45 protein-coding genes, 1 tRNA gene and 1 pseudogene (1 of these 47 running past the window's edge) are annotated in these 57,671 nt (G+C 45.9%); 27 read left to right on the plus strand and 20 right to left on the minus strand.

Going from position 1 to position 57,671, the window contains the following annotated elements; genetic code table 11:
- Positions 1-234 precede the first annotated feature (234 nt).
- The 3 genes from VF685_RS09295 to VF685_RS09305 all read left to right on the plus strand — a co-directional run bounded on the left by VF685_RS09295 (position 235) and on the right by VF685_RS09305 (position 3,417).
- On the plus strand, positions 235-1,401 hold the full coding sequence (locus VF685_RS09295) for an acyl-CoA desaturase (protein ID WP_005179996.1): 1,167 nt from the start codon (positions 235-237) through the stop codon (positions 1,399-1,401).
- Positions 1,402-1,515: 114 nt separating this feature from the next.
- Positions 1,516-2,961 carry a protein adenylyltransferase SelO gene (locus tag VF685_RS09300; RefSeq protein WP_180172718.1) on the plus strand — a complete coding sequence of 482 codons (1,446 nt, stop codon included), beginning with the start codon at positions 1,516-1,518 and terminating at the stop codon, positions 2,959-2,961.
- A gap of 75 nt (positions 2,962-3,036) precedes the next feature.
- Positions 3,037-3,417 carry an MmcQ/YjbR family DNA-binding protein gene (locus tag VF685_RS09305; RefSeq protein WP_016658646.1) on the plus strand — a complete coding sequence of 127 codons (381 nt, stop codon included), beginning with the start codon at positions 3,037-3,039 and terminating at the stop codon, positions 3,415-3,417.
- Between the two features lie 69 nt (positions 3,418-3,486).
- On the opposite strand, the gene VF685_RS09310 is transcribed toward VF685_RS09305, so the two are convergent.
- The 3 genes from VF685_RS09310 to baeS form a co-directional block, all read right to left on the minus strand.
- A complete protein-coding gene (locus VF685_RS09310; protein ID WP_104505830.1) occupies positions 3,487-3,753 on the minus strand; it encodes a hypothetical protein in 267 nt (88 codons plus the stop codon).
- A gap of 264 nt (positions 3,754-4,017) precedes the next feature.
- Positions 4,018-4,704: a response regulator gene (locus VF685_RS09315; RefSeq protein ID WP_005180005.1), complete on the minus strand. Its 687-nt coding sequence runs from the start codon at positions 4,702-4,704 to the stop codon at positions 4,018-4,020.
- Positions 4,705-4,719: 15 nt separating this feature from the next.
- Complete coding sequence (baeS, locus tag VF685_RS09320) at positions 4,720-6,390, minus strand: sensor histidine kinase efflux regulator BaeS (RefSeq protein WP_127800355.1); 1,671 nt, start codon at positions 6,388-6,390, stop codon at positions 4,720-4,722.
- Positions 6,391-6,524: 134 nt separating this feature from the next.
- On the opposite strand from baeS, the gene VF685_RS09325 reads away from it, so the two are divergent.
- From VF685_RS09325 to VF685_RS09340, 4 genes are all read left to right on the plus strand, one after another.
- Positions 6,525-7,136 carry a hypothetical protein gene (locus tag VF685_RS09325; RefSeq protein WP_163170374.1) on the plus strand — a complete coding sequence of 204 codons (612 nt, stop codon included), beginning with the start codon at positions 6,525-6,527 and terminating at the stop codon, positions 7,134-7,136.
- 296 nt (positions 7,137-7,432) lie between these two features.
- Positions 7,433-9,235, plus strand: coding sequence for an acyl-CoA dehydrogenase C-terminal domain-containing protein (locus tag VF685_RS09330; RefSeq protein WP_075168330.1), 1,803 nt, complete (start codon positions 7,433-7,435; stop codon positions 9,233-9,235).
- A 173-nt stretch (positions 9,236-9,408) separates the two neighbouring features.
- Positions 9,409-11,190 carry an acyl-CoA dehydrogenase C-terminal domain-containing protein gene (locus tag VF685_RS09335; RefSeq protein ID WP_075168331.1) on the plus strand — a complete coding sequence of 594 codons (1,782 nt, stop codon included), beginning with the start codon at positions 9,409-9,411 and terminating at the stop codon, positions 11,188-11,190.
- Positions 11,191-11,338: 148 nt separating this feature from the next.
- Complete coding sequence (locus tag VF685_RS09340) at positions 11,339-11,836, plus strand: phosphate-starvation-inducible protein PsiE (protein WP_005180016.1); 498 nt, start codon at positions 11,339-11,341, stop codon at positions 11,834-11,836.
- A gap of 147 nt (positions 11,837-11,983) precedes the next feature.
- Here VF685_RS09340 and VF685_RS09345 read toward each other — a convergent pair whose 3' ends face one another.
- A complete protein-coding gene (locus VF685_RS09345) occupies positions 11,984-12,409 on the minus strand; it encodes an RcnB family protein (RefSeq protein ID WP_163170375.1) in 426 nt (141 codons plus the stop codon).
- Positions 12,410-12,592: 183 nt separating this feature from the next.
- Between VF685_RS09345 and VF685_RS09350 the strand changes: the two genes are divergently transcribed.
- Complete coding sequence (locus tag VF685_RS09350; protein ID WP_005180018.1) at positions 12,593-13,048, plus strand: hypothetical protein; 456 nt, start codon at positions 12,593-12,595, stop codon at positions 13,046-13,048.
- A 202-nt stretch (positions 13,049-13,250) separates the two neighbouring features.
- A protein-coding gene (locus VF685_RS09355; RefSeq protein ID WP_440203616.1) for an IS3 family transposase occupies positions 13,251-14,410 on the plus strand; the annotation gives its coding sequence in 2 pieces (ribosomal slippage) (positions 13,251-13,503 and positions 13,503-14,410; 1,161 coding nt in all).
- A 109-nt stretch (positions 14,411-14,519) separates the two neighbouring features.
- Here the strand turns inward: VF685_RS09355 and VF685_RS09360 are convergent.
- A complete protein-coding gene (locus tag VF685_RS09360) occupies positions 14,520-15,983 on the minus strand; it encodes a phospholipase D family protein (protein WP_440203617.1) in 1,464 nt (487 codons plus the stop codon).
- Between the two features lie 105 nt (positions 15,984-16,088).
- A complete protein-coding gene (gene znuD, locus VF685_RS09365) occupies positions 16,089-18,230 on the minus strand; it encodes a zinc piracy TonB-dependent receptor ZnuD (RefSeq protein ID WP_440203618.1) in 2,142 nt (713 codons plus the stop codon).
- A 142-nt stretch (positions 18,231-18,372) separates the two neighbouring features.
- Here znuD and VF685_RS09370 point away from each other — a divergent pair, with 142 nt between their 5' ends.
- The gene (locus tag VF685_RS09370; RefSeq protein ID WP_440203619.1) at positions 18,373-19,125 is read left to right on the plus strand and encodes a DUF4184 family protein; all 753 of its coding nucleotides are present in this window, start codon (positions 18,373-18,375) and stop codon (positions 19,123-19,125) included.
- 35 nt (positions 19,126-19,160) lie between these two features.
- Here VF685_RS09370 and VF685_RS09375 read toward each other — a convergent pair whose 3' ends face one another.
- The gene (locus VF685_RS09375) at positions 19,161-20,408 is read right to left on the minus strand and encodes an O-antigen ligase family protein (RefSeq protein ID WP_075174837.1); all 1,248 of its coding nucleotides are present in this window, start codon (positions 20,406-20,408) and stop codon (positions 19,161-19,163) included.
- Between the two features lie 217 nt (positions 20,409-20,625).
- On the opposite strand from VF685_RS09375, the gene aspS reads away from it, so the two are divergent.
- The 3 genes from aspS (at position 20,626) to VF685_RS09390 (ending at position 23,633) form a co-directional block, all read left to right on the plus strand.
- The gene (gene aspS, locus VF685_RS09380) at positions 20,626-22,410 is read left to right on the plus strand and encodes an aspartate--tRNA ligase (protein ID WP_045796021.1); all 1,785 of its coding nucleotides are present in this window, start codon (positions 20,626-20,628) and stop codon (positions 22,408-22,410) included.
- A 111-nt stretch (positions 22,411-22,521) separates the two neighbouring features.
- Positions 22,522-22,740, plus strand: coding sequence for a hypothetical protein (locus VF685_RS09385; protein ID WP_005180031.1), 219 nt, complete (start codon positions 22,522-22,524; stop codon positions 22,738-22,740).
- A gap of 23 nt (positions 22,741-22,763) precedes the next feature.
- Positions 22,764-23,633, plus strand: coding sequence for a lysophospholipid acyltransferase family protein (locus VF685_RS09390; RefSeq protein WP_180182478.1), 870 nt, complete (start codon positions 22,764-22,766; stop codon positions 23,631-23,633).
- A gap of 109 nt (positions 23,634-23,742) precedes the next feature.
- On the opposite strand, the gene VF685_RS09395 is transcribed toward VF685_RS09390, so the two are convergent.
- Entirely contained in the window at positions 23,743-24,507 is a 765-nt protein-coding gene (locus tag VF685_RS09395) for a glycosyltransferase family 25 protein (RefSeq protein ID WP_440203620.1), read from the minus strand.
- 140 nt (positions 24,508-24,647) lie between these two features.
- On the opposite strand from VF685_RS09395, the pseudogene VF685_RS09400 reads away from it, so the two are divergent.
- Positions 24,648-25,612, plus strand: a pseudogene (locus VF685_RS09400) (glycosyltransferase).
- Between the two features lie 26 nt (positions 25,613-25,638).
- On the opposite strand, the gene VF685_RS09405 reads toward VF685_RS09400, so the two are convergent.
- Genes VF685_RS09405 through VF685_RS09415 form a run of 3 tightly spaced genes read right to left on the minus strand, consistent with a single transcriptional unit; the run spans position 25,639 to position 29,012 of the window.
- Positions 25,639-26,616 carry a glycosyltransferase gene (locus tag VF685_RS09405; RefSeq protein ID WP_440203621.1) on the minus strand — a complete coding sequence of 326 codons (978 nt, stop codon included), beginning with the start codon at positions 26,614-26,616 and terminating at the stop codon, positions 25,639-25,641.
- The gene (locus VF685_RS09410) at positions 26,613-28,184 is read right to left on the minus strand and encodes a glycosyltransferase family 2 protein (protein WP_440203623.1); all 1,572 of its coding nucleotides are present in this window, start codon (positions 28,182-28,184) and stop codon (positions 26,613-26,615) included. Before VF685_RS09410 ends, VF685_RS09405 begins: the two co-directional genes overlap by 4 nt.
- A 57-nt stretch (positions 28,185-28,241) precedes the next feature.
- Positions 28,242-29,012 (minus strand): glycosyltransferase, encoded by a 771-nt coding sequence (locus VF685_RS09415; RefSeq protein ID WP_075174841.1) that lies wholly within the window; start codon positions 29,010-29,012, stop codon positions 28,242-28,244.
- A 162-nt stretch (positions 29,013-29,174) separates the two neighbouring features.
- Here VF685_RS09415 and VF685_RS09420 point away from each other — a divergent pair, with 162 nt between their 5' ends.
- Complete coding sequence (locus VF685_RS09420) at positions 29,175-30,344, plus strand: nucleotide sugar dehydrogenase (RefSeq protein WP_440203622.1); 1,170 nt, start codon at positions 29,175-29,177, stop codon at positions 30,342-30,344.
- Between the two features lie 58 nt (positions 30,345-30,402).
- On the opposite strand, the gene VF685_RS09425 is transcribed toward VF685_RS09420, so the two are convergent.
- From VF685_RS09425 to VF685_RS09435, 3 genes are all read right to left on the minus strand, one after another.
- Positions 30,403-31,329, minus strand: coding sequence for a branched-chain amino acid transaminase (locus VF685_RS09425; RefSeq protein ID WP_104472055.1), 927 nt, complete (start codon positions 31,327-31,329; stop codon positions 30,403-30,405).
- A gap of 24 nt (positions 31,330-31,353) precedes the next feature.
- On the minus strand, positions 31,354-34,104 hold the full coding sequence (glnE, locus tag VF685_RS09430) for a bifunctional [glutamate--ammonia ligase]-adenylyl-L-tyrosine phosphorylase/[glutamate--ammonia-ligase] adenylyltransferase (RefSeq protein WP_286384586.1): 2,751 nt from the start codon (positions 34,102-34,104) through the stop codon (positions 31,354-31,356).
- Between the two features lie 75 nt (positions 34,105-34,179).
- Positions 34,180-35,454, minus strand: coding sequence for a GAF domain-containing sensor histidine kinase (locus VF685_RS09435; protein WP_160242824.1), 1,275 nt, complete (start codon positions 35,452-35,454; stop codon positions 34,180-34,182).
- Positions 35,455-36,239: 785 nt separating this feature from the next.
- On the opposite strand from VF685_RS09435, the gene VF685_RS09440 reads away from it, so the two are divergent.
- Complete coding sequence (locus tag VF685_RS09440; RefSeq protein ID WP_163145441.1) at positions 36,240-38,477, plus strand: NADP-dependent isocitrate dehydrogenase; 2,238 nt, start codon at positions 36,240-36,242, stop codon at positions 38,475-38,477.
- Positions 38,478-38,766: 289 nt separating this feature from the next.
- Here VF685_RS09440 and VF685_RS09445 read toward each other — a convergent pair.
- Positions 38,767-38,853 (minus strand) — tRNA-Leu (locus tag VF685_RS09445).
- Between the two features lie 179 nt (positions 38,854-39,032).
- Here VF685_RS09445 and queA point away from each other — a divergent pair.
- From queA to secF, 8 genes are all read left to right on the plus strand, one after another.
- The gene (gene queA / locus VF685_RS09450) at positions 39,033-40,070 is read left to right on the plus strand and encodes a tRNA preQ1(34) S-adenosylmethionine ribosyltransferase-isomerase QueA (RefSeq protein ID WP_286384587.1); all 1,038 of its coding nucleotides are present in this window, start codon (positions 39,033-39,035) and stop codon (positions 40,068-40,070) included.
- An 11-nt stretch (positions 40,071-40,081) separates the two neighbouring features.
- Complete coding sequence (locus tag VF685_RS09455; RefSeq protein ID WP_286384588.1) at positions 40,082-41,107, plus strand: hypothetical protein; 1,026 nt, start codon at positions 40,082-40,084, stop codon at positions 41,105-41,107.
- Positions 41,108-41,129: 22 nt separating this feature from the next.
- Entirely contained in the window at positions 41,130-41,696 is a 567-nt protein-coding gene (locus VF685_RS09460; RefSeq protein ID WP_104472048.1) for a LemA family protein, read from the plus strand.
- A gap of 187 nt (positions 41,697-41,883) precedes the next feature.
- Positions 41,884-42,708 carry a DUF4303 domain-containing protein gene (locus VF685_RS09465; protein WP_286384589.1) on the plus strand — a complete coding sequence of 275 codons (825 nt, stop codon included), beginning with the start codon at positions 41,884-41,886 and terminating at the stop codon, positions 42,706-42,708.
- Between the two features lie 137 nt (positions 42,709-42,845).
- Positions 42,846-43,976 carry a tRNA guanosine(34) transglycosylase Tgt gene (gene tgt, locus VF685_RS09470; RefSeq protein WP_075167471.1) on the plus strand — a complete coding sequence of 377 codons (1,131 nt, stop codon included), beginning with the start codon at positions 42,846-42,848 and terminating at the stop codon, positions 43,974-43,976.
- Positions 43,977-44,078: 102 nt separating this feature from the next.
- Entirely contained in the window at positions 44,079-44,408 is a 330-nt protein-coding gene (gene yajC, locus VF685_RS09475) for a preprotein translocase subunit YajC (protein WP_005180065.1), read from the plus strand.
- Between the two features lie 53 nt (positions 44,409-44,461).
- Positions 44,462-46,363: a protein translocase subunit SecD gene (secD, locus tag VF685_RS09480; protein WP_286384590.1), complete on the plus strand. Its 1,902-nt coding sequence runs from the start codon at positions 44,462-44,464 to the stop codon at positions 46,361-46,363.
- Between the two features lie 8 nt (positions 46,364-46,371).
- Complete coding sequence (gene secF, locus VF685_RS09485; RefSeq protein ID WP_171521963.1) at positions 46,372-47,343, plus strand: protein translocase subunit SecF; 972 nt, start codon at positions 46,372-46,374, stop codon at positions 47,341-47,343.
- 48 nt (positions 47,344-47,391) lie between these two features.
- Here secF and VF685_RS09490 read toward each other — a convergent pair whose 3' ends face one another.
- The 5 genes from VF685_RS09490 to cysM form a co-directional block, all read right to left on the minus strand.
- On the minus strand, positions 47,392-48,036 hold the full coding sequence (locus VF685_RS09490; protein WP_168414260.1) for a 4'-phosphopantetheinyl transferase family protein: 645 nt from the start codon (positions 48,034-48,036) through the stop codon (positions 47,392-47,394).
- A 75-nt stretch (positions 48,037-48,111) separates the two neighbouring features.
- Positions 48,112-50,418 carry a RelA/SpoT family protein gene (locus tag VF685_RS09495; RefSeq protein ID WP_045796610.1) on the minus strand — a complete coding sequence of 769 codons (2,307 nt, stop codon included), beginning with the start codon at positions 50,416-50,418 and terminating at the stop codon, positions 48,112-48,114.
- 31 nt (positions 50,419-50,449) lie between these two features.
- Positions 50,450-51,841: a 23S rRNA (uracil(1939)-C(5))-methyltransferase RlmD gene (gene rlmD / locus VF685_RS09500; protein WP_160240988.1), complete on the minus strand. Its 1,392-nt coding sequence runs from the start codon at positions 51,839-51,841 to the stop codon at positions 50,450-50,452.
- 6 nt (positions 51,842-51,847) lie between these two features.
- Entirely contained in the window at positions 51,848-52,669 is an 822-nt protein-coding gene (locus VF685_RS09505) for a 3'-5' exonuclease (RefSeq protein ID WP_005180079.1), read from the minus strand.
- Positions 52,670-52,695: 26 nt separating this feature from the next.
- Positions 52,696-53,625, minus strand: a complete 930-nt coding sequence (cysM, locus tag VF685_RS09510) for a cysteine synthase CysM (protein ID WP_005180080.1) — start codon at positions 53,623-53,625, stop codon at positions 52,696-52,698.
- A gap of 154 nt (positions 53,626-53,779) precedes the next feature.
- On the opposite strand from cysM, the gene VF685_RS09515 reads away from it, so the two are divergent.
- The 3 genes from VF685_RS09515 to VF685_RS09525 form a co-directional block, all read left to right on the plus strand.
- Positions 53,780-56,590, plus strand: coding sequence for a GacS-like sensor histidine kinase (locus VF685_RS09515; RefSeq protein ID WP_286384592.1), 2,811 nt, complete (start codon positions 53,780-53,782; stop codon positions 56,588-56,590).
- Positions 56,591-56,698: 108 nt separating this feature from the next.
- The gene (locus VF685_RS09520; protein ID WP_104470088.1) at positions 56,699-57,484 is read left to right on the plus strand and encodes a crotonase/enoyl-CoA hydratase family protein; all 786 of its coding nucleotides are present in this window, start codon (positions 56,699-56,701) and stop codon (positions 57,482-57,484) included.
- A 30-nt stretch (positions 57,485-57,514) separates the two neighbouring features.
- Positions 57,515-57,671: the 5' portion of an NAD(P)-dependent oxidoreductase gene (locus VF685_RS09525; RefSeq protein WP_286384593.1), read on the plus strand. 716 nt of this gene lie beyond the right edge of the window; only the first 157 of its 873 coding nucleotides appear in the window; its start codon is at positions 57,515-57,517; the stop codon falls past the right edge of the window.

Consider the following 57,671-nt stretch of genomic DNA (forward strand, 5'->3'; position numbering starts at 1 on the left):
TCTCATGTGATTGATTTCGCATTGATCAAGGATTTATCTTTATCATGCCGCAGCCTTCGATAAAATCAATGAAGCTTCAATCTTATTCTGTTACTGTTTGGTACAATACATCTGTACAATAATGCTAGTGACGCCGAAACGCGCATGCTAATATGCTCAAATCTTATTCCATACAAAAAGTAATGGATTAAGCACTTCTTTACACCTCCCCAGCTTTCAGGAGTACTGTTGGAGATGAATGCTCCCCTACCCAAAGCCCCAATTAACTGGGTTGCCGTTTTTGCTCTGGTGTTCTTGCCAATTGTCGCAATCATTGCCATCCCGTTATATGCTTACCACCATGATTTTAGCCTCGCAGCTTGGATCAGCATGTTTGTTTTACTTGGCGTTAGCAGCTTGGGTATTACAGCAGGTTATCACCGTTTATGGGCGCACCGTGCCTATGAAGCCACTTTACCTTTGAAAATCATTTTAATGATTATGGGCACCTTTGCCGTACAGAACAGTATCCTGTTCTGGGCCTCAGGTCACCGTACCCATCACCGTCATGTCGATGATGTCGATAAAGATCCGTATTCGATCAATAACGGTTTCTGGTACGCCCATTTAGGCTGGATGCTGCGTGACTATCCGGCAGCCGAACCAAACTATAAAAATGCGCCAGATTTGCTGAATGACAAACTGGTGATGTTCCAGCATAAATACTATGTACCGTTAGTGATTCTGGTACATGTTGGCATTTTGCTGCCAATTGGCTGGGCTGTTGGCGACATCTGGGGGGTTTTACTTTTAGGCGGTTTAATGCGTCTGATTCTGAGCCACCATGTGACCTTCTTTATTAACTCGCTGTGTCATATGTGGGGCAAACGTCCATATACCGACGAAAATACGGCGCGTGACAACTTCTGGCTGGCTATTGCCACCTGGGGCGAGGGTTATCATAACTATCATCATATCTTCCAGTACGATTACCGTAATGGCGTGAAATGGTGGCAATATGACCCAACCAAATGGTTAATCTGGAGCTGTTCGAAACTGGGTCTGGCAAAAAACCTGCGCCGTATTCCAAGCTTTAATATTAAAAAAGCGGAACTGGCGATGAAGTTCAAATATGCCGAGCAGGACCTGGCGGTATATGGCCACAATGTCAATGACGACATCAGCAGCGTCAAACAGCGTCTGGCACAAGAATATGAAGCCTTTACCCATACCCTAAATGACTGGGCCAAGTTAAAAGAGCAGGAAATTCAGGCCAAGAAATCGGCGGTGGCAGAAAAAATCCATCAAATGGATGACAAGCTGAAAGTTGAATTCCAGCTGGTAGAACAGCGTCTAACCCATCATCGGGAAACCCTGAACATTCTGATGCGTAACCTGAAAAAGAATCCGGTTTCACAATAATACCAAAGCCCTGCAAAAAGCCTCCTGATGGAGGCTTTTTCTATTCGGAAACACGACACTTTTCTCCAGCCAAGTTTGTTATAGTGAAGGCCTGTTCTGAATGGCTGTTCTGCAATGCAATTTAACTCGCGCTATCCTACCCTGCCTTCCCGTCTGTATCACCAGCAACAACCGCTGCCTTTAAAAGGCGCCAAAGCCGGGCATTTCAATGCAGCACTGGCCGATGAACTGCAATGGTCAAATGAAGACAAAGCACAGTGGGTCGAAATCTGTAGCGGCCAGAAAACATTTGCTGAATTTCCGGCATTGGCTATGGTTTATGCCGGGCATCAATTCGGGCAATGGGCCGGTCAGCTCGGTGATGGACGTGGTTTACTGATTGCCCAGATTGTTGACCAGCATCAGCAGACCATTGATCTGCATTTAAAAGGTGCCGGTGCCACTCCCTATTCACGGATGGGCGATGGTCGCGCGGTGTTACGCTCGGTGATTCGTGAATATCTGGCCGGTCATGCCTTAAATGCCTTGGGCGTACCTTCCAGTAATGCCGTGGGATTTACTTCATCCACCCAAGGGGTACAGCGTGAAAAACTGGAACCGGGTGCAATGATGTTACGTACCTCGGACTGTCATATTCGGCTGGGGCATTTTGAATGGATCAATCAATATCAGCCAGATTTACTGCCTGAATTTACCCAGAAATGTATCGAATGGCATTATCCGGAATGTCTGAAGGCCGAGCAGCCTGTTTTAGCTTTTGCCACGCAGGTGGTGCAGCGTACTGCAGTGATGATTGCCCAATGGCAGCTGGTTGGCTTTGCCCATGGGGTAATGAATACCGATAATTTAAATATCACCGGCTCTACCCTAGATTTTGGTCCTTACGGTTTTATGGAGCGCTTTCGCCCGAACTGGATCAACAACCATTCCGATTATCAGGGACGTTATACCTATCAGCAACAGCCGAGTATTGGGCACTGGAACTTGTGGACCTGGCTGAACAACCTGATTCCGCTTTGTCCCGCAGACGATGACCAGGAGCAATGGAAAACAGATCTGGCTCAATGTTTAACTCATTTTGAACCGACCTTCCTGGAACACTACAAGCATGGCTTAAACCAGAAAATGGGCTTACCCAGCTTCCATAAAGACAGCTTTGACTGCGCGATGGCTTTTTTAAGAATCTTGCAAAGCGAACAGCTGGACTACACCCAAAGCTTTATTCGCCTGCAACATAAAGACTATGAAGCGATTAAAGATGATTGCTTAGACCGTCGTCAGTTTGAAGCCTTCCTGACGCAATATGAGCGTATTCGTGAACATCAGGATACCGATGAACTGGATGCCGCCATGACCGCCGTCAATCCGCATTACATCCTGCGCAACCATATGGCGCAAAAAGCGATTGAACTGGCCGAGCGGGATGATTTTTCTGAAGTCGAGCGTTTATTTAGCCTGCTCAGCCAACCCTATACCCGGCAGACCGCGCTGGAAAAACCGGAAGATTTAGCGCCGCTGCCAAGCGATGTGCCTGAAGTGATGGTCAGCTGCTCGTCTTAAAGTATCCACATTAGCCTGGTAAATTGTGGATAATTTCAGCATTATCCACAAAGTGCCCTTCAACCTAAATTGCGTATGGCTTTGCATCCACTTGCGGCAAAAGTCGCTACTACCCTGCCTGAAGTCACAGTAACCCAGCCTTTTGGTGAGGGTTGTGATGTGTTTAAAGTGCAGGATAAAGTCTTTATGTTACAGTTTCATCTGCACGGACAAGCGGCCATTAATTTAAAAGTAGCGCCAGATCATGGTGCCATGCTGCGTGATATTTATCCGTATATTCGTAGCGGCTGGCATATGAATAAACAGCACTGGATTTCAGTGTATGAAGATGAAGAGCTGGATGAAGCTTTAATCGAAGATTTAGTGCTGAATTCTTATGCGTTGGTGGTGTCCAAACTCAAGAAACTGGATCGACAACGTATAGCGTTACTCAAAACTGTAGGCTCGCGTGTTTAGCTCGGGCAAAAACACAGAGATAAATCGTGCCCACAGTTTAATCCTGTCTCTCGTATGTAAAATCAGCGATTAAACTTTATATTTATCATTGAACAACTCAAAGGCTTTGCGCCACCCTGAATGTTCACTGCTGTGCTGGCTTTTTGCAATTAAATACTGCAATAGTGCTTTGATGGTGGCCACTGTATCGGAATTTAAACAGACAATAATCTGCTGTACACAGAAGTTGATCTGATGTTCCAGGCGGGAACTATCCTGGGTTTGTTCAAAATAGTGTATCGCGGGGGTGATATTGCGCTGAATTAAGCGTGCGACAAGCTCAGTATTGACGTGCATAGAAAAATTCCCAAAAGCGGGCTGCGGATTATACCGGAATTTTATTTACTTCAATTTTCAGGCTTATTAAAATTTACAAAATATTCTTGTTAAAAATTAAATTCATTTAAAAATTATAATATTAGAAATCCCCCCTTTTATCTTGGTCTTATGCTTGATCAGTCTGTGGATTTATCACCATCCTGCCCCTAAATACTGCACAACCTACTCTCATAAAAAAAGCGAATAGGCACATATCTATTCGCTTTTTCACTCCGCATGAAATTAATCTTCCGGATATTCAAAACGGTAGCCAACCCCATAGACTGCCTGAATCCACTCATGACGATTACCGGTTTCTGCCGCTTCGGAAATCTTGCGGCGCAGGTTTTTGATATGACTGTCAATCACCCGATCTGCAACATCAAAACTGTCCGGGTTAATATGGTCCAGCAACTGGGCACGGGAATAAACCTGCCCAACATGCTCTAAAAACAGTTCCAGTAAACGAAATTCGGTCGGGGTCAGGTTCAGTGCTTTTTGCTGATACCAAATGCGTTGCTGGGCTTTATCCATCCGGAATAAATCATTGGTTTCCGGTTCAGCCTTGCGGTCTAAGCGACGCAGCACTGCCTGCACACGTGCCACCAGTTCTTTCGGACTAAATGGCTTACAAATATAGTCATCTGCACCCATATTCAGGCCTAATACCCGGTCAATTTCTTCGGTACGCGCCGTAACCATAATAATGGGTAAATCAGACTGCTCACGTACTTTACGGCAAATGGTCAGCCCATCCATACGTGGCACCATCAGATCCAGAATCATCAGGCTCGGTTTACGCTGCAAAAAGCTGTTATAGGCTTCTTGTCCATCATGAAACATACTGACCTCAAACCCAGCAGCTTCAAGATAGTCGCGGACCAATTGAGCGAGTTCAACTTCATCTTCAACCAGCATGACATGTTTCATGAATATCTTTTCCTTTTATTGTTTGGTCGGAATCGGGAAAGTCAGTTTGCAGCGCAAGCCACCCAATGGCGAATGCGCAAAACTCAGCTGGCCACCCATGGCCTGCGCAATTTTAGCAGACAGCGCCAGACCTAAACCGGTACCGCCAGTGCTCCGCGTACGCGAATCATCCACCCGGTAAAAACGCTCGCCTAAACGGGCCAGCTGTTCATCGGTCAGGCCAAATGGACTGTCATCGACATAGACACTCCATTCTGTTGCCGTCTGCTCACTATGAATATGAACCTGCCCACCGGCCTCAGTATAACGAATACTGTTCGCAATCAAGTTCACCATAATTTGTTTAAAGCGGTCTATATCTAATTGTAAAGGCACAGCTTCACCTTCTAGACGCACACTTAACTCGGCCTGTTCAAACTTCGGCCGGAAATTCTCGACTTCCTGTTCAATCACCTGCCAAGGGTTGATTGGGGCCAGATAGAATTTCAGCTGCATGGCTTCGGCCTGGGCTAAATCAGCCAGGTCCTGAGTCAGTTTTTTCAGGCTGCTGACCTGACGCATCATCGCATCTAAGTGTTCCGGTGTGGCTTTACGGATACCATCCTGCATGGCCTCAATTTGGGCCTGTAACACTGCCAGCGGGGTTTTTAATTCGTGCGAGGTATCAGCCACCCACTGCCGGCGTGAGGTTTCATGCTGATCTAAAATGACTGCCAGCTGATTCAGCTCTGTAGATAAATCACCGAGTTCATCATTACGGTTTACTTTCACCTGATACTGATAATTGCCTTTGGTCAGTTCACGGGTCCCATGGAGCAGACGCTGAATCGGCTTTTTAAAATAGGTCGCCAATAACCAGGCCACCAGTAAACTGGCAATAAAGGACAGACCATAAATCAGCAGCAGATAACGCTTTTGTTCACTGAAGAAATTGATGCTGAGTGCATCATCCTGATCCAGCACCGGTTTTAACCCCAGATAACCGACCACCTGATTGTTCATTAAAATCGGGCGATACGACATTTGTCCTTCTGCCGGCTCACCGACCACAAACTGACGCTTGGCATCATATAAAGCCAGACGCGAGCTAAGACCCAAACGGTCCGGCATGGAAATAAACTGTTTTTTGCCATCCGATTGTGGCTGATTCGGACGCGGGTTCTGGGCACTGCCCTGATTAACCCGGGTGGTATTCTGCTGCGCGCTTAAAGGAAATTTCAGGCCTTCAAAGGGGCGATACTCGGAAGGCAGATTCATTTCCAGCCATTTCAATTCCTCCTGCGAGGCCTGGCGTTTTTGCGGATCTGGTTCAGCCAGCGTTGGCGCCACATTCATTAAGGTATGTTCTTCAAAATAACGCTGCTGCAAGGCAATATCGTACTGACGGCGCAACCACCAGCGCGACAGGCGGTCATAATCTTCCGGGCCGGCCTGCCCTTCAATTTGCAGGATTTGTGCCTGAATGGCATTGCCCCAATCATGATAGACGCCATACACACCGGCCAGATTATGAATCACATGATCCAGCTTCTGCATTTCGACATCGGCCACGTATTTGGTGAAATTGCGTTGCATATTCCAGTGCAGCACCCACAGGCTGACCGTGGAAATGACCAGCGCGGTCAATAGCACAGTCAAAAACAGGCGCAGGGCGATTGGAATCCGGCGTATTTTCAAAACACTCATCTCAATTTTTCTTTTATTTCACTATTGTAGCGAACAGTGTCTGAAAAAACTCTCCATTGTTTCTTCATCTTTATTATTTATTCTTGTCGCAGTTAAAGATAACTGTATCGCGGTTCTGTGTGGAGACAATAATCATGAAAACGATGACAAAAATTGCGCTTGTTTCAGTGGGTTTACTCAGTGTCGGGACACTGACAGCCTGTCAGTCAACCAATAGTACAGCAACGCCGGAACGTGAAGGTCGTATGGCTCACTCCATGCACGGCAAACATGCACGCCTAAGCCCGGAACAGCGTGAACAATGGCAGCAGCTGCGTACTGAACGCCGCCAGATGATGCAGCAGATCAAAACGGCCTGTAAAGGCAAAGCTGCCGGACAGGTGGTTCAGGTCAAAGCCGGTGAAAAAACCGTGAATGGAACCTGTTCCCTGGTGTTTACGCCGGAACGCCAGCAGCTTAAACACAGCCGTGAACATCGTCCAATGCGTGGCGATGTACGCCAGTTTAAACAGCATGGTCCTCAGACCGGTGCCTTAACCGATGCCAAACGTGCCGAACTGGTGAAACAGTATGATCAGCGCCTAGCACAGCGTCAGGCCCGTCAACAGGCTATGGCCAATGCCTGTAACGGTAAAATAGCCGGTCAGACTGTCCAGATTAAACTGGGGGATAAATCGGTCAATGGTCAATGCAGCCTGCGTTTTAAACCGAATACCGCTGTGACCATTCCGGCCAAAGTGGCTTAAGCGAAGTCAGCAAATAAAAAAGGCGCATGGTGCGCCTTTTTTATTGGACATATCTGTTTACGTTTTTGACTATTTGTCCACTTCCTATACCGATAAATCTGTTTACACTCAATACACTTAGCTATTTCAAGTTAAAAATCTTTGACTTTACAGTCACCAAGAAAAGCCATTGAAATGCTTGTACCCAATTAGAAGATGTTGCACGATTAAAACATTCAAGATGCGCCTGTGAAGGCGCGTGAACTCACTGATTTAGGATTATAACCGCTGGTTAAACCAGTATTGAGGAACCCGATATGCCACAATACAAAGCGCCACTACGTGATATGCAATTTGTTTTGCATGAATTATTAAATGCTGAAGAACATTATGCAAAACTCCCTGCATTCTCTGGAAACGTAAGCCGTGAGTTGGTTGACCAATATTTAGAAGCTGCTGCTGACTTCTGTGAAAATGAATTATCTCCTTTAAACCAGGTGGGCGACCGCGAAGGCTGTACCTGGAACGATGGTGTAGTCACCACGCCGACTGGCTTTAAAGAAGCGTATCAAAAATATATCGAACTGGGTTTCCCGTCTTTATCTGCTGAAGAACAGTACGGCGGTCAGGGTTTACCAAACTCTCTGGGCATTACCATTTCTGAAATGGTCGGTACCGCAAACTGGGCTTGGGGTATGTATCCGGGTCTGTCTCATGGTGCAGTACGTACCCTTGAGCACCACGGTTCGCAAGAACAAAAAGATACCTATCTGCCAAATCTGGTATCAGGTGTCTGGACCGGGACCATGTGTCTGACCGAATCTCATGCCGGTTCTGACCTCGGTATTATCCGCACCAAAGCAGAACCAAATGCGGATGGCAGCTATGCAATCTCTGGCGAGAAAATCTTTATCTCTGCTGGTGAGCACGACATGGCCGAGAACATCATCCATATCGTTCTGGCACGTTTACCAGGTGCACCGAAAGGCACCAAAGGTATTTCACTGTTCATCGTACCGAAATTCAACCTGAATGCTGATGGTTCAATCGGTGAGCGTAATGCTGTGCGTTGTGGCTCGATCGAACACAAAATGGGGATTCACGGTAACGCGACTTGCGTGATTAACTTTGACAACGCCAAAGGTTACTTGATTGGACCTGAAAACCGTGGTCTGAACTGTATGTTCACTTTCATGAACACGGCGCGTATCGGTACTGCAGTACAAGGTCTGTCTGCATCTGAATCTTCATTCCAGGGCGCTTTGGCGTATGCAAAAGACCGTCTGGCCATGCGTTCACTGTCTGGTCCGAAAGCGCCAGAAAAAGAAGCCGATCCGATTATTGTGCATCCAGCAGTACGTAATATGCTGTTGACCCAAAAAGCATTTGCTGAAGGTGGCCGTGCGCTGGTTTACTTATTGGCTCAATATGCAGATGTGGTTGAGCAGGCGGCTGAGGAAGAAGACCGTAAATTTGCCGACAACATCCTGTCTTTATTGACACCAATTGCCAAAGCCTTCCTGACCGAAACCGGTTCAGAAGCTGCAAAACACGGTGTACAGGTGTTTGGTGGTCACGGCTTTATTTCCGAGCACGGTATGGAGCAGATTGTACGTGATACGCGTATTTCTTGCCTGTACGAAGGTACCACTGAAATTCAGGCACTTGACCTGCTCGGCCGTAAGGTTCTGGGTACGCAAGGCGCGATGTTGAAAGACTTCACCAAGATCATTCACAAATTCGCAGAAGCCAACAAAGACAATGCCGGCATGAAAGAGTTTGTTGAACCGCTGGCCGCACTGAACAAAGAATGGGGCGACCTGACCATGCAAATTGGTATGCGTGCGATGCAAAATCCTGAAGAAGTCGGTGCTGCGGCAGTCGATTACCTCTACTTCTCTGGCTATGTGACACTGGCTTATCTATGGGCACGTATGGCACTGGTTGCACAAGAAGCCTTGGCTGCGGGTACTACCGATGTCGACTTCTATAATGCCAAAGTGACCACTGCACGCTTCTACTTCAAGAAGATCCTGCCACGTGTACGCTCACATGTTGACGTGATTGCGACTGGCCTGGATCCATTGATGGCGCTTGATGCTGAACACTTCGCCTTCTAATGCACGTGATGTGTAGTAACTTGTAATGGATGTAAAAAGGACGGCCAGCTGTTGGCGGTCCTTTTTCTCTATTTATCGCGCTATATTAACCTTTCGTCGTCTAATCAATTGAAATCTCATCGTTTAGACTGACCTGATCACTATGAATAAACAAGAAACAGGTGAAATGAACTATGCCAATTTATAACGCACCGCTTGCCGATATGAAATTCATCCTGAATGATGTCTTCCAAGCAGAACAATTCTGGCAAAATAACGAAAATCTCGCCCACCTCGATGCTGCAACCGCAGAAGCTATTCTTGAAGAAATGGCCAAATTTACCCAGAACGTTACCCTGCCCTTAAACCGCACTGGTGATGAAGAAGGTGCCCAATATAACAATGGCAGCGTAACTACACCGGCCGGTTTTAAAGAAGCATTCAAGCAATATGCCGAAGGCGGCTGGATTGGCCTGGGTGCCGATGAAGAATGGGGCGGTCAAGGCATGCCAAAAATGCTGACCGTTCTGTCAGATGAAATGATTTTTGCTACTAACCCGTCATTCATGCTGTATCCACTGCTGTCAGTTGGTGCGGGTATGGCACTGAGCAGCTATGCTTCTCAGGAACAGAAAGAAACCTATTTACCAAAAATTTATTCAGGTGAATGGTCTGGCACCATGTGTCTGACTGAACCACATGCCGGTACCGATTTGGGGATTATTAAAACCAAAGCGGAACGCAACGAAGATGGCAGCTATAACATTACCGGGACCAAAATCTTTATTACCGGTGGTGATCATGACCTGGCTGAAAACATCATTCACCTGGTACTGGCCAAAACCCCAGATGCACCTGCCGGTTCACGCGGTATTTCGCTGTTTATCGTACCGAAATTCCTGGTCAATGCCGATGGTTCACTCGGTGAACGTAACCCGGTTGGCCCAGGCTCTATCGAACACAAAATGGGGATTAAAGCCTCTGCCACGTGTGTCATGAACTTTGATGGTGCCAAAGGCTATCTGGTCGGTAAAGAAAACGAAGGCCTGGCAGCCATGTTCGTGATGATGAACTATGAACGTCTGTCAATGGGTATTCAGGGTTTAGGCGCCTCTGAATTTGCTTACCAGAATGCAGCACAATATGCGACTGACCGTTTACAGGGCCGCAGCGCTTCAGGTGTACAATCACCAAACAAACCGGCTGACAGCATTTTAGTACATGGCGATGTACGTCGTATGCTCTTGAATGTGCGTGCCAACAACGAAGCATCACGTGCCTTTGCAGTCTATGTCGGCCAACAGCTGGACATCACCAAATTCTCGACTGATGCAGACGCGGTGAAAAAAGCCAATGACCGTGTGGCGCTGCTAACGCCTATTGCCAAAGCCTATTTAACCGATACCGCCTTCCAGGCAACCCTAGATGCGCAAATGTGCTTCGGTGGTCATGGTTATATCCGTGAATGGGGCATGGAGCAATGTGTACGTGATTTACGTATTGCGCAAATTTATGAAGGTACCAATGGCGTACAGTCACAAGATTTAATTGGCCGTAAAACCATTAAATGTCAGGGTGCCTATATTGCAGAATATATTGCTGAAATCCGTGACTTTGCCAACCAGTTAGATGCCGATCTGAACTTCATTAAAGATGCGACCTTAGATGCAGCTACAGAAGTCGAATCAGTAACACAATACATTCTGAATGCGGCGTCTGAAAATGCAGAATTCCCGAATGCAGCAGCGGTCGATTATTTACACGCGGTTGGTCTGCTCAGCTTTGCCTATATGTTTGCCCGTATTGCCCAAGCGGCACAGGCCAAACAGGGTGAGTTCTATCAGAACAAACTGGCGCTGGGTCTGTACTTTGTACAACGCATTCTGCCAGAACTGGAAATGCGAATTACCCGTATCAAAGCCGGTTCTGATGTGATCATGAAATTCTCGGAAGATTATTTCACTCATCAGGCTTAAGCTTTTTATCTCTCAAAAACGCCTGCACTGTCAGGCGTTTTTTTATAGCATCCATGTTTTCCTGCTGTTTTTACACCACTTTTCCTGTAGTTGTGCACAGTTTTTGCATGAGTTTTTCTTATTCATTCAGCAGAATCAGGAGGAGCATATGACAGCACGGCATCCCAAAGTAGAAAAAATAGAAACCCTCCTCGACCGGTTGGGTAATCTGGCCGTTGAAAGTTTTCACTATATTGCCCTGTTCGTGATTGGCTGTATGGTGATCTGGTCGGCCGGCCATACTGTGGTCGATATTCTGACCGTCAAACAATATGCCACGATTGATGATATTTTACTGCTGTTCATTTATTTGGAGCTCGGTGCCATGGTGGGTATTTACTTTAAAACCAACCACATGCCAGTACGCTTCCTGATTTATATTGCCATTACCGCCCTGACCCGGCTGCTGATTTCCGATATCCAGCACGACCATAAAGCGGATATTGACCTAGTAATTATTACCGGTTCGATTCTGATTCTAGCCTTTGCGATTCTGGTGGTACGTTTTGCCTCCTGGAATTATCCATCGGTAATTCGGGATAAACACAGTGAAAAACCGTTGCCACAAGGCAAGACCCCACGCCCGGAAGATGATGAACTGGCCTAAACACCAAAATCACATCCATCATTCAAATCTGAAGAACAAAAAGCGCGCCTGGATACCACTACGGCGCGCTGATTTTTGAGTGAAGATTCACCGGATTCTCAGTTTGGCTCAAATACTTTTCTTCACCGCTTGAACGCTTCAGATGATCTAACGGTTTGGCACCAAAATATAACGACCATTTTCATAAATCCAGTAGCTGCCATTTGGCGGAGCCGGCAAACCTAAACGGCGCCAGTCGGTAATGATGGTCTGCGTGCTGCTTTCAATCCGGGCTACATTCGGGTCACCATTGACCCAGCTATAACTTTGCGAATTCTGGTAAATGGTGGTGGGCGCCTGATATTGAATACTAATGCCCGGACGTACCGGTTGATGGTCCCAATGCGGACGTGGTGGATAATATTGTGGCGGCCTGTGCTGCGGATAAGACGGGCGATGCTGTGGATAATGCTGCGCATGCGATTTTCGCTCCACACCCTGATAACTGGCCCAGCGATTGGTATCGGCCAGCGATAATGTCGAGATGGCAGACAATCCAATGCCTAACCATAAACCTGCTTGTATTCTTTTCACTACCCGACTCCCAAACATCAGCCTATTGATTTTACTATAAAACAGGATTAAGGATAAAAAATGAACATGCATGCTTTATACAAGTTTTTTAGATGAATGGCGGTAGATCGGCCGTATTTCTCAGTGAAAATAATGGCCTACTTTTATGCTACACTCGCTTTTTTTCATACTAGGTTCATGCTTGTGTCTGATTTAAGTTTTGATCGTCTTTATGAATATTTCTGCAAAGTACCCAGTGTTCAAAAAAACTTGATCGATGCCTATGGCACAGATGGTGCTCAGGCATGGTGGTTTAAATTTCAGATTAATGTAGCACACCCACTGGCCTGGCAAACCGTACAGGAACTGGGTCATGTGCTGAACTATATTTCCAAGAATGAACGTTTGCCAACGCAGTTTTTACCGGTATCGCCACCACCTTATATGAATGGTGAAGCCAAAGATTTCCTGTCTTGGGTGATCCAGTGTAATCATGCCGATTTCCCGCCCGATGTGGTCTGCGACTGGCTGGAAGCGCGTTTGCCGAATCCGGTTGAAGATGAAAGCCAGTGGAAAATTAAAACCGACCTGAGCGAGCTGGATGAGCTGTCTGATAAAGATCTGGATGAACTGGTACCACCGAATCCGGGGCAAAACTAAGCGTTAAACCTTAGTACTGACCTCTCCCTGACTCTCTCCTAGAAGGTTAAGGAAAAGCGTATATCCCTAACCTTCTCTTACGAGGAGGAGAAAAAGCTATTGTTCCTAACTCCCCTTGTAAGAAAAAGGAAATTGCTCCTGTAGTGGTTTAATAAAGTTGGACACCAAATTAGGTGATAATAGATTCACCAATGAGGTGCTTATGAAACCAAGACGTACATTTACTCCAGAGTTTAAAGTTGAAGCTGCTAGCCTTGTACTCGATCAGGGCTATTCTATCTTACAGGCTTGCCGCGCTTTAGATGTTGGTCAAACTGCTATGAGACGCTGGGTTGACCAGCTTCAACTCGAACGTAGCGGACAAACTCCAGTAGTAAATGCTTTAACTCCTGAACAGCGCAAGATACAAGAACTTGAAGCCCGTATTTATCAGCTCGAACAGGAGAAGATGATTCTAAAAAAGGCTACAGCTCTCTTAATGTCAGACGAGTTCAAACATATGCGCTGATAGACCAGTTAAGAAAGTTACGTCCTGTTGAGTTGGTCTGTCGTGCCTTTGGTATTCTGCGTTCAAGTTACTATCACTATCGTGCTCAACGTGATCTCTGCCGTCCAAGCAGAGTTAAGTTGAAGGTGTTGATTTCCAGTATCTTTAAGCAAAGCCGTGGTTCTTTAGGAAGCCGTGGCATCAGATACGTCTTACAAAGCCAAGGCATCAAGGTGGGTCGATACCTAATACGTAAACTTATGCGCAGTCTAGGATTGATTTCAAAACAGCGCAGAAAGCATAGATATCAAGGTAGTAAAGGCGATGATATCCATACAGACAATGTACTAAATAGACAGTTTAATCCTACGTGGCCAAATCGTGTATGGACGAGTGACATCACTTATATTTGGATAGGTAAAAGCTGGGCATATTTAGCGGTTGTACTCGATCTTTACGCACGCAGGGTGATTGGATGGTCTATGTCAGATCAAGCCTGTCAGCATTTAGTGACTAATGCTTTAGAAGATGCTTGGCGATCCAGAGGTAGACCTACAGGCGTAATATTTCATACCGATCAAGGCAGTCAGTATAAAAGTTATCTGTTCAGATATAGGCTTCAGCAATATGCAATGGTGCAGAGTATGAGCCGCAGAGGGAATTGTTGGGATAATGCACCTACAGAGAGACTCTTTAGAAGTCTTAAAACGGAATGGATCCCAAAACTTGGTTACCATTCCATTCAAGAAGCCAAAGCAGACATTGGTTTTTATTTAATGCAGTACTACAACCGCATCCGACCACATCATTTTAATCAAGGGATCAGCCCTTATGAGGCTGAACAAAAACTTAAAACTGTGTCCAATATTTGTTGACCACTACATCCTCCTTAACCCTCTCTACAAGGTGGAAGAAAACTCATTCTTCCAGCTCTCTTATAAGCAGAAGCCACGGCTCCCAAACAGAAGCTTGGAATGAGGGAGGTTAGAACGTCGACCAGCCACTCCATTCCATCAAACGATACAGTCCATATTTCAGCGTCGATTCATCGGCATACTGGGCATAATCCACACTCATCTGACGGCCATTTAAGTTTGACCAGGCGGTATCAAAATACTGCTGAGCATCTTGAAACACCTGAGCTTGAGCCGGGCCTAACACGCGTAAATTGGTTTCCAGATTATAATTTTTTAAATTCCGTGCGGTGAAATTGGCCGAACCTAAAATCATCTCCTGTTGCTGGGCATTGCGCTTGATCAGCATTTTGCTATGACATTGCTCGCCTTGGGTATTACACCAGCGCAGTGGAATGCCGGCCTGATGTAATTCTGCTGCCACTGGCCGGTTCGGTACGCCATTCTTTTCCAGACCAAACGCATCTTTATTGGCATCGAGCAGCACCCGCAATTTCACCCCACGCTCATGGGCTGCAAGCAGGCTTTTGATAATCTGGCGCTCGGACAGATAGAACATCACCAGATCGACCTGTTCATTGGCTTTGGCGCTATTAATCAGGTTTAAAGTCGCATCATAAATGGCTTTTTCAGTCAGCACCTGCACCTGCGGTTCAGTAGCAGCGGCCTGAAACTCACCGACAATCACCCCGGGAATATTGCTGCCGGACATGAGCGCCACCGACTGCTCGGTTTTCAGAATATCTACCGCGGTATTGCCTTTGACCACCAGCGCCACATTGGAGTGATGGGAACTGGCATCATGCGGATTCATTGAGGTCACCAGAGCTTCCCAGCCGTCCGGGGTATCAACCACAATGGTTTTACGGTGGTTGGCCTTAAAATTCAGCAGCTCGGAATAACTGCGCAGGGTGATTTTGCCCTCGCCAAACGGATTGGCCAGCCAGCCAGCCTTCGGATTATTGCGGATGCCCTGACAGCAGATGTACCAGAATCCGGACCACATCGGATTGGAAGCACGTAGCGGGGTTAAATTGGTTTCAATCACATCAATCCCGGCCTGACGCAGTTGCCGATAATGCTCTGGCGCAAGCCCGCCATAAACCGAATTAATCGGATCGGTAATCAGCCTGATTTCAATATCCGGCTGGGTACGGCGTTTTTGAATCAGTGCATCGGTCAATTGCTGACTGAGCGGTTGATGCTGGGCCTGTGATGCCCCGGTTTGCGGATTAAACAGGAACATATCCAGCACAATTAAGCTTTGTGCTTCATCAATCAGGCGCAGCATTTCATTAAAAATCTGATGATCATAATGCTGCTGGCCCTGTGCATCCAGATAGGTCTGATCGGCCAGAAATTTGACTTCGGCATGACGTAGCGGTCCCGCATAATTCAAACCATCCGGTAAGGGCTTATAGGTGTGATACAGTGCCGAGGATAAATAGCTTAACGCCAGCAGTCCCATCATCACGCCCAGATAACGCCGTGGTGACCAGTTCAGTTTATTGTGAATTCGTTGAAAGATACGCATAAGAAAAAACCTAACCCAATCAACTCAGGCTAGGTTTTCTTCAGGCTTTTTTCAAGAGGATTTCCGTGACATCCTCTTGATTTTGGCAATAAATTTAAGTTCTGCTTAGAAGTTATATTCTAAACCAACGGTAAAATTACGGCCCACTTGCGGAATATTGGACAGGAATGAGGTGTGTGAATAAACCTGATCATCCAGCAGGTTATTGGCTTTAAAGAACACGCGGTAGTCCTGGTTATTCGCCATGGCACCTGCATACGCCAGACCGACATTGACCATGTTATAGCCTTGGGTTTCCTGTTCATAGCTGGCAATCTGGTCCTGTTTGAAGACATGATAGTACTCTGCCAGACCTGACCAGCCATCAGCAAAATCGGCTTCTACTTTGGTACCTAAACGGCCTGCTGGTACACGCGGTGCGTTTTCACCATCAATTTTGCCACGCACATAGTCACCAAACAGGCTGACTTTATAAGCATCGTTAATGGCATAGCCTAACTGCGCTTCTGTACCGTAGAAACGGGCTTTGTCTTGTTTATAATCAACTAGACGGAATGTTCCTTCGCTGTCGGTTGTTGAGCCATAAATATAGTTATCAAACCAGTTGTGATAAACATGCACATGATAGTCGAGTTTCTCACCTTCATAATGCAGACCTAACTCAAGGTTATTTGACTTTTCAACATCCAGATCCTCATTTCCACGCTCATAGGTATTGGTGGCAAAGTGAATACCGTCCGCATATAACTCTTGTGCCAGTGGTAAACGTTGCTGATGTGAGCCAACCACAGAAAGCTTATAGTTTGGAGCAAATTCCCAATTGGCTGCTGCTGAACCTGACACACCGGTATCTGAATAGTCTTTTTGAGTTGAATCTACATCAATTTTTTGATGTTCTACACGTGCACCCAATTCCACATGCACATCACCAAACTGCTTATGTTCTAAACCAAACAGGCTATATTTTTCCGTTTTAGTATCTGGCATTAAGACTGATTCATGAAAATGATCATCATGTGGAACCATCTCACCGGATAAATCAATATTTTGTTGACTATATTGGGTACCAAAGACCCCTTCCCAACCGGCGACTGGTTTATGTACCAATTCTAAACGGGCATCATAACCTTTATTTTTAAAGTTACTGATGACTTCATTTTCTTCCAGCTCGTCATGTTCATAATCGGTATAGCTGGCATGGGCACGTAACTTGTCAAAGCCGGCAAATGGCTGGTCCAGCTCAGCACGGACGTCATAACGGTGTGATTCCAGATCGACCCATGGACCACCATGATGCGCATGGTCATCACCATGATCATCGTGAGGAGGACATTCAATTATATTCGGATTGTCATGATCTGGCCCACAACCATGATATTCATGACTATGCCCTGGTAAACCGTATTTGTCCTGACGGTTACTATAAGACACCCCGACAAAACCACGGTCATGAATCCATGAGCCGCCAATATTCATGGTTTGCCCTTCTGCAAAGGTATTGTCTACACGACGGGCTTTATCAAAATGTGTTTCCTGTTCTTCTTCAGCATCATGTCCATGATCTTCATGGCCAGCTTCATCATTATGATGTTCTACCCAGTAATCTGGCGTAATATAGTTATTCGCTTTACGTTTGGAGCCTTCAACACGTAAGGCAAAGTTGTCACCAATTGCCGCTGTTACCCCCGCACTGGCCAGCTTCTCATCGCTACCCGAGTTATAGCGCACGCCGACGGTGCCCTCTAAGCCATCTGCTGGCATTTGGGTTGGAATTTTCTGATCGGTTACATTGACCAAGCCACCCACGGTACCGGCACCATAGAGTAAAGTCGATGGACCACGAATCACTTCAACCTGTTTTGCTAGAATTGGATCTACCGTAACCGTATGGTCTGGAGATAAAGTCGATACATCGGCAGTTTCAGATGCGTGTTGTAAGACTTTGACACGCGGACCATCTTGACCACGAATCACGGGGCGGCTTGAACCTGTGCCGTACTGATTTGAATATACACCCAGTTCATCAGCCAGTGCATCACCAATGGTTGTTGGGCGTTCAGCCAATACTTTCTGTTCTACCACCTGATCTGCTACAGCAAAGTCCGCTGCAGTCTGAACCAGAGGATGGGCTTTTAGCTGAATGGTTTCAAGTTGCTGCGCATTGGATAGATTCGCCTCATCTGCAAAAACCGCAGGGGCCACAACAGCAAAAATAGACAGTGTTATTAAATTCTTATGGAAGGACATGACTCAGGCTCAGAGTAACAAACTTGAATAATGTTATAATATAACATTTCAACTGTTTTGCAATAAAAAACATAAAATTCATCTTTGCTTGGTTAAGCTATAGGGCCTCACGAATTTTTCCGTTTTTATTGTCTACGCCTGTATGCCCTTTACCTTATCTCATGCGGTTTTAGCACCACCCATTGCCCAGCTGACAGGTTATCGTCTTCCCGTTGCAGCCCTTGCCATTGGCTGTATGCTGCCCGATTTAAGCCGATTATTTACCACCGATCAGGGCGGCTTGAATCATTTATGGAGTTCAATTGTTCATCCAAATTTATGGCTGGGTCTGGCTTTTTGTGCGGCATGGTATCTGATTTATCGTCCGGTGCTGTATCGGGCGCTAGGCATACAACATGAGCTCAATCTGGATTCGTTCAAGTCGGCCCTTGGTTTTTTACTTGCGGTAATCCTCGGGCTATTGCTGGGCAATGCCACCCATTTAATTTGGGATGGTTTAACTCACGTCGACTTTCGCACTTTTGCCTTTCATGACCTTTTAAGCCAGCCGGTGTCCTGGTTTTCCCAGACCTATCCACTGCATTTTATCTTGCAGATTGGCAGTTCGCTTCTGGCCCTGCCGTTTTTGCTGTGGATGTGCTGGCGTTATTATCAGCGCTATCGTCAGCATTGGCCAGTGAGCCGACGGGTCAAACAAGCGGCAGCGATCCTGATTGGTCTGGCTATTTTGCTAGGTGCTTATTCGGTCTGGGATTATGCCCGCTATTTCAGTGATGAACTGTGGTATAGCCATCGTTATTATTTTCTGGGCCGGGCTTTTAATGAGTTTAGTCAGGGTGCACTCATAACTTTAACCCTAGGTTGTATTTTATTTTTAGCATTGGATAAAAATTAATGGCCTAACTTTAAAATCTAGGCCATTCTTTACAGTTATTTCGTCAAGATTGCTTCTTTTCTAAAGATAAACCCAACAATCAGTAAAATAATAAAGTAGTGAATATAAACAGGTAGAACAAAAAATAAGTAATACTCTGTTAAACCACAAATCAGATAATAAACCACATAAATAATACCTAAAAGAGCATATCCTCTTAACTCAAAATTAGAAAAGTAGCGTAGGAATTTCTTAATAAAGAATAGTAAAATTGATCCATAAATAAGCACCAGACCCAATAACCCTAAGATGCCATGTGCAGCCAATTCATGAAAAAAAATATTATGCATATGTTGAAAGCATGTCGGTAGCTGACCACTTTCTTTTAGCTCACAATTATGCGCCTCAATTCCATAGCCACCAACTCCAATAATTTGGTTATTTTCAAAAATTTCTAAAGACTCTTTCCATAGGAAAATTCTGACACCACTACTTGTTTTATAATTATTCTCAGCCAATTGAACCGTATCCGCAGAAAACTGCTGTAATCTATTTTTGATAGGAGAGTTATCCCACACTATATTTATTAAAATAAATGAGAGACTTAAGCTAAGCATTAGTATAACTTTCTTTATCTTATATTTATAAAAATGCAAAGTATAAGCAATTAATACAAGCGGTAATCCAATCCAAGTTCCTCGTGTACCATGCAAAATCAAAACAAAAATTAACAACAAGCATAAAACTAAATAAAAGTAACTAACAACCCCTTCCTTAAGAAAAGAATAAAACAAAGCAAAAAAAGCTAATGATATAAAAGTTATATCAAAAATAATAATAGGATTAAAAAATTGACTTAATAAACCTCTATTAAAATCCAAAATAAAACTATTATAGAAAGTATAAATAAATATAAAGCTGATAAAGAAAATTAAAGGTTCAAAAATATACTTTTCCCCTTGATTGAAAAAGACAATAAGGTAAGGAAGGAAAAGAAGAGGGATAACCCAAAAATATTGATTTGCTATTTTTGTATAGGTTTCTATCAATCTAACAGGAATTTCATCAAATCGTCCCAACAGCCAATAACTTAAAGTAAGAAAAATAAAACCAGATAAACAAAAAACCAATATATGTAAATCTATCTTAATTTTCTGATACTTAGTTGAAAGAAACCCCAAGATAAGGATAAGAACCGAATAGTAGTAAACATCAGCCCCTTTATCGAATACAGCTTGAATTAATAACGCACAAAATATCAATAGAATAAGATAGAAAGACTTATTCCTTAAAACCAACTCCACATCTACCCCAGATCAAAATTCTAAAAATTATTCATTATTATTTCATATCCTGCTTTTTTTTCTAAGATTCAACTTTAAAAAATCAGTGGTTTATGTTTTTTCATAGTGAAGTTCTTGTGACAAAACCTGCAAAGAGGCATAATCCAACATTTACTTCAAGCGGTACGCTGTTTACGTATGCGCTGTCATTAACCCATATAGTTGGATTTTTTACGCTATGATGCGAACTCATTACTGCGGTTCTTTAACCGAAGCTCAAATCGACCAAACCGTAACCTTGTGTGGTTGGGTACATCGTCGCCGTGACCACGGTGGGGTGATCTTCCTGGATATGCGTGACCGTGATGGTCTGGTACAAGTGGTTATCGACCCGGATACCCCAGAAGCATTTGCCACAGCAGATAAAGCTCGTTCTGAATTCGTATTAAAAATTACAGGCCGTGTACGCCGCCGTTATGCGGGTACTGAAAATGCCAATATGGTCAGTGGCCAGATTGAAGTATTGGGCAAAGAAATTGAAGTGCTGGCTCAATCTGAAACGCCGCCATTCCCACTGAATGATGAAAACACCAATATTTCTGAAGAAATCCGTCTGAAATACCGCTTCCTGGACATCCGTCGTCCAGAAATGTTAGAGCGCTTACGTTTCCGTTCTAAACTGACCAACTTGATTCGTAACTACTTCGAAGACAACGGTTTCCTAGACGTTGAAACTCCAATTTTGACTCGTGCAACGCCTGAAGGTGCACGTGACTACCTGGTTCCAAGTCGTGTGTCTAACGGTAGCTTCTACGCACTGCCACAATCACCACAGCTGTTCAAACAGTTATTGATGGTAGGTGGTATTGACCGTTATTACCAAATCGCCAAATGTTTCCGTGACGAAGACTTACGTGCGGACCGTCAGCCAGAATTTACCCAGATCGACGTTGAAACATCGTTCATGAGCGATGATGACATCATGGATCTGATGGAACGTTTGACCGTGAAGATGTTCAAAGAGCTTCTAAACGTTGAATTCGACAAATTCCCGCGTATGACCTATGCCGATGCGATGCGTGACTATGCATCCGACAAACCGGACCTGCGTATTCCGTTAAAACTGATTGATGTTGCAGATTTAATGCAAGACGTTGAGTTCAAGGTATTCGCTGGCCCTGCCAAAGATCCGAAAGGCCGTATTGTGGCACTTCGCGTTCCAGGTGCAGGTTCACTGCCACGTAGTGCAATTGATGAATACACCAAATTCGTGGGCATCTACGGTGCCAAAGGTCTGGCTTACATCAAAGTCAACGAACTTGAAAAAGGTATCGAAGGCCTGCAATCGCCAATCGTGAAATTCATCGAGCCAATCGTGCTGGATCTCTTAAAACGCGTTGGTGCTGAAAATGGCGACATTGTCTTCTTTGGTGCAGATAAAGCCAAAGTTGTAAATGACGCAATGGGCGCGCTTCGTGTCAAGATCGGTCACGACATGAATCTTTCAACGTGCGAATGGGCTCCGCTTTGGGTAGTTGACTTCCCAATGTTCGAAGAAACTGACGATGGCAAATGGACCTCTGTGCATCACCCATTCACGCTGCCAAAATCAAGCGTTGAAGAAGTGAAAAACAACCCAGGTGCTGCGCTGTCTGTCGCTTACGATATGGTATTGAACGGCACTGAAATCGGTGGTGGTTCACTGCGTATTCACAACCTGGAAATGCAAAAAGCCATCTTTGAAGCTTTAGGTATTGGTGAAGAAGAAGCTGAAGAGAAATTCAGCTTCTTACTGAATGCTTTACGTTACGGTGCACCTCCACACGGTGGTCTAGCATTCGGTCTGGACCGTTTAGTGATGCTGATGACCGGCGGTGCGTCTATTCGTGATGTGATTGCATTCCCGAAAACCAAGACTGCTGAATGTCCATTGACTCAAGCACCAGCACCAGTTGAAGCGACTCAACTGCGTGATTTGGGTATTCGCTTACGTGAAAAACCAAAAGCGGAATCTCAAGAATAATAGCTTGTCATTCTAAAGAAGCCCTGCACTTGCGGGGCTTTTTTATTACATTGAGATCACTGCCGAGCAATGGCATAATAACTGCAGTTTTCATTCTTAGGTGATTCAGCGATGGCAATGCGTCCTGCAGTACGTAACCGCGGCATCATGCTCATTGTCTTTTCGATTGTACAATGGCTGTTCATGCGTTATATCTTGGCGAACAACCTGTTTGCGCTTGATACCAATGACCGTATTGTGTATTTCAGCCTGAGTAGTATTATCGGCGCCTTGCTGATTTTTGTCGGACTGATTTATATGGTCTTAAAAGGCAATGCAGATCGACCATAATTGTGCGGACTCTTGCTTGATTCATGTATTCCCTTCTTAAAAATTTCTCCAAACTCCCCCTGCGTTTGATTCAGGTCACTGCCCGATCTGTGGGCTGGTTACTGTATGTGAGCAATTCCTCTGCTCGACGCGTGACCGAAATTAATTTAAAGTCGGCTTATCCGGAGTTATCTGAATCGGAACGGAATCAGCTCACACGGCGCAGTCTGAAAAGCCAATGTATGACCTATGCTGAATCGGTCAAAATTTGGGGTTCTGCACCGGAGTTTGCCCTTGAGCAGATCAAGGTCGTGCATGGGGAAGATATTTTTTTAGACGCCCTGCAAAACCCGAATGGGACCTTGGCAGTGGTGCCGCATTTTGGTACCTGGGAATTGATGAATGCCTGGGTGAATTTACATACGGCACCGGTCATTATGTATAAACCGAGCAAAAATCCGGATGTAGACCGGTTTATGCTGGAAGCACGGCAGCGTCTTAATGCCACACTGGTACCCACCGATGAAACAGGCGTACGTGCCTTATTTAAGCATTTAAAACAAGGTGGATTTGCCGCAATTTTACCAGATCATGTGCCTAAAGAGTCGGGTGGCATTTATTCACCTTTCTTTGGTCAGAATGCACTTTCCTCTACCCTGCTCTCAAAACTGGCAGCCAAGACCCAGTGTTCAGTGATTGGTTTAAGCTGTTTACGCCGTGAAGATTTAAGTGGCTTTGAGCTGCATGTACAGACCTTATCAGCAGAGATTAATGCGAAAGATTTGCAGCTTTCAGTCGATACGCTGAATAAAGAAATGGAGCGTATGATTAATGCCGCTCCAGAACAGTATTTGTGGGGGTATAAGAGGTTTAGGAAGATTGAGGGTGGCAGGAATTTATATAATATGCTTTAGCTCAATACTAACTTTTAATAAAATTTTGACCTCACCATTCATTCTCAATGAAATTTTTTATATACAAATTTTCGACCACTTATTTAAAATTTTAGTTTTTCCCACGCTATCATTTAAAATAAACAATTCTCGAGAAAAACAAACCTTTTACTTGCTTAATTAAGCGTATCAGTTCTCTTTTAATTTTATTTATAAACTTCACCTTAATTTTTGGTGCCTCAAATTGAACTCGGCCCTCTTCCAAAGAACTCTCAAAAGTTATCTCCTTATTTTTTACTTTATCTTGGATACATAAAGCTGGGCTTAGTTGGTAAACTTTAATGCCATTATCATAAATAGGGTTATAAAATAGCACCCAATCAATAGGCAAAATATTTTTCTTCATTTTTATTTCAGTAAGTAAACAATCAATAGCTTTTAAAGATAAAATATATCCCGCTCCGCCAAAATGAAAGTGCTTTAATTGATATAAACTTCTATTATGTATATTACCTGCAGAATCACCTAAAAAAATTTTAGTAAGAAATGTCTCTAATTTAATAACATCTATATTTTTAGGAATCCAATTACTACAATTTAGAAATAAATTTGCATTTCCCCCTAAATATATATCATCTTCAAATATTGCTACATATTTCAAACCTAGCTCTTTGGCATGCAACCAAACTGCTATATGACTCATCGCACATGCTAATTCTGCAGCACTAATATTATCTGAGCAACATTCTGGAAAATATTTTTCTTTTAAATCATAAGCTTTCTCTGGTGTTATCGCATCAAAAAATTCAAAATCAATACCTTGTTCATTAAAAACCTGTGTAATGTGATGTCTACGCTCTAATGCTGAAGAGAGACTAATAACAAAATTTTTCAAAATCAATACCAAAAAAAACTTGCCAATTATGATGTCATTATAACAAAAATATTATTGGAAATTCACAACTTATCCTGCCATTTTAGCAGTTTTGAATAAACCTCTATATTAATAAAATCCTACATATTCTATTAGCCCTTATGCTGCCCTACCAAAATATGGAAGAGCTGAGCGTGACTTATGAGCCTTATATTTAGGACAAAAGCAACTTGGACATGAAGTAAAATTTATGACCAAAAGCTCAAATACTCATCCAGATGCACTGACATTCGCTCCTTCAAAAAAACTAGAAGCGCAAGTTGAAGGCTGGGCAGACATTATTCATTTTCATTTTTTATTTGAAGGTGATATTCAAACTTCTTATGTATGTACAACACATAATCAGCAATTAACACCAAAAACATTCCCGCAAAATACTATTTTCTTAAGAAAAAGACACGCTGAGCGTAGTGGTGCCCAAGCCTTTGTCTATAATGGATTATTTTGGGATGATTACGGACAACCTAACTTAGGCAAACCTAAAAACTATATCCACTTTTTAGCCAATGCAAAATATCGTGACAAAAATCTGAAAGATAGTGTTGAAATTGCACGTAAAGCCAATAAACCCTTACACATACTTGGAAGCAATCGTCTCAGCCTAAAATGGAAACGCAATGGTAAATATCAACCTTACTTTTATACAGGGAAAGATCTTAGCTTCCATGGCATGATTGGCGGTGAAGAAAAAAATGCAGTTCTTCGTAATTCGCAGGCTTTAATATTTCCAGTTCTAATTCATGAAGCTTTTGGACTAGCAATGATTGAAAGTCTATACTTAGGCTGTCCTGTTATTGGTAGCCATCACGGTTCTGTACCCGAACTTATTATTCCTGAAGTTGACCTCAGTACTTCAAGCAAAACTCAAATGATTGAAGCTTTAAAAAATATTGATCAATTCAGTCGAAAAGCTTGTCATGAATATGCAAGAGACCAATTTAACCATCTCGTAATGAGTAAAGAATACATATCCTATTATGAACAAGTTTTAAATGGCTATCCTTTACATGAGCAACCACCATATTGTTCAGGCCATTTAGATAATGCCCTCAGTTTAGAAGAATAGTTCCTCTGTTCTTCTAAACACACGCGTTATTGTTGCCATTCAAGATTTTGGCATTCATTCATTAAATAAGGTAGATGCTGATTTAATACTTTTCCTTTTATCACCTGCGCATATTTTTCTAAATAACCCTGTGCCATTTTTTCAGCATTAAAGTTATCTATAACATGTTGCTGACAATATAAAGGATCAAATTTTTGTGTATTAATCGCATCAATTAAAAGGTCAGCATTATTTGACAATACACCACACTCAAATGGAACCAATTCTGGAATAGCACCATAAGGAGTAGAAAATACTGGGCACCCAAAATACATACTCTCAATAATTGCCAAACCAAAAGGTTCATGCCAACGCACAGGGAATATTAATCCTTTAGAACCATTTAATAATGAAAGCTTTTCTTGACCACCGACCATTCCATGAAATTTAATTTGCGGCGAAAATGTTAAACGCAAACCACGTTTAAAGTTAAAACGATCGCCTCCTAGCACATGTAACTGCTGTTTCGCTTTTTTTGCAATATGAATTGCACCTTTGACATTTTTCAAACGCCAAGCTGCTTTACCCAAAAAGTGATAGTAATTCCGCTCTCGCTTCCAGTCGACTTCACCATAATTCGACCAATCCAGACCATTTAACACATAAGAGTCTGAGTTGTGTCTTTGCGCATGATCACGAGAAACAAAAATGGTGTTTTGATTCAAACGCTCTTCAAGCTGAGCATTTCCATGCTCAGTCACTACATAGGGCACCTCTAAACCGGTAACGTTGGGCTGGAACTGGAAATGAACCACATCAATATCATCTGGAATCTGTACAGAAATCGGTCGATCAGGATCCATTTCAATTACTTTCGCAAAACTACAGTGTGAACCTTTCGGCACAAGGAATATGACCTGATGCCCCTGCTCAACCAGTTGTTTTGCCAAATCCCAAATTACACGTTCTGTCCCGCCATAGGCATACACTGGTATAGAAGACATATTGGCAATTAAAATCTTCATTTTTTATTGCTCTCTTTATTCATTTGCCACAGCATCAAATACTTATCTAAAGTATAGCCCATGGATGCCATTGCTAGCAGATAACCATACGCCCCGCCCAAAAAGTCACCACGGATGATATATTCTCGTATAAAAGAGAAAATGCCACGCAATACAGCTGCAAATAAACCTATTTTTTTACCATGCTTAAATTTATCCGATGCCCAATCATGACTATAGCGAATATTTTTCACTAGGAAATGGTGTAAATCATCATTGGTTAAATGCTCTAAATAACCATTTAATTTTACAGCAGGCACATTCTTCTGATCTAAAGATTCATGAACTTCCAAAGATGAGTATTGAAAAGACTTATTGGCATATAACCGTGCTAACAAGTCTGCATACCAAAAACGTTTTTGCACTTCAACACCACAGAACTGATTAACACGCGCCAAGCTAAAAACTTTATCCGTTTGAAGTGGATGCTTTAGCACCTCAACAATCGACTCCCGAAGGGCCTGATCAAGTCGCTCATCTGGATCCAGAACAAGTACATAGTCCTGAGTAGCATAACTTTGTGCTATCTGGCGCTGAATACCAAATCCTTTCCACTCACAGTTAACATACCATTTTACCCCGAATCGCTTGGCAATCTCTTCGGTATGATCTGTACTGCCAGAATCAAGAATAATAATCTCATCAACAAGGTCATGCACTGTCGCTAAACATGCAGCTAAATGTTTCGACTCATTCTTTGCAATCATCACCAATGAAACAGTCGATTTTTTCTCAGATTGGTCAACTGGCTGAAGCTTTTTAATATTTTCTAGTGACTGATTAAAAGTTGCCAAAGCATGATTATTCTTCAAATCATATAAAATTGCATATTTATTAAAGGTATACTGTGTAAATAACAGAGAGTAAATGAATCCATACTGACCCATTAAGAAGCGGCCATCAATCAGGTATTGTTTAATAAACGCCCAGAACGTATGAAAAAACACCCCCCAAATACCAACTGTTTTCCCTCGTTGCTCACGATCGACAGCCCATGCTTTCGCATAATCTAAACGCTTTTCTAGCCAAAATTTAGGTGTAGGTGCGGTTTGATGCAAAAGAAAACCTTGCAGCTTCTCTGTTTTAGCCCCATTTAAAACAACTGACTCATGAACAAGATTATTGTCATACTGATAGCCTTTTGGAAATAAGCGCCAATGCGCCTTCACTGGCCAATAAGCATTATCAATTTGATGACCAAATATGCAATCCAAACGCTTAATTCCAAAGACCGTATCTAAAGGCGGCTGTTGAATTGCTTTTAAAATATTCTGCTGTAGCTGCTCTGTAACCACTTCATCTGCATCCAAAGCAAGAATCCATTCACCTGTAGCATAAGACTGTGCAAGTTGACGCTGTTTTCCAAACCCTGGCCAATTTAGATTTTCAAACCATTGTCCCCCAGCGTCTTCCACCAGTTGTCGGCTATGATCTGTGCTTCCAGAATCCAGTACAATTAACTCATCAATCCAGCCTTTTAATGCGGGTAACGATAATTCTAAGTTTTTTGCTTCGTTCTTAACAATCATGACCACACTTAAACGATATGGTCGTGCTGTATGATTTAATGCAGGATGTTGCTTCACTTACTGCCAAGCCTCTTTAATCCAATCCGACGGCAACACATAGCGATACCATTTCCCTCCACCACCATGAATTGCATCTGGTGGATTAATTTCCCCATGGAAAATAATAATTTTGGCACCTTCCGGTTTCACCGGCGGCTTAAAATAGGCCATCGGAATCTTTTGCAGACAATGATATTTATAGCTTTTACACCAGCTCTCTGGCCAGTAGCTTAATTTTTTCTCCTGATCAACATACCAGGATAAATAAGCCTGTTCATTACGGAACTTCTGACGGATCTCATCAAAATGCTCACGGAAATACGGCAATAATCCCGGAAAAGCACCAAGTTTAAAACGATAGACCGAACTGTTGCCGGTAATTCGCCATGGACGTTTCCAGTCATGAATAATCAGAAAATCACCCGGATGGGTAAAAAATGCATCGATATTGTCGACAATGACCACATCTAAATCCAGAAATAGCGCATTGCCTGTCAAGCCATATAAATCTGGCTCAAACGTCGACAGCTTGTTCCAGCCACGCTCAGGCGCCCCTTCTGGCAAAGCTAAAGGCGGGATCGGGAAACATTCCACTTCCGGATTAATACCTTCAGTACGGTCAGTCAGGCAGACCATTTTAAAGTCGACTGTGGTATGGCGTTTGACCATATTGTACAAACGGTTAACGTATTCCGAACCGTATTTGGTTCCCCATTTCATGCACAGAACAACATTCTGTTCCTGCATTAAAGAAGATTGAGAGTTCATCTCTGTTTCATGTAAAGCCATGCCGCATGATCCACCTGAGCAATGGCGCCATCATATCACAGAGTTACAAATTAGCAGAATGGCTGCAAAGAAAAGCCACTGCAAAATAACTGTCAGAAAAACGTCATCGAACTTGCACATTCAAGATGCAGATTAGAACTCATCACAGAACAACAATAGATTATGAAAATTAGTATTGTCGGTACCGGCTATGTTGGCCTTTCCAATGCCATGATTTTTGCGCAGCAGCATGAAGTAGTGGCGCTCGATATCATTCCTGAAAAAGTCGAACTGCTGAATTATGGCATTTCTCCCCTGCAAGACCCTGAAATTAGCGACTTCCTGAAAAATAAAGACCTGAATTTTAAAGCCACCCTGCATCAGGCCGATGCCTATCAGGATGCTGATTATGTGATTATCGCCACCCCGACCGATTACGATCCGCAGACCAATTATTTTAATACCGACAGTGTCGAAAGCGTGATAAAAGATGTGCTGTCGATTAATCCCTGCGCCACCATGATCATCAAATCCACCGTTCCGGTCGGATTTACTGAAAAAATCAAACAGAAATATCGCAGCGGCAACATCATTTTTTCACCGGAGTTTTTACGTGAAGGCAAAGCCCTACACGACAACCTGTATCCCTCACGGATTATTGTCGGTGAACAGTCAGAGCGTGCCCGACTCTTTGCCGACATGCTACTCGAAGGTGCCATCAAAAAAGACTGCCCGGTGCTCTTTACCGGTTCCACCGAAGCCGAAGCCATCAAACTATTTGCCAACACCTATCTGGCTATGCGCGTGGCCTATTTCAATGAGCTGGACACCTATGCACAGCTATTTCAGCTGGATACCCGACAGATTATTGATGGCGTCTGTCTGGATCAGCGGATTGGCAAATATTATAACAACCCATCCTTTGGCTATGGCGGCTACTGCCTACCCAAGGACACCAAGCAGCTGCTGGCCAACTATCACAATGTACCGAGCAATTTAATTCAGGCCATTGTCGATGCCAATGCCACCCGTAAAGATTTTATTGCCCAGTCCGTCCTGCAACGCAACCCGAAAGTGGTCGGTATTTACCGTCTGGTCATGAAAAGTGGTTCAGACAACTTCAGGGCATCGGCCATTCAGGGGGTGATGAAACGCATCAAAGGCCGTGGCGTGGAAGTGGTGATTTACGAGCCGACCTTGCAGGAAGATGAATTCTTTCACTCCAAAGTTATGCAGGATCTGGATGAATTTAAACAATATAGCGATGTGATTGTTGCCAATCGCCAGTCCGATGAGCTGGCAGAGGTGCTGGAGAAAGTCTATAGCCGCGATATTTTTGGTATGGATGATTAAGAACATTTTCCCAGCCTATAAAAAAGGACTCATCTGAGTCCTTTTTTACAGTTTGCACTTATTTTACGTAAGTTAACCAGTGTGCATATTTCGGGTCTTTGCCCTGCACTGCATCAAAGTAGGCTTTCTGGATTTGCGTGGTGATTGGACCACGAACACCTTCACCAATCTGACGGTCATCGTATTCACGAATCGGGGTGACCTCTGCAGCCGTACCCGTAAAGAAGGCTTCATCGGCAATATAGAATTCGTCACGTGTAATACGGCGCTCAACCACGTCATAACCCAAGTCTTTAGCAATGGTAATAATCGATTGACGAGTAATACCGTCTAATGCGCCACCAGCGATGTCTGGAGTGTGAATTACGCCATCACGTACCAAGAATACGTTCTCGCCTGAACCTTGGCATACATAACCTTGTGGATCCAGCAGCATCGCTTCGTCATAACCTGAATGCGCCACTTCTTGGTGTGCCAGAATCGACAGCGTATAGTTACCAGACGCTTTGGCTTTACACATGGTCACGTTTGGATGATGGTGGGTAAATGATGAAGTTTTTACACGAATACCCTTCGCCATTGCCTCTTCACCCAAGTAAGCACCCCAGCTCCACGCTGCAACCACGGCATGAATGGTGTTGTCTGTTGCCGCAATACCGAGTTTTTCAGAACCAATAAAGATGATTGGACGTAAATAGCAAGATGCCAGTTTATTTTCACGCACCACATCAATTTGTGCCTGCTCTAAAGTTGCCTGATCAAACGGCACTTTCATTTGATAAATTTTTGCAGAATTTAACAAACGCTTTGTGTGCTCTTTTAGACGGAAAATAGCCGTTCCATTCGGGGTTTCATAGGCACGGACACCTTCAAACACACCCATGCTGTAATGCAGGGTATGGGTCAACACGTGAGTTTTGGCCTCACGCCAGTCAACCAGTTGTCCATCTTGCCAAATAAAACCATCACGATCAGCCAAATTCATGCCATAAACTCCAATTTTTCACAATTATTCACTCTCCAGCGCAAATGCTGCAGCTGGATCAATCAGTCTTTGCCATAACTTGCAAACGGTCATTCGGGTATCGTGCCAGTCGCTTGCAGACACTTGCATGGATTGATTTGCAAGGGCTAAGCGGTGGCTCTCTGCGCGTTCACGGAGATAAGCTTGAATCAGAGCAGTCGCATCGTTGCTGGATAAGCAACCTGTCTTTGCGGCATCCTCAAGGATTCGTACATTGTCGGAGTAATGGGCGAGATCTTTATTCGTCCCACTCCACGCTAACACCGCATACTGTGCCATAAATTCGATATCAACGATACCACCTGCATCCTGTTTTAAATGAAAAATTCCATCTTTTTTTTGCTCATTTGATGAACCGAGATGGTCTTTCATCTTCTGGCGCATTTTCAGTACTTCGGCACGCACATGCGCCTGTTCACGCGGCTGGGTCAAAATCCGGCAGCGTAGCTGCTCAAACTTGTCCCGAAGGCAGCGTTCACCGGCAATACTGCGCGCGCGCACCAATGCCTGATGCTCCCACAGCCAGGCACTTTTTAGCTGATAATGCTCAAATGCTTTCAGGCTGGTGACCAATAGTCCCGCTTCCCCAGACGGACGTAACCGGGTATCGACTTCATAAACGCGGCCATCTAAAGTTTGGGTGGTCATCAATGACACAAACTTTTGCCCCACCCGCATCGCAAACTCAAAACCGCTGATGGGTTTAAGCCCGTCGGTATCGGCCTGTTCATCCATATAATGAATAAAGACCAGATCCAGATCTGAGCCATAACCGAGTTCAATCCCGCCTACCTTGCCATAACCAATCACGGTAAAAGCCATCTGATCCAGCGTACAGCGCTGACCTTCAGCATCCAGCGGGAAACCATGTTTTTTCGCGGTAATCTGATAAGCCAGATGCAAGGCAGCATTGACTGACACTTCAGCAATATCGGTGAGCGCATCAGAAACTTTCATCAGCGGACTTTCGGCCAGCACATCACTGGCTGCCACTGCCAGTACATTGGATTTTTTAAACAGGCGCAGTACCCGCATCTGGTCTTCGACCTGATCGACCTCAATCCGCAGCAATTGCTGACGCAAGGAATCTTCCAGATCCTGACGTTTCGGCAATTCAAAATCCATCGACAGAAACTCATCCAGCAGCACCGGATAATGGGTCAGCTCTTCACAAATCCATGGACTGACGGTGGCCATTTTTACCAGACGTTGCAATGCGCCTTTGCTTTCAATCAGCATCACCAGATACACGGTACGGCGCATTACCGATTCCACCAACGGCATCAACCGTACCAGCGCAACTTGCGGCATATCTGACTGCAACACTGCTTCGACCAGATGCGGCCAGAAGGTTTTCAGACGCTGTACCGCTTTGGCCGGTAATTTTTTCAGCGCATGTCCATACCAGAATTCATGCACCAGATTTTTGGCCTGATCATCCAGCACTTCATTCAGGCGCTGTTCCAGCTGGCTAAAACTTTCGACCAGCGGATCAGGTTCTTTTTCTTTAATTAAATGCTCAAACTGATAGATGACCTTGGCGCGTTTTTCATCTAGAAAAGCCATAAAATCTGGCCAGCTCGCAAAACCTAAAGTGCTGATCAAACGCTGACGCAATTCTGGCTCGGTCGGTAAGGACTGGGTTTGCTGGTCATTCAGCGCCTGAATCGCATGTTCAACCCGGCGCAGAAATAAATAGGCATCTTCCAGCTCGGCCACGGCTTTGCTGTCCAGCAATTCAGCTTCATCCAGATGATTCAGGCTGACCAGACATTGCCGGTCTTGTAGCTCCAGCTTGGACCCGCCATAAATCAGTTGAAACACCTGCACAATAAACTCGACTTCACGAATCCCGCCAGCGCCGAGTTTAATATCATCTTCCAGATGACGGCGCTGCACTTCGCGCTCAATCATGGCCTTCATTTCACGCATGGCTTCAAAGGCGGTGTAATCGACATATTTGCGGAACACGAACGGCCGGGTCATCTCCAGCAGTTCATCCCCTTCTTTGCCTCCGGTGACAATGCGTGCCTTGATCCAGGCATAGCGTTCCCATTCACGGCCGTGCTGGCTTAAATATTTTTCCAGCGCCACATGGCTAATCGCTAGGGCCGAACCATCGCCCCAGGGACGCAGGCGCATATCGACCCGGAACACAAAGCCATCGGCGGTGATATGGTCGAGCAGATAAATCAGTTTCTGTCCCCATAAAATACAGAACTGCTGCACATCAATGCATTTACGGCCGTTGGTTTCGCCCTGCTCATCGAAGGCAAAAATCAGGTCAATATCGCTGGATAAATTCAGTTCCTGCGCGCCATGTTTACCCATGGCAATCACAATCAGGTCCTGCACCTTGCCGTTATAGCCTACCGGCTCGCCATGCTTGGCCACCAAGGGCATCCGGGCAAAATCTTTGGCCGCCGTTACACAGGCATCGGCGAAATCGGACAGTTCACGGGTCAGGGTGACCACATCGGTTAACTGGTTGGCATCTTGCCAGATCCAGCGAAACATCAGCCGGGCACGTAAAATCCGCAGACTACGCATCCACTCGGCTTCATCCTGAATATCCTGCAAGGTCGTTTGCACGGTGTGCTGAATCTGCTGGGTGCTTAAAGGGGTTAAAAACCGGTCAACTGCATAATCTTGTTCTAAGAGGGGTTGGTGCTTGGCCAATACCTGTTCTGCATATTGGCTGGCACCTAAGGTTTTGCGCAATTGTTCCGTATTCATTCACACACCCAAAGCTGACTGTTTTTTCTAGTTATATCAGGAGTCTGGCTAGAGGGGAAAAGAAAATTGCGTTTTCTACATTTTTACTTTTTCGAACTGTATATCCTCCGGCATTAAAGCCTGATGCGCGCTGGTGGCCTGCGGCAAGGTCACAATAAAGGTGGTTCCTTCGCCTTCATTGGATTCCACCACAATTTCGCCTTTGTTCAGGTCGACAAAACGTTTACACAATACTAAGCCCAGACCAGTACCTTTTTCACCGGCTGTACCTTTGCTACTGGCCGTGACCGCTGCCTGGAACAGCTGTTCCATTTGCGACTGGCTCATGCCCAGACCAGTATCCTGAATATAGATATGCACGCCATCATCTGCCTGTTCGGCGCGTAAAGTCACCTTGCCGGTACCATCCGTCGGGGTGAATTTCAGCGCATTCGACACCAGGTTCTGGATAACTGAGGTAATCATATTAATGTCGGCATAGACTTTAATATCATCATCAATCTGGTTAATCAGCTGAATATTCTTTTTCACCGCCAGACTGTTCAGCACATCGCAGACAATTTTCGACGACTGTTGCAGCTTAAAGTTAATTGGATGATAGATAAAGCGGCCGCCTTCTGCCATAGCCCAGTTCAACAAGCTTTCCAGCAGGTTATAGGTCGATTGCGCAGTATCATATAAATAGTCGGCAATATTTTGCACACTGGAATCATCCAGCGTTTCGCGTTCTTGCGCCAGAACTTCGGAAAAACCGAGCAGGCCATGAAACGGCGCTCTCAAGTCATGCGCAATAATCTGGAAAAACTTGGTTTTACTAAAATTCAGCGCGGCCTGCTGCTCATACATTTCTTTTAGTTCAGCATGCTCGGCTTTTAACTCCAGATAATTCACCAGGTTGGTGGCCAGATCACTGAGAATTTCAATCGCCTGTAGCGAAAAAGGCTGCTCGTTCTGGTCGAAAAACAGGATTTGTCCAATCGAACGACCATCGGACATTTTCAGATCAAAGGCCATAAAGCGTTTTGCTTCTACGCCTAAAGAACCAATACGCTCAACCAGTTGTATATAGTGAGGATGCTCGGTATGAATGCAGTCCTGACCATCAAACAGTTCGACAATCTGGATATGATCGGGTGCAATAAAGGCTTTAAAACAGTCCTGATGAGCATACCATAAATAGGGTTCGCCCTCGAAGGCCAGTGCGGAACGCTCTACCCCTAAAATTTTACGGGCAGATGATAAAAAACGCTCAATCTGATTGGTGGCAGTAAATACCCCCAATAACAGAGACAACCTGCATGCACTCAGCTGTTCAGTTTCTGAACCTATTTCAAGCAACTGCAACTTCATATCTGCCTCATCCGAGATCCATTCTTATAGAATATTTAGGCCATTTTTAAAGCCGATTGCTCAGCCCGGTTAACAAACTTTAACAGAGAATATAACACCAAACCCAAAAGAATAAACCAAGCTCCTTCATTAATTTGTAACCTGAAAAAATTTTAACAAAAGGTATATTTTTATTACATTTATTAAATAAATTCACTACTTTTGTTTATCTCTTTTTAAACAGCAAACTACTTTAACTGATTTTGGTTAAAAATAAATTGGCACATTTTTATACACTTTTTTTTTTCAGTGTGGTAATAGGTATGATTTCTTTAAACTCATCGGATTTTTAAGAGAATTTCCGGGTTAATTTTCACCGGATGATGGGATCAGCACGTTACTTTAGTTTTACATATTCTGTTCATGTTTTTGGGCGATAATATATCCGCCTGATCAGTGAATCTTCATTACATGATCAACCTGTCTTATTGGTATCAAAAAAATCAGGTTGATCATTCAAATCTGATTAACAGATGTGCTGAATGGAATGATCGAGTTTGAAGGAAAAAAGACGGCTTTTTAAGTGTTTTTCTTCCCCAAACAGGCAAGCGTGAATTCAAATCAGGCACAAATATCACGAATTAAAATGCATCATTTTTCAGCGAAATGTCGTTATCACGGATATTACGTTGACTGAAAAGGCTTGAGGGTCGATACTCTCAAGGTTTTACTTAAGCAAACCGGTTCGCAGGGGCTGATTCATCACTTTCACCCCCTCAAAACTCAATCAACGCAAGGGGCTATATATGGCTGGTGGAAAGTCAACCATCATTTACACACTGACTGACGAGGCGCCATTACTGGCGACTTATTCGCTGCTGCCGATTATTGAGACCTTTACTAAGCCGGCCGGCGTAGAGATCGTTAAAAGTGACATCTCCGTGGCCGCACGCGTGCTCGCAGAATTTTCTGACTACCTCACCGACGAGCAAAAGGTCACTGACAACCTCGCAGAGCTAGGTCGTCTTACACAAGATCCAGATACGAACATCATCAAACTTCCAAACATCAGTGCTTCTGTTGCTCAGTTGACTGCATGTATCAAAGAACTTCAGTCTAAAGGCTATGCGGTTCCTGATTACCCTGAAAACCCGACCACTGAGGAAGAAAAGGCAATCAAGACCCGTTATGGCAAATGCCTGGGCTCTGCAGTAAACCCGGTATTACGTGAAGGTAACTCTGACCGTCGCGCACCAACTGCAGTAAAGAACTACGCGAAGAAAAACCCGCACTCAATGAGCGAGTGGAAACAGTGGTCACAAACTCACGTTTCTCACATGGACGAAGGCGACTTCTACCATGGCGAAAAGTCCATGACTTTAGACCGCGCGCGTAACGTGAAAATGGAACTGATCACCAAGTCAGGTGAAACCATTGTTCTGAAGCCAAAAGTTGCGCTGCAAGACGGTGAAATCATCGACTCGATGTTCATGAGCAAAAAAGCGCTTTGCGACTTCTATGAAAAAGAATTGGATGACTGTAAAGAAGCCGGCATCCTGTTCTCTTTACACGTAAAAGCGACCATGATGAAAGTTTCACACCCGATCGTATTCGGTCACTGTGTGAAAATTTACTACAAAGATGCTTTCGAAAAACATGGCAAACTGTTCGACGAGTTAGGCATTAATGTCAATAATGGTATGGCCGGTCTTTACGAGAAGATCGAAACCCTGCCAACTTCTTTACGTGAAGAAATCATCGAAGACCTGCACGCGTGTCAAGAACACCGTCCTGCACTGGCGATGGTGGATTCTGCAAAAGGCATCACTAACTTCCACTCTCCGAACGACGTAATTGTTGACGCATCTATGCCAGCAATGATCCGTTCTGGCGGTAAAATGTGGGGTGCTGACGGCAAGCCTTACGACTGTAAAGCAGTAATGCCAGAATCGACTTTCGCGCGTATTTACCAGGAAATGATCAACTTCTGTAAATGGAATGGTAACTTCGACCCACGTACCATGGGTACTGTGCCTAACGTTGGTCTGATGGCGCAAAAAGCGGAAGAATACGGTTCACACGACAAGACTTTCGAAATTCCTGAAGCGGGTGTTGCCAACATCACGGATCTGGAAACAGGTGAAGTGTTGATGTCTCAAAACGTGGAAGAAGGCGACATCTGGCGTATGTGTCAGGTGAAAGACGCACCAATCCGCGACTGGGTGAAACTGGCTGTTACACGTGCACGTAACTCTGGTATGCCAGCCATCTTCTGGTTAGACCCGTACCGTCCACACGAAAATGAACTGATCAAGAAAGTACAAAAATACCTGAAAGATCACGATACAGACGGTTTAGACATCCAGATCATGTCACAAGTCCGTGCAATGCGTTATACGCTTGAGCGCGTTGCTCGTGGCCTGGATACCATTTCTGTAACTGGTAACATCTTACGTGACTACCTGACTGACCTGTTCCCGATTATGGAACTGGGTACATCTGCGAAGATGCTGTCAATCGTGCCGTTAATGGCTGGTGGCGGTATGTACGAAACAGGTGCCGGTGGTTCTGCACCAAAACACGTACAACAGCTAGTTGAAGAAAACCACTTACGTTGGGATTCTTTAGGTGAGTTCCTGGCATTGGCTGTTTCTCTGGAAGAAATGGGCATTAAAGAAAACAATGCACGTGCGAAACTGCTTGCAAAAACACTGGATGCTGCGACTGGTAAATTGCTTGACAATGATAAGTCTCCATCACGTCGTACTGGCGAGTTAGACAACCGTGGCAGCCACTTCTACCTGGCTAAATTCTGGGCTGAAGAGCTTGTAGCGCAAGACGAAGATACAGAATTGAAAGCGAAATTTGCACCGATCGCTCAATCTCTTGCTGAAAATGAAGAGAAAATCGTAAGCGAATTGAATGCAGTTCAAGGCCAATCTGTAGATATCGGTGGTTACTATGCAGTTGATCCTGCGAAAGTAAATGCTGTAATGCGTCCAAGTGTTACATTGAACCAAATCATTGAATCACTAAACGCTTAATCAGGCTGTACTAGCTTTAAAGCTTGTAAAGTGAATAAAACCGGTGCTTAGGCGCCGGTTTTTTGATATTTAATACCATTAGATTAACAAGCGATCAGGGATGAATTTAACCATTCAGTGATGCCGTAAAAGGTGGAGCTGCTTACTTATATCTTGATAGGTATCTTGATTATTCATCCTTTCTATTCCACGACATCCAATCATTTTTTTAGAATAATCTGATTCTTCTTATTTTTCAGGCAATAAAAAAACCCCAAGTCTGAATATGCTTGGGGTTCTTTAGAATCTGTGGTCCCGAGGGTCGGACTCGAACCGACACGTCATCTCTGACAGCGGATTTTGAGTCCGCCGCGTCTACCAATTTCACCACCTCGGGAAGGTGTTGATGCGTATAATAAACTGTTTCACCCGCTTGTCAACGCTCGCCTCCCATATTTGTTTAAAAATAAATCAACCCGATTTTTTTTGTCTTATAATTAGGCAATTTCAGCGATAAAACCAAAAAACGCATATACTACGCCCAATCCTGTTATTGTTTTGCGCATTTATTTAACCATGCAACTTTCTGATTTTAATTTCGATCTCCCTGATGAACTGATTGCCCGTTACCCGCTGGAACAGCGCAGCGCCTCACGCCTGCTGCATGTCAATGCCGAAGGTCAGTATCAAGATCATCAATTTACCGATCTTGTCGATTTACTTGAAGCTGGTGATGTGCTGGTCTTAAATGACACCAAAGTCATGAAAGCCCGCCTGAAAGGTAAACGTGCTACCGGTGGCGCTGTGGAAGTGCTGGTTGAACGCATGCAAGATCAGTTTATTGCGCATTGTCATATTAAAGCCAGCAATTCACCAAAAGCTGGTGCTGAACTCTTCATTGGTCCAGATGAAGTGAAAGTCACGGTACAAGGCCGGCATGAGAACCTGTTTATTGTCGAGTTTTCCCAGCCCATTCTAGAGGTGCTGGATCGCTACGGTGCCCTGCCTATTCCACCGTACTTTAACCGTGAAGCAGAAGCGATTGATACCGAACGCTATCAAACCGTATTTAATGATCCGACCAAACTGGCCAGTGTTGCCGCCCCGACTGCCAGCCTGCATTTTGATGCCAAACTGCTGGCCAAGCTTGAAGCCAAAGGCATTCAAAAAACCTTTGTAACCTTGCACGTCGGTGCTGGAACCTTCCTGCCGGTACGCACCACTGATATTGAAAACCATATCATGCACAGCGAATGGTGTGATGTACCAGCCGCCGCTGTGGAGATGATCCAGCAGGCCAAAGCACGTGGCAATAAAGTCATTTCAGTTGGCACCACGGCCACCCGTGCAGTCGAAAGTGCAGCACAGGCACACGGCGGCACACTGGTGGCCTGGACCGGTGATACTCAGATTTTCATTTATCCGAGCTATAAATTTAAAGTGGTGGATCGCCTGATCACCAACTTCCACTTGCCTGAATCAACCCTGCTGATGCTGGTGTCGGCCCTATCGAGTCGTGAAAATATCATGCGTGCGTATCAACATGCAGTCGCGCAGCGTTACCGCTTCTTCAGTTATGGCGATGCCATGCTGATTGATCAGGCCCACAGCTAGAGCACTGCCCCATGCCAATCGAGAATATTCAGCACAGCATCCATATTCGCCGCAAGAAGAATCAGCTGGTGTGGAATAATCTCGCCCGGCTCTGGGAGATTGGTGCCCAGGCCAAATCTCAGCAGGAACTGCTCGACCGGCTGCATCCCTGGAATGCCCCGATCAGCCTGCGTTTTGAAAACAAGCTGCCAATTTTGCTTGGCATCATCGGCCTGATACTGATCCTGCTGTTTTGGCTGGCCCCGGCGCACTGGGCCTTGCAGCTGTGTCTGCTGCTGGGAGGCCTTTTGATCTTTGGTGCGTTTCTCTGTTATGAATCCAGCCGCCCAATCACCAATGCCATTCAGGAACTGGAGCAACAGGCACTGGCGCTCAAGTATCAGTTGGCCTTTAACAGCATTCCCCGGCATGAACAGATCATCTTCCAGCCGGTCCGTTTTATTGCGCAAATCAAACAGCTGTTTCCGCTGTTCCAGCAAGGCAATCTCAGCAATGACATTCGCCGCTATGCTCTGACCCACTGGCAGGATGAACAGGGCCAGACCTATCAGGTGATGCTGTTTGAATATCGCTATGTCTCTGAAATTCAGGTCCAAGACCAGAATGGCAACAAAATGCGGCTCAAAGAAATTGAAAAATTCCTGTGGGGTGCCATTGTCTTTGGGGTCGAGTTACAGGGACTGGCGCTCAGCTCGCAGCGCAAAAGCTTTGCCTACCCCTATACCCAGCCGTGGCATACCAGTGATATTCAGATTAACCGGCAGTTAAACATCTATGGCACCGATACCCACCAGATGGCCCGGCAGCTGACTCCGGCGGTGGTGCTGAAACTGGCCAATTTCCTGAACGCGCAGCCCGGCGATCTGCTGTTTCATCCTGAACAGAAAATCCTGTGCTATGTAGGTAGCCAGAACCTGTTTCAGGCCAGCAGCAACTATAAAACCATTCAGGATATTTCGGCTTTACGTGGACATCTGCGTACATTTAAATTACCGTATCTAGAACAATTACAACGCCATTTGCTGCAGCTTTTATAAATTTGGACGTGGGGAGATTTCTATGGGATTGATGATTTTTCTGGCTATTATTCTGGCCGTGCTGATTATCGGGATTCTGATTCGCAACAATATTGTGCGTTATCACAATGCCAGTATTCGTGCCTGGGCCGATGTCACCAGTTACGAACGCCAGAAAGTCAAAATTCTGGAACAGCTGATTCCAGTGGTGGAGCAATATTCCAGTTTTGAACAGGGCACGCTGGCCAAAGTGACTGAACTGCGCCAGAACGTGTTAAACCTGAAACTGGACAGTACCGACAGCGCCCAGCTGCAACATATTGAGCGTTTGAGTAAAGAGCTGCTGCACAACCTAAACGTGGTGGTCGAGAACTATCCTGAGCTGAAAGCCAATGACATCTATTTAAAAATGATGCACGAAATTGAAGAACAGAATGAAAATGTCGGTGCTGCGATTACCATTTTTAACCGCAATGTCGAGCTGTTTAATAACCAGATTCAAATTTTCCCAAACAACATCATTAACACCTTAACTTTGGGCAAAAAAGCCATTCGCCCGTTCCGTGATCCAAGCATGCAGCAAGGCTTTGAGTATCGCCCGAATTTTTAAAACCAAGATGACCTCTTGATTAAATGTCAAACCGCCTGTCATGATTACAGCGAGATTTCTCCCACGCAGATGACATCCGGTTGACAATTGGCTGTGCTTTGTCACAATCAGAACACTGAGCAAAATATCAATAACAGCTCAGGCATTACCTCAGCATGATTAAAAAATAAAAAAGTTAGTTTCGACCATGTTAGAACACCTGCAGAGCTTTCAAGCGGCGCTCATTCACGAGTTTTTTCAACTCTATGAGCAGTATGAACAGGACCATATTTATGCCTGCGCCCTGGTGCTGAATGAATATCTGGGTTTTGAATATCTGGCCATTTCCACCCGGCGCAGCCTGTTTAGCGAGCAGGAAGATCCGGCCCAGTATCTGTCAGACCATCACAAATGGTCGGCCCAGAAATGGCGCTATCGCAGCCAGCCACATCAGCAGCATTTGAATCAGTTTAAACGCCTGTTCACAGACTATTTCCAGCAGCGCCATATCTTTGGGCATCCACTGGCCCAGCAGCGTGACTCCGAGCAACAGAACCATCTACAGGTTTTACTAAATGTGTTTCAGCAAGCCCGACACGCCTTGTCGAATGCCTATGGATTGGACCTGAGTTCAATGGTGTTTTTTATGCAGGTGGCCAAACAGCCACAAATGACAGCGGACTCTGCACGGCTGCTGAATACGCAGAGCCCCTTACTGGCAGAATTTCTGGCCCATCAACAGCGCCCTGCTCTGCTGGATGCTTCATCCCATCCACCAGCGATAAAATTACAGCAGATTGATAAAGACCTGCTGATTGATCTGGCGCAGCTGCTGGAAATTGAACCTTATGATTACCTGGAAATAGCCCACGCCGCCTATTTGCTGACGCTAGAACCGGGCTTTATTGACAGCAATCTGTATATCCAGCGTCTGATTCACTCGATTGCTGCCATGGACAGTAATGAACAGGGCCTGTTTGCCCTCCCGAAAGATGAAATCCAGCAACGGATTCAGCAGTTTTATGCCATGTAATTGCCATGATTTTCCTCCACAATATTTGCCCAAGAAAACGCATCAAAACTAGCAATTCACGGCAGAATCTAGGAAAATGATGAACTTTTAGCGCAAACAATCAGCGAACTGTTTTTTCGCCTTGATTTGGAACCTGTATGAAGTTTGAAAAATTAGGCCAATCGGGTCGCGCCCGTCGTGGTCGTTTAACTCTTGAACATGGTGTGGTGGAAACCCCTGTGTTTATGCCTGTCGGAACCTATGGCACCGTTAAGGGTATGCTCCCGCGTGATATTGAAGACATTCAAGCACAAATTATTTTAGGCAACACCTTCCATCTGTATTTGCGTCCGGGTCTGGATGTCATTAAAGAACATGGTGGCCTGCACGAATTCATGAAATGGGACAAGCCGATTCTGACCGATTCTGGCGGTTTCCAGGTCTTTAGTCTGGGTGCCATGCGCAAGATTAAAGAAGAAGGCGTTACTTTCCGTTCACCAATTGACGGCTCCAAAGTATTCCTTTCTCCAGAAATTTCCATGGAAATCCAGAAGGTTCTGAACTCAGACATCGTCATGATTTTTGATGAATGTACGCCGTATCCAGCGACCCATGAAGAAGCACAGAAATCTTTACAGCTGTCGTTACGCTGGGCCAAACGCTGTAAAGAACATCATCACAATGTCCTTGAAAATAAAAATGCCCTGTTCGGGATTATTCAGGGCGGGATGTATGAAGATTTACGTGATGAGTCTTTAAATGGTCTGCTAGACGTCGGTTTTGATGGTTATGCCATTGGCGGTCTGTCAGTCGGTGAACCAAAAGAAGAAATGATCAAGGTACTGGATTATCTGCCGAACAAAATGCCGGAAGATAAACCACGTTACCTGATGGGTGTCGGCAAACCGGAAGATATCGTGGAAGGGATTCGCCGCGGTGTCGATATGTTTGACTGCGTAATGCCAACCCGGAATGCCCGTAATGGTCATTATTTCGTGACCGATGGTCTGGTACGGATTCGTAACAGTAAATACCGTCATGACCAGAGCCCGCTCGATCCGCACTGTGACTGCTATACCTGCAAGAACTTTACCCGCGCCTACCTGTTCCATCTGGAAAAATGCGGCGAGATGCTCGGTTCAATGCTCGGTACCATCCATAACCTGCGCTATTACCAACGCTTTACCCAAGATATCCGTAATGCCTTGGACAATGGCACTTTTGATGACTTTGTACAGGACTTTTACGCCCGTCGCGGTCTGGATGTGCCGCCTTGTCCACAAGATTAATCTTTTCAGTATTTGCGCTGAAGAAAAAGACAGGGTAAATTGCAGAACAAGTCAATTTATTATCAATGTTATTGATTCCAGTTTTTAGTTTAGGAAAATGAAATGAGCCTTTTTATTTCTACTGCTCACGCAGCAGGTGAAGCTGCACAACAACCAAGCATGGTTGCTAACCTTTTGATGATTGCAGTATTTATTGCAATTTTCTACTTCCTGATTTGGCGCCCGCAATCAAAACGTGCCAAAGAACACCGCGCCCTGATCGACAGCCTGGGCGTAGGCAGCGAAGTGGTGTTTGCTGGTGGCCTGATGGGCAAAATCACCAAACTTGAAGGTGATTTTGCAGTGGTTGAACTGAACCGCGGCGTAGAAGTAAAAATTCAGCGTGCCAGTGTGATTTCAGTTCTGCCTGAAGGCACATTAAACAACCTTTAATCAAAAATTAGTCGTGCGCCCGCACGACTTTTTCATTTTAAGAAGAAAATTAAATGCGTTACCCAGCATGGAAATATCTACTCATCCTTGTGGTTCTGGTGGTGAGTACATTATATGCCCTGCCAAGTTTGTATCCAGATGAACCTGCGGTTCAGATTTCTGGGGCCAAAGCCGGTACCCAAATTGACCAAAGCATCGTACAAAAAGCAGAGCAAATTCTAAAATCAGAAAATATTGCCAGCCATGACAACAGCTTTACCAATAACGCAGCCCTGTTGCGTCTGGACTCAAGCGAAGCACAGCTTAAAGCCAAAGATGCATTACGTCAGGGCTTGGGTGATGATTATGTCGTGGCCCTCAACCTAGCGCCAACCACTCCTGAATGGCTACAGAAAATTGGCGCCAAGCCAATGAAACTGGGTCTGGACTTGCGTGGTGGTGTTCACTTCCTGCTGGAAGTGGATATGGACAAGGCCATCAGCCAGCGCATGGAAACCTCTGCGACTGACCTGCGTCGCCAACTGCGCGACAACAAGCTGAAATTCAACAGCCTGTCTTTGAATAACAACACCATTACCGTGCAGTTCGCCAACAATGACGACCGCTCAGCCGTAATGGACTTCTTGCGCCGTAACGGCAACGAGTTTAACCAGCAGGCACTGGCCACCACAGATGGTGCCATGTTGCGCCTGACCTATACCGACACGCGCAAGCAGGAAATTGAATCCTATGCCGTGAACCAGAACTTGACCACGCTGCGTAACCGTATTAACGAGTTAGGTGTGGCCGAAGCACTGGTCCAAACCCAAGGCAGCAACCGTATTGTGGTGGAATTGCCGGGTGTACAGGATACCGCTGAAGCCAAGCGTGTTCTGGGTCGTACTGCGAACCTGGAATTCCGTCTGGTCTCTGATCTGAATGATCAGCATATTGACCCGTATACCGGTCAGCTCAGCAGCCAGACCTTACCACCGGGCACTGAAGCCTTTGCCTTTGAATCGCTCGACAGTGGCCGTCAGTTGCTGCTGAACCGTAGCCGTATTTTAACCGGTGAGCGCGTACAGAATGCATCGAGTGGCTTTAGTCAGGATACTGGCGGTGCCGAGGTAAATATTACCCTCGACTCTGCAGGCGGTAAGCTGATGGCAGACGCGACCCGTAATGCAGTCGGTAAACGTATGGCGGTTCTGTTCATTGAGAACAAGCAGCGCATCAGCTATGTAACTGATCCGGAAACCGGCATCCAGACTGAAGTGCGTACCCCATATACAGAATCAGTCGTGATTAACGCCGCAACCATTCAGGCGGTATTAGGTTCACAGTTCCGGATTACCGGTCTGGATTCACCGCAAGAAGCGGCTGAACTGGCACTGATGTTACGTGCCGGTGCCCTGGCTGCGCCAATGTACTTCGTTGAAGAACGTGTGATTGGTCCTAGTCTGGGTCAGGAAAATATCGACAAGGGCGTAACCTCGACCCAGATCGGTTTTATTCTGGTTGCGATCTGGATGGTGGTGTTCTTCCGTCTGTTTGGTGTGATTGCCAACTTCGCGCTGGTATTTAACCTGGCGATGATCCTGACAGTGATGTCATGGATTGGTGCTTCTTTAACCTTGCCAGGTATTGCCGGTATCGTGATTACCATTGGTATGGCGGTCGATGCCAACGTCCTGATCTGTGAGCGGATACGGGAAGAGATCAAATGGGGGGCCTCACCAAAACAGGCCATCGTAGCCGGTTATGACCGGGCCTATAACACCATTTTCGACTCGAACTTAACCACCTTCCTGGTGGCGTTCATTCTGTTCGCGATTGGTACCGGTCCGATTAAAGGCTTCGCCGTGACCCTAATGATTGGTATTGTCTGCTCGATGTTTACGGCCATTACCGTAACCCGTGCGATTGTACAGATCATTTATGGCAAACGCCGTAACCTGAAAAAGTTGAGCATTTAAGGAGATCGATGATGACTGAGAATACTCAACTGAATCCGAAAAAATACGGCCGGCCGGATGATGAGTGCGTCATTCCGTTTATGAAGATTGCGTTGCCGGCGGCATTGCTTTCGATCATTTTAACCGTGGCCAGCATCTTCTTTATTGCCACCAAAGGCTTAAATCTGGGTCTGGACTTTACCGGCGGTATTGCCGCAGAGCTGAATTACAGCAATCCAGTGAAAGCCAGCGATGTCTCTTCTGCCCTGACACAGGCCGGTTTCCGTGATCCGGTGGTACAGACCCTGGGTTCTGAACGTGACCTGATGGTGCGTATGCCGGTGCAGGACGAGATTGAAGTCGAAGACCTGACCCAGACCATTACCGCCGCGGCACAATTGCCGGGCAACAGCGCTGATGTAACCAAGGTTGATGTGGTCGGCGGTCAGGTCGGTAACGAGCTGTATGTACGTTCTGCAGGTGCCGTAGCACTGGCACTGATCCTGATGCTGATTTATGTCACCATCCGCTTCGAGTTCAAACTGGCGATGGGTGCGGTGTTATCCCTGTTCCACGATATTATCGTGACTGTGGGTATTTTTGCGATGATGCAATGGCCGTTTGACCTGACCGTATTGGCAGCCATGCTGGCAATTATCGGCTTCTCGCTTAACGATAACATTGTAGTTTCGGACCGTATTCGGGAAAACTTCCGTAAAATTCGGGGCGCTTCGCCGCTGGAAGTGGTCAATATTGCCTTAACCGAAACCTTACGTCGTACCATCCACACCTCGATGACGCTGTTACTGGTGGTGGTGGCGATGATGCTGATGGGTGGTGATGGCCTGAAATGGTTCTCGATTGCCATGTTTGTCGGTGTCTTTGTCGGAACCTATTCTTCGATTTATATTGGTACCGCCTTTGCACTGTGGCGTGGTCTGAACCGTCAAGACTTTATTGTGCAGGTGAAGCCGGAATTTGAAGAGGAAGAAATTCCTTAATTCTTTTCCTTTCTGTACCCATAAAAGCCCATCTCCGGATGGGCTTTTTTAATGGCGAATCAGTTGCAACTTAGGAAACTGAAATCCCTTACAGGAACGTTCAGAACGCCAGGCCACGGTCAGCATACAACCACCAATCTTCAGATGCTGATAGGCAAACGTGCCCAAGCTCTCATGATGACAAAACCCATCCTGCTGATGCGGATGAACCCCGCTATTCAGCTGGTTCAGACTCATGCGAATACCCAGCCCTGACGCTTTCAGGACGGCTTCCTTGGTGGTCCAGACCTTAAACCAGTAATCTGTCTCCTGGCCATAAGCCTGCCACAATTCCCATTCAGCCGGATGAAACATGTGCCTGGCCAGACTTTCAAAGCGCACCTTGCGATCCAGATCCTCAACATCCACCCCAACATCTTGCAGCTGCTCGCTATAGGCCAGCGCATAATGCTGACGGCTGTGGCTATGATTCAAGGCCAACTGCGGATACGCAGGTAAAAACGGCTTGCCATACGCAGTACGGGCAAAATCATCCGAGCAGATTGGCGCGTTTAAATAGGCCGATAGGCGCTGGTTACGAAAAGCATAAATGGCCTGCTTTTGCTGCTGGATGTGCGCTTTACGCTCCAGCGCCGGCTGCTGCGGTGCAATCTGTGCCAGATGGGCCAATTCTAGAATGATCTGTGCGCTCATGTGTGGACGCATTCCCTGCCTAAACAAAAACCAGCGATCAAGATCACTGGTTTTTTCAAAGATAAGAAAGAAAGTTTAATTGCCCTGCACCAGACGACGTGCGCTGATAATCCCCGGCTGCTGCTCCAAACGTGCCAGCAGACGTGACAATTGCGCCAGACCTTTGACTTCAATTAACAGCTTCATATTGGCAATACCATCATTTTCGGAAATGGTATTCACCTGACGAATATTAATCTGATCGGAGAAAATCACCTGAGTCAGATCTTTCAGCAGACCACGGCGATCATAGGCTTCCACCACAATCTGCACGCTTTGACCACGGGTTGGCTGCATTTCCCAGTCGGCTTCCACCGCACGTTCTGGCTCCTGGCTGATCATGCGTACATAATCCGGACAGGCCACCTTATGGATACTCACGCCGCGATTCAGGGTGATATAGCCGGCAATGGATTCACCATGCACCGGCTGACAGCACTGGGCAATATGCAGCTCGACGTTATCCAGACCATCAATCAGAATACCATGCGCCGACAAAGTATGGCTGGCTCGCGGATTCAGGGTTGGTTTTAATACCAGTTCCGGTTCATCCTGATCCAGATGCATATGCCGGTTAACCTGGTTAATCAGCGCATGCAGGCTGATTTCACCATTGACCAGACCAATCAGAATGTCTTCACCGAGTTTGACATTAAAGTGATTGCAGTAATCATTCAAGTCGATACTTTTCGGGTGAATCGCCAGACGCGACAATTCCTTATTCAGAATATCACGGCCAATTTCCAGATTCTTGCTGCGGTCCTGCTGTCTGAACCAGTGGCGTAACTTGTCACGCGCCCGCGCAGTCTTGATATAACCGAGTGAGTTCACCAGCCAGTCGCGGTTTGGTTCACGGTCTTTCTTGGTCAGAATTTCGACCTGTTCACCGGTTTTTAAGGTATAGGTCAGCGGCACATAACGCTGATTGACCCGCGCGGCATAACACTTGTTACCGACTTCGGTATGTACATGGTAGGCAAAGTCCAGCACGGTCGAGCCACGCGGTAATTCTTTAATATCCCCATCGCGGCTAAACACATAAATCTTTTCAAAATCTTCAAACTCTTGCAGCTGCTCGAAGTTTTCAGTTTCATCATCGGACTTATGCGCACTGGCGTCGTTACGTTCCTGATAATGCTCCAGCACCGCACGCAAAGAATGCAAACGATGATTGAAGGAATGATCGGTGGTTTTGCTGCCTTCTTTATAGTTAAAGTGCGAACACACGCCAAGTTCCGCCTCTTCATGCATTTCCATGGTACGGATTTGCACTTCCAGCGACTTGTTTTCAGCAATCACTGCAGTATGCAGCGAGCGATAACCATTGGCTTTCGGATTGGTAATGTAGTCATCAAACTGATGCGGAATATGCCGCCACAGCTGATGTACGATACCGAGTGAGTGATAACATTCCGGAATGGTTTTGACCAGTACCCGCACTGCACGAATGTCATAAAGCTGGTCGAAACTCAGGTCTTTGCTCTTCATTTTCCGATAAATCGAATAAATGTGTTTAACCCGGCCGGTAATTTCCGACTCAATGCCATGCGCCGCCAGCTCGCTCTTGAGCTTATCAATCACAAACTGGATATATTGCTCACGTTCTAGCCGCTTTTCATTCAGTAAAGACGCAATTTCTTTATACCGGTCCGGCGCCAGATAACGGAAAGCCAGATCTTCCAGCTCCCATTTTAACTGGGCAATACCCAGACGGTGCGCCAGCGGCGAGTAAATGGTCAGAATTTCACGCGCCACCCGTTCCTGACGTTCTTTGGACGCAGTGGTCAGTTCACGTAAGGCATAGGTACGTTCAGCCAGCTTGATCAGCACCACACGCACATCTTCAGTGACCGAAATCAGCATTTTGTAGATACCGGTCAGATGCTCGCGCTGGTTGTTATTGAAGTGATCTTCCAGCCGTTTATTCTTTTCAATCAGCTCGGACAGCTTACCCATCGACAGGGTGCCTTTGACCAGGGTATGTACGCTGTCACCGAAATGCTCACGCACCTCTTCCAGGGTCATCACCCCTTCACGCACACTGCGGTACAGCATGGCAGCCGACAAAGTATCTTCATCGACATGCAAATGCGCCAGAATATCGGCCATTTCAATTCCGGTATACAAGGTATTGGACCGGTGCTTGACTGTCGTTTCCAGCTCTTTTTGTAACGTATAGGTGGCAACTTCTTCGAGTTTTGCTAATGCTGCCCCATCTAAGATGTCACGAACCCGGTCCAGCCATTCTGCCAGATCCTGTCGTGCTTGCTCGGCATGTTCTACAGTCGTTTCCTCAGACAATTCGTTTAATCGTCCAGGAAGTTGTTCACGTACTGTGACCATACCCTACTCCTACCTCTATATACTTCATTTTCTATAAATCGTTTATTGATTTTTCTTGCTCAAATAAGGCAATCGATTCTACATGACCGGTATGGCTAAACATATCCATCACCCCGGCTTTGCTTAAACGATAGCCCTGTTGCACCAGCATCCCCGCATCCCTTGCAAGTGTAGCCGGATTACATGACACATAAACGATTCTTGCCGCACCAAATTTGGGCACATAATGCATGACTTCCTCGGCACCGGAGCGCGGAGGGTCAATCAATAATGCATCAAATCCTTGATTTGCCCAAGAATGATGCGAAAAATCTTTTGTTAAATCTTGTGAAAAGAATTTCACCTGAGTTAACCCGTTCAGCTGGGCATTTTCCGCACCACGATGCACCATTTCATCTGAACCTTCCACGCCAACCACCGTACCGTTTTCGCCGACACAGCGCGCCAAAGGTAAAGAGAAATTGCCTAATCCACAAAACAGATCCAGCACACGCTCACCTGCCTGCAACTGAAGCAAATCACATGCCAGCTTGACCATTTGCGGATTCACGGTGGAATTTACCTGGGTAAAATCCAGCGGATGGAAAGCAAATTTCAGCTCAAATTCCGGCAGTGCATAATGCAGACGCATGGCCTGATCAGGTTGATCTACACGTTGCACACTGTCTGGTCCCGCAGGCTGCAGATACAGTTGCCATTGTTTCTGTAACGCAAATTTGAGCAGTTGGTTGACATCTGACTCAGATAATTTTTCCGTATGCCGGACCAACAGGGCAATTTCCGTGTCACCCATTGCCAATTCTACATGACCAATGTCGGCTTTGCCTTTTAGACTTTGGAGTAGTTGTTTCAGGCGGGTGATTGAACCGAGTTCACGGTCCAGAATCAGACAGCGGTCAATTGAGGTCAGCCGGTTGCTCTGGCGTTCCCGGAAACCGACCACCAGTTTGTCTTTATTCGGGAAATAACGCACCCCGATCCGGGCACGGCGGCGATAATCCTCCCGGGTTGAACGTAACGGTGTCAGCCATTCATCCGGTTGAATGCCGGCAAAATGCTGCAGGTGCGACTTGAGTACATCCTGTTTTAAACGAATCTGCTCATCCAGCTGGATATGCTGCATATTGCAGCCGCCACAGACACCAAAATACGGACACGGCGGCTCGACCCGCATCTCGGCAGGTGCAGATAACAGTTCGATACAGTCGGCTTCTTCTAACCGTTTGGTGACATGATGAATCCGTGCTTTGACTGTTTCACCCGGCAAGGCACCCTGAATAAACACCTTCTTGCCGTGTTTATCCTGCGGATGTTCAGGCTGTGAACCATAGTGTGCAATCCCGCGCCCTTCATGGGACAGCGACTCAACCTGAAAGGTATGGATCAGGGGTTGAGCTGGACGAGCGGATGGACGATGTTTCATGAGCACCTAAAGTGTGGAAGATGGGAAGTCTGCAGCAGTAAAGTATGTGGCTTGTGCATTCTGGCGCCAGGCTGCGAGGAACTCGCCATGCTGTGGCAGGCTGGATAAATACTGGATGGTGGTCTGAACCCACAGGCGATGATCATCCAGCTGCAACTGCCCTTTCAGCAAGAGCCAGCGCAGATAGATCAGCCAGGTATTCAGCACATCACCTTCACAATAGCTGGTGAGTTTGAGCCATTCACCGGCGCGGATATATTCCGGCACATGATAACCGGCTTCACCGCGTTTACCCGGAAAACCCAGCAGATGCGCCATATCATCCAGTTTCTGGAAATTCCGGCCATTAAACATGGCCATCACATCCATCAAGTCAATATGCCGCTGATGATAGCGGTTCTGGTAGTTATTATAGCGCTTTTGCGTGTCAATTTCGCCCTGATCAAACAGACTTGGCGCAGACAGGCCATGATACATGGCACGATATAAAATCACCGGCAAATCAAACTGCGAACCGTTCCAGCTCACCAGAGTCGGATGACGCTTGTCAAAAATCGACAGAAATTTTTTCAGGATTTCGGCTTCGGTATACTGTTCCCGGCTAAAAGAAAACAGGGTCATTAAGCCGGTTTCATCAATCCACAGACCGGAAATACAGACAATTTCATGCAGCGGCAAACGCTGAAAATCCATGCCCGATTCCTGACGGCGCAGCTTCATCAGCGCCTGCTCCAGATCTGCCTCAGGCAAATCCAGACCATACAGATGCGCCCCCGACTTCAGGTCGGTCCATGTTTCAATATCAAATACCAACACAGGTAGACGCATAATTTTCTCTACAGCTTGACGGCGGTTTATTCAGGATCTTGAACGGAAAATAAACCGGTCGATAAATAACGGTCACCCCGGTCGCAGATAATGCAGACAATCACCGCATCCGGGTTTTCTTCTGCCAGTTTCAGTGAAGCCCAGACCGCACCACCCGATGACGTTCCGGCACTGATACCTTCTTTTTGCGCCAGTTTACGCATGGTCCGCTCGGCTTCAATTTGCGGAATATCAATAATCCGGTCGACACGACTGCGGTCAAAAATGGTCGGTAAATATTCTTCCGGCCAGCGGCGAATACCGGCAATGCTGGAACCATCTGAAGGCTGTAACCCAACAATCTGAATATCCGGATTCATTTCTTTCAGGTATTTGGATACCCCCATAATGGTGCCAGTGGTCCCCATCGAGCTGACAAAGTGGGTAATTTTACCGCCAGTTTGCTGCCAGATTTCCGGCCCGGTGGTCAGGTAATGCGCTTCGACATTGTCCGGGTTGCCAAACTGGTTCAGTACCAGACCTTTACCTTCGGCCTGCATTTGCAGGGCCAGGTCACGTGCTCCTTCCATGCCCTGTTCTTTGGTCACTTCAATCAGTTCGGCGCCATAGGCACGCATGGCATCTTTACGTTCCTGACTCATGTTATTCGGCATGATCAGTTTCATCTGATAACCACGCATGGCAGCCACCATGGCCAGTGCAATCCCCGTATTTCCGCTGGTGGCTTCAATCAAGGTATCACCCGGTTTGATCTGACCGCGCTTTTCCGCCTGCATAATCATGTTATACGCTGGGCGGTCTTTGACTGAACCTGCCGGATTGTTGCCTTCCAATTTGGCCAACACCGTGGCTTGGGTATGACTTGCAAGACGCTGCAAGCGTACCAATGGTGTTTTGCCCACATAATGATCTAATAGAAATTCATCGGCTTGGAAATCAGGGGTGGTATTACTCATTATTTGCACCTTTCTCTAGGTGCGCATATTGTATGAAAAAAACCACCCGCCTGCACTCTTTTCACCAGCTTTTTCGTGAAAGTGCTTAAAGCACAGTCAGTTTTAAAATAAAGCGTGCTAAACTGCTCGGCAGAACGAATAAACTGCTTTAACCATGTCAAATATCAATAAAAAGTTATTTAAGCGCCTACATTTAAATCATGCTTATGGGCAACTGATTGCCCTGATATTTGTGCCCATTATGGTGCTGGCGGCGGTCGGTGCAGGGCTGGTTCTGACCGAAACCTCGAATGCAGCGCGCGCCCAGCAAAAGCAGATGGCGATTGCGATTTTAACCCGCTATGAAATGCCATCTGAAGTGGCCTTACAGCAGCTCAACACCTTTCCTTGGCAATATGAACAGGCACGCAGCTATATGCAGGACCTGCTCAATGAAAAGCATTTACTTCGGACTGCCATTATTGATTCCCAAGGTCGTAGCCGCCTGAGTATGGGCTATCAGGATCAGGCCGGCTGGCCCAGTTTTCCGCGCGATGCCGCCTTCTTTGGCCCCATTCAGCATAAAGACAGCCATGTCTATGGTTTACGTATTGATGAAAGCCAGAGCCAGTATGCCTGGCTGCTAATCGAACTAGACAATCAACCCCTGGAAATTGCCCGTTATCGGGTCATGACCGTGCTGATTACCACCGGCCTGCTGACCCTGATGCTTCTGTTGCTGTGTCTAAATTTCTATTCGCGCCGCTGGATTGCGCCAATGTACGAAATCCGTATGCAACTGCAACGCCTGAATGCCGACACGCTAGATCAGCACATGGTAATTAACAGTACCGGCGAGCTGCGTTTATTGCAGCGTGATATTGCCAATGTGGTCAAGCGTCTGCATTTCAGCTTTCTGGAACTAAAAGAACATACCGAACAGACCGAAGATGACTTGCGCCGCACCCTAGATACCTTGGAAGTCCAGAACATTACTTACCGTCAGGCACGTGACCAGGCGATTTCAGCCAACCAGTCCAAATCGGTCTTCCTGGCCAATATCAGCCATGAATTACGTACTCCGCTGAACAGTATTGATGGCTTTATCCACCTGTTACTACGTCAGGGCAATCTCAGCAATGAACAGAACCTGTATCTGCAAACTATTCGCAAATCCTCGGCGCATCTGCTGGCACTGATTAACGATGTACTGGATTTCTCAAAAATTGATGCCGGCAAACTGGAACTGGAAACCGCACCTTTTGATCTGGAAGAAGCCATTTATGATGTGATGGACATGCTGTCACCACTAGCGGCTCAAAAGCAGATTGCAATGGCCTTTTATTATGCTGACAACGTGCCAAAGCATGTGATTGGCGATGCCCTGCGCTTTAAACAGGTGCTGACCAACCTGATTTCCAATGCCATTAAATTCACCCCGGATGGTGAAATTATTGTACGCGCGCGCATTGAACATGAAGACATCGGTCAGAGCATGATTCACTTTAGCGTGCAGGACAGCGGTATTGGTTTAAGCGGCACCGACCGGAAAAAACTGTTTGAATCCTTCTCGCAAGGCGATGCTTCTGTGACCCGTCAGTTTGGCGGTACCGGTCTGGGGCTGGCCATTTCCAAGCAGCTGGTACATTTAATGCAGGGCCAGATTGGCTTTGAAGACAACCAGGAACGCGCACCGACTGAAAAAGGCTCGACCTTCTGGTTTACTGCCGTGTTCAGCATTGATGAAGATGAAATTATTGTGCATCCACGCTTTGCCAACAAGCATGTGGTGTCTTATCTGGCGCATCCGGCAACCGCCAATGTGCTGCGTCACTATCTGGAAAACTATCAGGTCCAGCATACTGAAACCACTTCGATTCTGGACTTATTCAGCCGACTCAATCACCTGTCTACACCGGAAGAAGACACCTGGTTAATTGTCGATCATAGCGGTGACACCGAAGCCTTACTGAAAGAAATTCGCAGCCGCTATCAGGGCAATCTGGCCATTTACGGCTACCAGATGGCGCTTGATCCAAGCATGCTGAATGAATATCGCACCCGCCCGCTGTATCAGCCTTTAAGCCGTGGCGCGCTGATTCAGTTACTGAACAATGAAAATCCGTTTGAAGATACAGGCACCGAAGTCTTTGATGGACAGGGGCTGCATGTGCTGGCGGTAGATGACCACTTGCCAAACCTGATTGTTTTAGAAGCCTTGTTAGGTGAACTGAATGTCACCACCACCAAAGCGCTGAGCGGTCAGGAAGCCCTGAATATCCTGCAAGAGCGGATTGAACAGGATGCCAAACCGTTTGATCTGGTGTTTATGGATATTCAGATGCCGGTGATGTCCGGGATTGATACCACCCGCGCCATCCGCTCGCTGGAGTCCACCCTCGACAAGCATAAACGCCTGCCAATTATCGCCCTGACCGCGCATGCGCTGGCCGATGAAAAACAGAACCTGCTGAAAGTCGGCATGGATGATTACGTCACCAAGCCAATCCAGATTGAACAGATCATCCAGATTCTGACCCACTGGACCACTGAAAACTTTAACAAGGTGCCGGCAGTGGAAAAAGCCGTGGTGATTGAAGCGCTTGATCCGCTGGTTCTTGACTGGCAGCAAAGCCTGATGCTGGCCGCCAACAAGGAAGATCTGGCACTGGATCTGCTGCGTATGCTGCTCGACAGCTTTGCCACCGAACTGCATGAAATGCAGCAGCTAATTGAACTGGAAGATTTCCCGCAACTGGAGCATGTGCTGCATCGCCTGTATGGCGCCACCCGTTATGTCGGCACCCCAAGCCTGCAGGAAGCCACCGGTTCTTTTGAGCAGTTTGTTTCGACCTTACGTAAAGAACGCCGTAAAGCCGATGATGCCTTTATTCAGGAAGTGCTAAGACGCTTTGATGAATTACAAGCCGTGCTTGCTCAGGTTGAACATGCCGCCGAGCAGATTCTAAACAAGCACACGCAGTAGTCTGACTCGACTAAAGTCAGGGTCTTGAAAGATGGATGTGACTGCCCTGTCATGTATCATGCGTATCTGCATGCTATGCTCAACAGAGGAAAAATAAGAGTTTAGACCATGACCATACAGGTAGAAAAAAATAACGGCATTGCCATTGTGCGACTGAATCGCCCGGAAAAACGCAATGCCATGAGCTTTGCATTATTAAAACAGCTGGTCAAAACTGCCAGGCAGCTAAAAAAAGACCGTAGCTTGCGCTGCGTCATTCTGACTGGTGAAGCCGAAGTGTTTAGTGCCGGTATTGATCTGGCCGATTTAAACAATCCGCAAAATCGTGCCTTTGCCGCCTGGGAATTACTCAAACCCGGCCAGAGCCTGTTTCAAAAAGCCTTTCTGATCTGGCAGGAATTGCCCGTCCCTGTGATTGCTGCGATTGAAGGTTACTGTTTTGGAGCCGGGATGCAACTGGCACTGGCAGCAGATATTCGTATTGCCCATCCTAAAACCCAGATGTCAATTATGGAAAGCCGCTGGGGGCTGGTACCGGATATGGGTCTGAGCCGCTCTTTAAAAGGCCTGATTGGCCTGGACCTGGCCAAAGAACTGACCCTCACCGCCCGTATTTTTGAAGCGCAATATGCCAAAGAAATTGGCTTAGTCACCCACTTAAGTGACACCCCACTGGATCATGCCCAGATTCTGGCGCAGGAACTGGCGCAGCGTTCTCCGGATGCGCTCGCTGCGGCCAAACAGGTGCTAGATGCCATGGAACATAATCCACAAAAATCCTTACGTCTGGAAAAAATCTGGCAGCTGAAATTACTGCTTGGCAAAAACAGTCAACTGGCGCGTAAAAAAGACAAGCAACCTGACACCAGTTTTTTACCGCGTCAATTTAACTAAGCACAGAGCATCAAGATCGGGAAGAGAAGCATGAGTTTTGATCGCAATACGCCCATCGCCTTTCTGGGTATGGGCTTAATGGGCACACGCATGGCAGCACGTCTGATTCATGCCGGTTTTCGGGTCGCGGTCTGGAACCGCACTGCTGCTGCCTGTGAGGAACTGCTGGACATGGGTGCTGAAGCAC

Source organism: Acinetobacter sp. Brlt_5 (assembly GCF_051949055.1).
Classification (GTDB): domain Bacteria; phylum Pseudomonadota; class Gammaproteobacteria; order Pseudomonadales; family Moraxellaceae; genus Acinetobacter; species Acinetobacter indicus.

Excerpts from the sequence above, each read along its gene's own strand:
- VF685_RS09420 (WP_440203622.1), top strand. The coding sequence starts at position 29,175 with ATGAAAATTAGTATTGTCGGTACCGGCTATGTTGGCCTTTCCAATGCC.
- VF685_RS09515 (WP_286384592.1), top strand. The coding sequence starts at position 53,780 with ATGTCAAATATCAATAAAAAGTTATTTAAGCGCCTACATTTAAATCAT.
- VF685_RS09300 (WP_180172718.1), top strand. The coding sequence starts at position 1,516 with ATGCAATTTAACTCGCGCTATCCTACCCTGCCTTCCCGTCTGTATCAC.
- VF685_RS09370 (WP_440203619.1), top strand. The coding sequence starts at position 18,373 with ATGCCCTTTACCTTATCTCATGCGGTTTTAGCACCACCCATTGCCCAG.
- VF685_RS09405 (WP_440203621.1), bottom strand. The coding sequence starts at position 26,616 with ATGAAGATTTTAATTGCCAATATGTCTTCTATACCAGTGTATGCCTAT.
- VF685_RS09465 (WP_286384589.1), top strand. The coding sequence starts at position 41,884 with ATGTTAGAACACCTGCAGAGCTTTCAAGCGGCGCTCATTCACGAGTTT.
- aspS (WP_045796021.1), top strand. The coding sequence starts at position 20,626 with ATGATGCGAACTCATTACTGCGGTTCTTTAACCGAAGCTCAAATCGAC.
- VF685_RS09385 (WP_005180031.1), top strand. The coding sequence starts at position 22,522 with ATGGCAATGCGTCCTGCAGTACGTAACCGCGGCATCATGCTCATTGTC.
- VF685_RS09360 (WP_440203617.1), bottom strand. The coding sequence starts at position 15,983 with ATGCGTATCTTTCAACGAATTCACAATAAACTGAACTGGTCACCACGG.
- VF685_RS09315 (WP_005180005.1), bottom strand. The coding sequence starts at position 4,704 with ATGAAACATGTCATGCTGGTTGAAGATGAAGTTGAACTCGCTCAATTG.
- secF (WP_171521963.1), top strand. The coding sequence starts at position 46,372 with ATGATGACTGAGAATACTCAACTGAATCCGAAAAAATACGGCCGGCCG.
- baeS (WP_127800355.1), bottom strand. The coding sequence starts at position 6,390 with ATGAGTGTTTTGAAAATACGCCGGATTCCAATCGCCCTGCGCCTGTTT.
- VF685_RS09440 (WP_163145441.1), top strand. The coding sequence starts at position 36,240 with ATGGCTGGTGGAAAGTCAACCATCATTTACACACTGACTGACGAGGCG.
- tgt (WP_075167471.1), top strand. The coding sequence starts at position 42,846 with ATGAAGTTTGAAAAATTAGGCCAATCGGGTCGCGCCCGTCGTGGTCGT.
- rlmD (WP_160240988.1), bottom strand. The coding sequence starts at position 51,841 with ATGAAACATCGTCCATCCGCTCGTCCAGCTCAACCCCTGATCCATACC.
- VF685_RS09410 (WP_440203623.1), bottom strand. The coding sequence starts at position 28,184 with ATGATTGTTAAGAACGAAGCAAAAAACTTAGAATTATCGTTACCCGCA.
- VF685_RS09495 (WP_045796610.1), bottom strand. The coding sequence starts at position 50,418 with ATGGTCACAGTACGTGAACAACTTCCTGGACGATTAAACGAATTGTCT.
- VF685_RS09305 (WP_016658646.1), top strand. The coding sequence starts at position 3,037 with ATGGCTTTGCATCCACTTGCGGCAAAAGTCGCTACTACCCTGCCTGAA.
- VF685_RS09295 (WP_005179996.1), top strand. The coding sequence starts at position 235 with ATGAATGCTCCCCTACCCAAAGCCCCAATTAACTGGGTTGCCGTTTTT.
- glnE (WP_286384586.1), bottom strand. The coding sequence starts at position 34,104 with ATGAATACGGAACAATTGCGCAAAACCTTAGGTGCCAGCCAATATGCA.
- VF685_RS09425 (WP_104472055.1), bottom strand. The coding sequence starts at position 31,329 with ATGAATTTGGCTGATCGTGATGGTTTTATTTGGCAAGATGGACAACTG.
- yajC (WP_005180065.1), top strand. The coding sequence starts at position 44,079 with ATGAGCCTTTTTATTTCTACTGCTCACGCAGCAGGTGAAGCTGCACAA.
- VF685_RS09310 (WP_104505830.1), bottom strand. The coding sequence starts at position 3,753 with ATGCACGTCAATACTGAGCTTGTCGCACGCTTAATTCAGCGCAATATC.
- znuD (WP_440203618.1), bottom strand. The coding sequence starts at position 18,230 with ATGTCCTTCCATAAGAATTTAATAACACTGTCTATTTTTGCTGTTGTG.
- VF685_RS09415 (WP_075174841.1), bottom strand. The coding sequence starts at position 29,012 with ATGGCTTTACATGAAACAGAGATGAACTCTCAATCTTCTTTAATGCAG.
- VF685_RS09490 (WP_168414260.1), bottom strand. The coding sequence starts at position 48,036 with ATGAGCGCACAGATCATTCTAGAATTGGCCCATCTGGCACAGATTGCA.
- cysM (WP_005180080.1), bottom strand. The coding sequence starts at position 53,625 with ATGAGTAATACCACCCCTGATTTCCAAGCCGATGAATTTCTATTAGAT.
- VF685_RS09460 (WP_104472048.1), top strand. The coding sequence starts at position 41,130 with ATGGGATTGATGATTTTTCTGGCTATTATTCTGGCCGTGCTGATTATC.
- VF685_RS09340 (WP_005180016.1), top strand. The coding sequence starts at position 11,339 with ATGACAGCACGGCATCCCAAAGTAGAAAAAATAGAAACCCTCCTCGAC.
- queA (WP_286384587.1), top strand. The coding sequence starts at position 39,033 with ATGCAACTTTCTGATTTTAATTTCGATCTCCCTGATGAACTGATTGCC.
- VF685_RS09390 (WP_180182478.1), top strand. The coding sequence starts at position 22,764 with ATGTATTCCCTTCTTAAAAATTTCTCCAAACTCCCCCTGCGTTTGATT.
- VF685_RS09520 (WP_104470088.1), top strand. The coding sequence starts at position 56,699 with ATGACCATACAGGTAGAAAAAAATAACGGCATTGCCATTGTGCGACTG.
- secD (WP_286384590.1), top strand. The coding sequence starts at position 44,462 with ATGCGTTACCCAGCATGGAAATATCTACTCATCCTTGTGGTTCTGGTG.
- VF685_RS09505 (WP_005180079.1), bottom strand. The coding sequence starts at position 52,669 with ATGCGTCTACCTGTGTTGGTATTTGATATTGAAACATGGACCGACCTG.
- VF685_RS09330 (WP_075168330.1), top strand. The coding sequence starts at position 7,433 with ATGCCACAATACAAAGCGCCACTACGTGATATGCAATTTGTTTTGCAT.
- VF685_RS09435 (WP_160242824.1), bottom strand. The coding sequence starts at position 35,454 with ATGAAGTTGCAGTTGCTTGAAATAGGTTCAGAAACTGAACAGCTGAGT.
- VF685_RS09455 (WP_286384588.1), top strand. The coding sequence starts at position 40,082 with ATGCCAATCGAGAATATTCAGCACAGCATCCATATTCGCCGCAAGAAG.
- VF685_RS09335 (WP_075168331.1), top strand. The coding sequence starts at position 9,409 with ATGCCAATTTATAACGCACCGCTTGCCGATATGAAATTCATCCTGAAT.
- VF685_RS09325 (WP_163170374.1), top strand. The coding sequence starts at position 6,525 with ATGAAAACGATGACAAAAATTGCGCTTGTTTCAGTGGGTTTACTCAGT.